The organism is Streptomyces violaceorubidus, assembly GCF_000717995.1.
GTDB classification, from domain to species: domain Bacteria; phylum Actinomycetota; class Actinomycetes; order Streptomycetales; family Streptomycetaceae; genus Streptomyces; species Streptomyces violaceorubidus.
Genome location: NZ_JODM01000023.1, coordinates 1 through 56500, shown reverse-complemented (window position 1 = coordinate 56500; position 56500 = coordinate 1). Strand labels below are relative to the sequence as shown.

The following is a 56500-nucleotide window of genomic DNA, read 5'->3' as shown; positions in this document are numbered from 1 at the left end:
GCGCATCGTCGTCCCCGTCGTGGGCGGGCCCAGCGGCAGCGGCCTCGCCAAGCCAGAGGGCCTCCAGAAGCTCGCCGCCCGGCTCGGCATCGCCGACGTCGTGCGCTTCCGCCCGCCCGTCGGCCAGGAACAGCTCGCCGACTGGTTCCGGGCCGCGTCCGTGCTGGTCATGCCGTCCTACAGCGAGTCCTTCGGCCTCGTCGCCATCGAGGCCCAGGCGGCCGGCACGCCGGTGCTCGCCGCCGCGGTGGGCGGGCTCCCGGTCGCGGTGCGCGACGGACACACCGGCCGCCTCGTCGACGGGCACGATCCCGTCGCCTACGCGCGCGTCCTGCGGGATTTCGCCGACAATCCCGAGCTGACGCCCCGCATGGGCGACGCCGCCGCCCGGCACGCCCAGTCCTTCGGCTGGGACAGCGCCGCCGCCGCCACCGCCGACGTCTACACGGCCGCGATCCAGTCGCACCGCCGTCGCGTACGCTCGCACCATGGCTGAGGCACCGGACAAGGCAGCACAGGTCGTCGAGGGGGCGCTGAAGGACGCCGACCTGGAGTGGGAGAGCCCGGCACCCGGCAACTACGTCGTCAAGCTCCCCGGCACCCGCAAGCTCTCGACGACCGTCTCCCTCCTCCTCGGCCGGCACTCCCTCTCCCTCAACGCCTTCGTCATCCGCCACCCCGACGAGAACGAACCGGCCGTCCACCGCTGGCTGCTGGAACGCAACCTCAAGCTCTACGGCATCGGGTACGCCGTCGACCGCCTCGGCGACATCTACGTCACCGCGAAACTCCCCCTGGCCGCCGTCACCCCCGACGAGATCGACCGCCTGCTCGGCCAGGTCCTCGAAGCGGCCGACGGCGCCTTCAACACCCTGCTGGAGCTGGGCTTCGCCTCCGCCATCCGCAAGGAGTACGAGTGGCGCACCGCGCGCGGCGAGTCGACGCGGAACCTGGAGGCGTTCCAGCACCTGATCGAGCGCTCCGGCGACTGATCCCCCCGGCGGCTCAGCTCCGGGCGCCGCTGGCCCGGTACCGCCCCGGCGTGACCCCCACCCATCGCTTGAAGTGCCGGGTCAGATGGGCCTGGTCGTAGAAGCCGGTGGCACCGGCCACGTCCGCCGGGGACCGTCCGGCGAGCAGCAGCCGCCGGGCCCGGTCGACCCGGCGGGACATCAGGTACTGGTGCGGCGCGATGCCGTAGGCGCCGCTGAACGCCCGTACCAGATGCGCCGGATGGGCGGGCAGGAGCGCGGCGGCCTCCTCCAGCCCGATCCCCGGGACGACCCGCTCGTCGAGCAACTCCCGCAGCCGCCGGGCGAGCACGGGGTCCCGGCGCGCCGCTTCCCCGTCGCCCCTGGGACGCAGATGGGTGCGCAGCCGCTCGCCGATCAGCGTCAGCCGGCTCTCCGCCTCCAGCTCGTCGCCGGGCAGCGCGAGCGCGGCGTGCAACTGCCCGACCCGCCGCCGCAGCACCGGGTCGCGCAGGTCGGGCGCGTCCACCGCCGGTCCGATCAGCTCGTCGCCCAGCCGGGAGGCGTCCAGGTACAGCACGCGCTTGCGGAAACCGTCCGGCGTCGCCGGGGAGCCGTTGTGCGGCACGTGCGGCGGCAGCAGCGACACCGTGTCGTGCGGGGTGCCGTGCTCGTGCCGGTCCAGGTCGTACCGTACGGCGCCGTCGTCGACGATGAGCAGCGTCCAGGCGTCGTGGACGTGCATCGGGTAGGCGTACTCGGTGTAGTGGGCGTGGAAGACCTCGACGATGCCCGGGACGCGGGGGCGCCAGGCGGAGACGTTCCGCTGGTCCTTCGATCGACCGCCCATGCATAAAACGTACAAGACCGGGCGGGGTGCGGGTCGGCAGTCTCACCGTATGAGCACGCACGACGCAGCCCCGGAGACTTCCGGGCCCGAGGCCCCCGTCCGCTTCGACACCAAGATCGCCGTACTGCTGCGCGAGGACCTGGAGACCTGGCAGCGCCTCAACGTCACGGCGTTCCTGGTCAGCGGCCTGGGCCGGCAGTTCCCCGAGGTGATCGGGGAGCCCTACGAGGACGCGGACGCCGTCGGCTACCTGCCGATGTTCCGCCAGCCGGTGCTGGTCTTCGAGGGCGCGAAGGAGACCCTGACCACCGCCCACGCGCGGGCGCTCTCGCGCGCCCTGCCCCGCGCCCTGTTCACGTCCGACCTCTTCACCACGGGCAACGACCGCGACAACCGGGCGGCGGTACGGGCCGTGGCGACGGCGGACCTGGACCTGGTGGGCCTCGCCGTCTACGGCCCGAAGAACGCGGTGGACAAGGTGCTGAAGGGGGCGCGGATGCACCCGTGAGTGCGGAGCACCCGTGGGCGAGGATGCACGCGTGGGCGCGGATGCAGCCGTGGGCGCGGAGCACCCGTGAGCGGGGAGCGGCGGGATCAGACGGCGCCGGCGTCGACCCGGGGTGCGGGGGCGACGGACGTGTCCCGGGCAACCGGCGTCTCGTCGTCCGGCAGGCCCCGCATGAGCACCCAGTACCCCGCCGCCGCCACCGTGCCGACGACGGCGCAGATGCCCCACAGCCACTCGGCGCCCCAGTGGTCGATGACGAACCCGGACATCAACGGGGCGACCAGGGCGGCGACCGCCCAGGACACGGAGTACATCCCCTGGTACCGCCCGCGCCCGTGCAGGGGCGACAGCCGGACGACGAGACCGGTCTGCGTCGGCGCGTTGACGATCTCGGCCAGCGTCCACACGCACACGGTGAGGGCGAAGACGCCGACCGACCCGGCGAAGGCGGTGAGCCCGAAGCCGTACCCGGCCAGCAGCGACGAGGCGACGAGCAGCAGCCGCGGATCGCGGTGCTCGATGAACCGCGTGACGGGGATCTGAAGGACGACGATCAGCACGCCGTTGACGGCGATGGCCAGCCCGTAGTCCGCGGGCGTGAACCCGGCCTCGCCCATCGCGACGGGCAGCCCCAGGTACCCCTGCTGAAAGATCACGGCGACGAGGAAGGACAGCCCGACGACGCTCATGTACCGCCCGTCGCGCAGCACGGTCCACAGCGAGACGGCCGGTTCCTCGCCCGGGGCGTCGGCGGCCTTCTCCTGCGGGGGCCGCGACTCGGGCAGCTTCACGAAGACGAGGACGGCGCAGACGAGCGTCATCCCCGCCTCGATCAGGAACCCGGCGAGATAGCTGACCTCGGCGATGAACCCGGCCGCCATGGAGGAGACCGCGAAGCCGAGGTTGATCGCCCAGTAGTTGAGCGAGAACGCCCGGATCCGGTCCTCGGGCCGCACGATGTCCGCCATCATCGCCTGCACCGCCGGCCGGGAGGCGTTGCTCGCCATGCCGACCAGGAAGGCGACGGCGGCGATGGCCACCGGGTCCCGCATGAAACCGAGCAGCGCGACGGACACGGCCGTGGAGGCCTGCGCGACGAGCAGCGTCGGCCGCCGCCCCAGCCGGTCGGTCATCACCCCGGCGCCCAGCGAGGACACCACCCCGCCGAGCCCGTGCAGGGCGGCGACCAGACCGGCGTACGAGGCGGAGTAGCCGCGGTCGATGGTGAGGTACAGCGCCATGAAGGTGGCGACGAAGGCACCGAGCCGGTTGACCAGGGTGCTGGTCCACAGCCACCAGAACTCGCGGGGGAGCCCGGAGACGGTTTCGCGTGCGGCACGTCTGAGTCCGGTGAGTCCGGCGACTGGCATAGGTTCCCCCGGGGTGGCTGTGGCTGTGGCTGCAACCGGCTGTAAGCGGCTGAAGCGGTGAGCACAACTTACGGAGGTGTCGGCGCGGACGGCCATTCAATTAACACTTCCCGTCAACCGTCCGCGCTTCGGGCACCCCGCGCGGCCGGTGAGGGGCGTCGATTAGGCTCGGATGCATGGCCGACGCACCGTACAAGCTGATCCTCCTCCGCCACGGCGAGAGCGAGTGGAACGAGAAGAACCTGTTCACCGGCTGGGTGGACGTCAACCTCACCCCGAAGGGCGAGAAGGAGGCGACGCGCGGCGGCGAGCTGCTCAAGGACGCGGGCCTGCTGCCCGACGTGGTCCACACGTCCGTCCAGAAGCGCGCGATCCGCACGGCCCAGCTCGCGCTGGAGGCCGCCGACCGCCACTGGATCCCGGTCCACCGCCACTGGCGCCTGAACGAGCGCCACTACGGTGCCCTCCAGGGCAAGGACAAGGCCCAGACCCTCGCGGAGTTCGGCGAGGAGCAGTTCATGCTGTGGCGCCGCTCCTACGACACCCCGCCGCCGCCGCTGGACCGCGACGCCGAGTACTCCCAGTTCGACGACGCCCGCTACGCGACGCTCCCGCCGGAGCTGCGCCCGCAGACGGAGTGCCTCAAGGACGTCGTCAGCCGCATGCTGCCGTACTGGTTCGACAGCATCGTCCCCGACCTCCTCACCGGCCGCACGGTCCTGGTCGCCGCCCACGGCAACTCGCTCCGCGCCCTGGTCAAGCACCTCGACGGCATCTCCGACGCGGACATCGCGGGCCTGAACATCCCGACGGGCATCCCGCTGTCCTACGAACTCGACGCCGAGTTCAAGCCGCTGAACCCCGGCGGCACGTACCTGGACCCGGACGCGGCGGCGGCAGCGATCGAGGCGGTTAAGAACCAGGGCAAGAAGAAGTAAGCGCCCACGAGTAGGCCCCCTGCCTGCGGTTACTCCGCCGGGGAGGGGGCCTTTCGCTACCTCCGGGCCTGGGCCTGGGTCGTCAGCGCGAGGGGGCCGTGCGCTCTCCGGGCTCTGGCCCCTGTCGCCGCTGCGCCCTGGCTCCGGCGCTCTGGAGCAACGCGACAGCGGACTGGGCCCTGTACGCAGACAGACCCCCGAGGCGTAGACGTGCCGCCGCGTGCAGGTTGTCCCCTCAAGCCGACCAGGCATCAGCGACCACGAACGAGACGACCGTGCCGCCGAGGTGGCTGGGGCCTGAGTGCCAGGAATCCGCGAGGGAGTCCACGAGGAGCAGCCCCCGGCCGTGGGCGTCGTCCGCATCCGGGTGCCGCAGTCGTACGCTCGCCGGAATACCGGGGTTGTGCACCTCGACGCGGAGTGATGTCGCCTCGCGGAACCACTCGACCCGCACCAGCCACGGATCTTCCGACTCGCCGTAGCAGATCGCGTTCGTAACCAGCTCGGAAATCATCAGGACACAGTCGTCGACCGAGCAGATCGGGTTGTACGGAGCGATGAACTTACGGAACCAGCGCCGCGCACGCGAGACGGACTCAGGCTCCGGATGCAAGCTCATCGCTCCGAGCCTGGGCGCGCCCTCACAGGGGTACCGGTCGATCGTGTAAGCCATGTGTGCTCACTCCTTGCCGCTGCCCGTCGTAGTCGAAGCAGCACCGCCTCGATGTGGCACCGCTGCGGTCGTCGGCCGCGGAGAGCGCCGGTGTTGCTCGGAAGCCGATGCGCCTCCATCCAAGCCCCGACACCCCCCGCAGGCTGATCGCGCGTCCCGCTTCGGCCGTCGATTCGTCACGTCGTGCCACTTCATCCAAAGTGGCATTGGCCACTTAGTGGATGGTGGACTTAGCCACTTGTGTGACGCAAGTAGTTCGACGGAACTCGTACACCATCAGGTGATGGGGTAGCCCTGCTCGAACGCCCAACGGCTCGGCGGATACGTGGCTTCGGCGAACTCCAGAGGCCGGTTCTGGAGGTCGAAGACGACGTGATGAACGACGAGGACGGCGGACTCAGGGTCCAGCCCCAGATCGACAGCCTCCTCCTCCGTGGCCGACCGTGCACACACGCGGTCCTCGGCATAGCTGCCTTGACGTCCCGTCATGCGCTCGACGTACGTGAGCGTCCCTTCCTGGATACGCCCAGGATCGGTGAGTTTGGGCGCACGCTGACCGATGTCTGGGGCGAACCAGGAAGTGGACAGGGTGATCGGTCCGTCCTCGTTGTTGGTGACGCGCCGACGGTGCACGGCCTGGCGGTTCTTCACCAGGCCGAGGGCCTCGGCGACATAGTCCGGGGCCTCCAACCAGCCGGCCGACGTGATGACCGCGTACTCACCGGGCGCGTAGATCTTCCCGGTCTGCCGAGCCCGTCCGTACAACTCCCTCGCACGACGGTTCACTTCAAGGCTGCGCACGTACGTGCCGGACCCTTGCCGCTTCTCGACCAGGCCTTGGTGGCTCAGCGCCTCAAGCGACCGCGCAGCCGTAGGCCGGGACACCTTCCACTCCGCAGCGAGCTGCCGCTCAGAGGGCACCTCGTCCCCCGGCCGCAGGTCACCCCGAAGAATCTGGTCGCGGATGAAGTGGGCGATCTGAAGGTACTTCGGCTGAGCCTCCTCAATCTGTGGCATGTCTCCTCCTCGTCCAAGTGGCCAAAGCCTCTGGCCACTATAGGGTGGCTGATCAACCCGGTGAACCTCGGAGTCCGATCACATGGCGCGGTTGATCGTCGCAGCAGGAGGAGGGGGCGACGCAGTCGCCGCCGCCATGCTTCACGCTGCCCTCTACGGCGACGAGGACCAGGCGGTGATCCTCACCTACGCCTGGGACCGCCTCCTGATCGACCCCCTACCGGGCCCACGGCGCCCGGCCGACTTCAGCGGCCTGAAACGCATCACGCCAGCCGTCTGGTCCGTGCCGCCGCAGGCCCGCCCGATCGCACCCGCAGGCTCCACACTCCCCAGACTGGCAGCAGAACTCCCAGCCACCTTCGCACTGCTAGACCCCTACCAGGGAGCCATCGGCCTTACCCGACAACTCAAATCACTCGTCGACTATGTGGAGCCCAAATCCATCGATCTCCTGGACGTGGGCGGAGACATCCTCGGGCAGGGCGACGAGCCGACGCTGAAGAGCCCGCTGGCCGACGCTCTGACGCTGGCAGCGTGCAGCCAGTTGAACGTATGGGTGCGGCTCCTCGTGGCAGGTCCGGGCCTAGACGGCGAACTCTCGCAGGAGGCTATGACCAGCGCGCTGGGGCCAGTTGTCCACACGCTCACCGCGCAGGACACGGCCAGCATCAGCACCGTCCTTGAGTGGCACCCGTCCGAAGCAACGGGCCTCCTCGCTGCCACAGCCCGAGGCGTACGAGGCACATGCGAAATCCGAGATGCGGGTCTCCCTGTACTACTCACGGACGAGAGCCCGGCCGTGCACGAAGTCGACTTGGACGACGCTCTGAGCCGCAACCGGTTGGCCCGAGCCATTATGTCCACTGCCAACCTGGACGAGGCAGAGGCATACAGCCGCCAAGTGTGCGGGTACTCCGAGATCGACTACGAGCGCAACAAGGCCCTCTGGCTCAACGAGCAGCAGCCGACGAATCTGGACCCGGCCAAGATCCGTCGGCAACTCCACCGGTTCGAGGCCGAAGTACGCATCCGGGGAGTCACCCACACGACGTTCCGACGCCTCACTGAGGCCCTGGGTCTCAGTGGCGGACAGCGCGACGAGTTGCGGCAACTCCTCATTGCCAGTCGCCCGGAGCAGTACGAGGCGCCTCTGTGGCGCATCGCAGACGAAGCCTGAGTTACAACCTTCTTCACGGGTTCAGGGCGGCTCGCTCCGCTCACCGCGGGCGGCCCGGCCCCCCGGCCGGGCCTGCGCCCCAGTCTCCGCCCCGCTCCAGCCCGGTCGGCGCCCGTGCCGCGCGCACATGATCACCTACTTGCCGTGAGGGCAAACTTGCAGGCTCCCGATGTGCCGCAAGATGGGGGTCCCTATTACTCGTTCGAATGGCGAGTCAGTTCGTATCTATTCCGGAGCCCAGCCCAGCTCTCGACTGTAGTTCCGAAGTTTCCTGAGGCAGTAAGCGGCGATATTTCCCCGATTTTTAGCGACCATGAAGTCACTGGCCCGCCAGGTGTACTCCAAACAAATGGCCTCCTTCTCAAAGTTGAGGGAGTTGTCTGGAATTAGAGGGCAAAAATCCAGCTTCTTTTCTGCCATGGTCGTGAAACTGAGACCTTGCGCAGAGGCGAATGCGGTCAACGCCTCAGCTAGAGCATAGTTCAGCGCCTTGCCGCGACCGGCAGTGAAGCCAGACTCGGCGAGGTATTGGAAAGCGAGGAGTGATGTTGTGGTCGGCGTTCCCTTGGTCTCCAAAATCGCTTTGGACTGCCCTAGCAAGTACTTACCGAGGTCGCAGCGCTCAATATTTCTTGTTACCACTGAATCGCCAGGGAGGCGCACTCCGAGGCTGTTCAGATTTCCCTTAACTTCCTCTGGCCCATATCGGCGCAAGATGCCGACAGATGCACTGGGGGGTAGGCTAAAAGCTCTCGCGTCCAGTCGGACGATCGTGCTGGTTAGTAGGCCACGCCTGGCCTTCCACCACTTCCCTACCTCGCTGTCAGGCGAAGAATCCAGCAGGGCGCTGCCGTCAAGGAGTCCGAACTGATTACTGCTGGTCAAATGCGTAAGGATTCCCGCGTCGGAACTTTCACTGGCAAAAATGATGGCGAGTCGCAAAGGCTTTCGCATCTCCCTGTGCATGCTGGTAACAAGCTTGGCGAAGTCGTCAGAGATTTCCCTAAGGAATCCACCTAGTGACGTGAATCCACTTGGATTGCGTAGGACACCCGTACTCACTCCCCGCTGCTGCTAAGGCCGCATGGGGGGGTGATGCTGTGGGCCAACATCTCTAGAGATATCAAGTTCCCTGCCTCGAACCGCCCTTGGAGGGCCGGTGCTACTCGCGGTGAGCGCGCCCCCAACCTGTGGCCTAGGGTGTCTAGAGAAGGAGAGGAGGCCCACGGGATGGCCAACGCCGGAGGCGACCGACGGCCCAAGTACCAGCGGATCGCCGACACCCTGCGCGAAGCGATCCGGGCGGGCGAGTACGGTCCCGGTGATCGGCTTCCGGGGGAGAACGACCTCATGGCCGCGCACGGCGTGGCCCGCATGACGGCCCGCCAGGCATTGAGCGTCCTCAGGGACGAAGGCGTCGCCGAGGCCCGCAAGGGCGCCGGCGTGTTCGTCAGGGAGTTCCGGCCGCTGCGTCGCCGGGGCATCCAGCGTCTGGCCCACCAGGAATGGGGCAGCGGCCGGTCCATCTGGTCGACCGACATCGAGAACCGCTCACTCGAGGTGGACCAGGTCACGGTGTCCGAGGAGGCCGCGCCCGACGGCGTCGGTGCGGTCCTGGAACTGGCCGACGCGGAGACGGTGTGCGTGCGCCGCCGGCGCTTCGTCCTGGACGGCAAGCCCGTCCTGCTCGCGGCGAGTTACCTGCCCACGTCACTGGTCACCGGGTCTGTGATCACGCAGGAGGACACCGGGCCCGGTGGGACGTACGCCAGGCTCGCCGAACTCGGCCACAAGCCGGTGCGCTTCCGCGAGGAGATCCGCTCCCGCATGCCGTCGCAGAACGAGGCGACCCAGCTGGCCATGTCCGCGGGCACCCCGGTCATCCTCATCTGCCGCACCGCGTTCACGGACGAGGGCCGTCCCGTCGAGGTCAACGAGATGACGCTGGATGCCGCCTCGTACGTCCTGGAGTACGACTTCGACGCGTGAGCCCTGGGTACTTCCGGGCGGGAAGTGAGTTGCCGGGTCGTTCGCGGGTGTTGAGTGGGTATCGAAGGGGTGTCGGGAGGGCTGCGCCGGGGAGCCGGGGAGGGTGATGTTGGGGGTAGTGATCTCCGTGGTCGCCGTGCTTGTATCCCTGGGGTCGCTGGGAGTCGCGTATGCGTCCAGTCGGCGTTCGCACATGCCCGTGCTGCAGTTCATGTGGGAGAGCGGACAGGGGGGTTCCGGGGGCCCCAAGTGGTGGCTCGTCAATGTGGGGACGTGGCCCGCCACCAACATCGTGGTCGCCCAGGCGGAGAGGACCGGGCTCCAGCGGGGGCTCGGGGGCGAGGTCTGGTACAACCCGGTGCTCGTGCCGTCGATACCGGCGAGCGGCAGGCTCGCGCTCACGTGGCTCGGGGGGACCATGGGGCTGAACTGCGGCCTGGGGGCGAGCTATACGGACGTCGAGCGGTACTTCTACACCACCAAGTGCGGCGACGACGTCTCCATGTTCTTCAGCGGACTGCACCTGCCGCGTTGGCCGCTGTTGAGGCTGAGCGGGAACAAGGCCGTCAAGACGTGGTGGGGTGTGGAGGATCTGTCCGGTCCCCCGTGGTCCCCGGTCGGACCGGAACACGCCAAGCGGTGCTGGTGGCTTCCCCGGCGCTTCGGGCTCTCCCGCCGGATGGGGGGCTGGGCCGATCCCGTGCTTTCCTACCGGCCGCGGTGAGGGTCAGGTCTGCGGCGGCTGTGTCCGGCGGAGGCGGGGCGCCAGGGTGCGTACGACGTCGAACTCGTTGCCCTCCGGGTCGGCCATGACCACCCAGCTCCGGCCCGGGCCCTGACCTACGTCGACCTTGGTGGCGCCGAGGGCGAGGAGTCTGGCCGCTTCGTCCTCGGTGGTGCGGTCGATCGGGCTGACGTCCAGGTGGAGCCGGTTCTTCGCGGTCTTGCCCTCGGGTACCTGGACGAAGACGAGGGTGGGCGGCATCTGGCGGGCCCGGACCTCCTCGACCGTCGGCTCCCAGGAGCCGATCTCTACCTTGCCCTCGCCCCGGTCGATCACCTTGAAGCCCAGCACCGCGCACCAGAAGGCCGCGAGGCGCTCCGGATCGTGGCAGTCGACGACCAACTCCGTGAACCTACTGGTCACTTCTCCCCCTGGCGCTGTGGACGGGAGCCCACCCTACGGGTGTCCGCCGGCACCGGGACCGTCCCGGTCGACGACCGCGTACCCGGGCACCGACGGCCACCGCGCCGTCAGCACCACCGACTCCTCCTCCGCGTACCAGGAGTGGTCGACGCCCCTGCCCCACACGACGTAGTCGCCCTGCTCGGCCAGGACGACGCTGCGGCCGGGGAAGTCCACCCGGAAACGTCCGCTGATGAGGACCTGCAAGGCGGTGCGGTCCTCGCCGGTGACCCAGTGGGCGCGCTCGTCGCCCTTCGGGTGGACGCCCCACTTGATCTCCACGTCCTCGCTGTGCCGGGGGTCGGAGGCGTCCTTGAAGTGCCCCAGCAGCCAGCCCCGGTCCAGTGCCGCGTCCTTGCCCGCGTTGCCCACGTACACGCTGTCCGTCATGGCTCCGGAAGTTAGCATCCGGCCACGCGGGGCTTGGCTCAGACTCGGGAACTGCGCGGATCACGGGGTGCGCAGCGGGATACGCTCACGGCGCGGCATGATCAGGCGCTCTGATTTCGGGGGGAATTATGGGGAATTCACGGCGTGGTCGGATACCGCGCAGGGTGACGAGGGCGGCGTTCGCCGTCGTGCTGCTCATAGGAGGAACGGCTGCCTGCGGAGAGGGAACGGCGAGTGACTCGGCGCCCCCGAGTGGGCGCTCACCCGAGGTGACGCCCGCGCAGGCCGTGGCGAAGGCGGCAGCGGGCGCTGAGAGCATCACGTCGCTGCACTACCGGGTCACCGGCACCGTGCCGCAGTGGGGCCGGCTGAGGGCGGACGCTTCCATGCACACGGCGCCCTTGACGATGGGCATGAAGCTGAGCGCCGGTCGGTACGGAGGGGAGCAGATGGAAGTCCGGTTCGTCGACGGGGCGATCTACCTCCACGGCGACGCCGTCCGCACCGAGATGCTGAAGGGCGCGAGCTGGTTCACCGCCGAGGAGGCCGTGTGGGGCAGCGACTCGTTCGACAACAATTCGTACGGCACGCTGCCGCGCCAGCTCGAAGGCAACCCGGTCGTGCAGTCGACGATGCTGACCGCCTCCAAGGACGTGCGGAAAATCAGGACCGAGACGGTCGACGGCGCCCGGACCACGCACTACAAGGGGACGGTCACCAGCGACGGCATACAAGCGGCCCGTGACGCCGCCGTTGGAAAGGCGGCCCGGGAGCGCCAGATCAACAGCCTCGGTCAGTTCTGGGCCATGCGTCTGAAAGGCACGCTGACCGTGGACCTGTGGATCGGCGACGACAACCGCACCAAGCAGTTCCGCATGCGGAGCGATACGTCCGCGTCGAAGGGCGGCACCGACGACCAGCCGCTCGAGATCGTCGACGGCGATCCCCTCGACATGACCGTCACCTTCCTCGACGTCGACCAACCGGTCACGGTCGAGGTGCCACCGGCCGAGGACACCGTCGACCTCGCCGGACTGGCGGACGGGGTACCGACTGGGTGAGCGAACCCGGAAGCTACCGGTGGAAAACCCTTCGTCTCCGCCCGCCCCACCAGGTACGGTCACCAGCGCGTTCGTACCGGTGCTTCCTGAACTGAGAGCAGGTTTCGTCCATGGCGTGTCGGATCAGTGAGCTCGTGCTCGGTTGCCGTGACCCCGAGCTGCTGGCGCGGTTCTGGTGCGAGGTGCTGGACTTCGTGGTGCTGGACCGGGAGGGGAACGAGTTCTTCGAGATCGGGCCGCGGGAGGGGTTCGGCGGGCCGCAGCCGACGATCATCCTCAGTCGCCGGGACGAGCCGGAGCCCGGCAAGTCCCGGCTGCACATCGACGTGAACGCGACCGACCGGGACCAGGACGCCGAGCTGGAGCGCCTGCTGAAGCTCGGGGCGCGGCCGGCCGACATCGGCCAGACCGGCGAGGAGCAGTGGCACGTCCTCGCCGATCCCGAGGGCAATGAGTTCTGTCTGCTCAAGGCCCGTCTCCAGCCCCTGTGATCAGCGAGTTTCCTCAGAGGCCGGTTCCACCGGGAGCCACAGCTCGGTCGTCGCCGTCGTGAAGTCCTCCGTCCGGTCCAGGACGGAGACGATCGACGGGCCGGGGCGCAGGCGCCACGGGTTGGAGGGGAACCACTCGGACGCCGTGGCCGCCCAGGTGGCCTGGAGGGCGTCCGGGTAGGCGCCCGAGCTGCGGAAGACCGCCCACGTGCCGGCTGGTACCTCGATGGCGTCGAGGTCGTCGGGGGCCGGGGTGCCGGCGGAGACCGCGACGCCGTGCAGGTAGGTCAACTCGGTGCCCTCCGCGCTGTCCTGGGCCACGTCGTCGCTGACCTGGAGCAGACCGGCCGGGACCGTGTCGCCGAGGGACTTCAGGCGGGCGTGGGCCTCCTGCGGGAGCGCGGCGATGTGCCGCTGGATGTGCGGGTTGACGCCCTCGTGGATGAGCGGGACGCGGGTCGCGTGACCGATCAGGCGGAAGGCGGGGCGGTCGGTGAAACGGGTGTCCATGGAGGTGCTCCCCTCGACGGTCAGGCGGAACCTGAGCTGCGGTTGTGAACGAAGGGGGCCTCCCGCGCGGCGCACGTCGCGCGGCGCGGAGCCGTGGACCGACCGGAACGCCCGGCCGAACGCCTCCGTGGAGCCGTATCCGTACCGGACGGCGATGCCCAGCAGGTCGTCCACGCCCCGTACGACGTCGGCGGCGGCGACGGTCATGCGGCGCCGGCGGACGTACTCCGACAGCGGCATGCCCGCCAGCGACGAGAACATCCGGCGCAGGTGGTACTCGGTCGTGCCGAGCGTCGCGGCCAGCGCGGGGACGTCCGGTTCCTCGCCGAGGTGCTCCTCGACCAGGTCGACCAGCCGGTTCAGTGCCGAGATCATGAGGCCTCCCTTCGGCATCCACCGTGGCAGGGGGTGACCCCGGCGCACCCGATCGCTCCGGTCCGGTCCGGTCTGGTTCCGTCCGGGCCAGCCTGGTTCCGTCCGGCCCAGCCTGGTTCCGTCCGGTTCGCTTCGGTCAGGCGGGCAGTGACACGGGGGGCTGGTCCGGCCAGGTGAAGGCGTACCCGGGGTCGCCTCCGCGGGCCAGGCGTACGTAGCGGAGCAGCTCGCGGACGATGCCCGCGTTGCCCGTCGCCCAGCCGACCTGCGGTTCGAGGTCGGCCGGGGTGGACCGGAAGTCGACGTTGGACCAGCGGGCGCCCTCGCCGTCCCGGATCGCGCGGGTGGCCAGGTCGGTGACCAGGACGTCGGCGAAGTTGAACGCGTCGCGCTGCTCGGCGATCCGGTCGCAGGCCAGGGCCAGGACGCCCGCGGTGCCGCAGCAGCGGCCGTTGTTGTCCCAGAAGCCGGGGCGCAGCCGCCGGGGGATCCCGGAGTGGGTGACCGTGTGCCAGCAGCGGTCGGCCAGGGCCGTCCACGCGGGGTCGGACGTGATGTCGCGCAGGGTGCGGAAGAGCTGGGCGTCGCCGGAGGGGCCGTGGCACCAGCCGTAGCTGACCGGGTCGATCAGGTCCGGCAGGTACTGCGGGGTGGAGTGCGGGGCCAGGAAGCCGTCGGGCCCGGCGGAGTCGCGGGACACGACGTCGGCCACGGCGGCCAGCGCCAGGTCGAGCAGGTCGCCGCGGCCGGTGGCGTCGCCGACGCGGGCGAGGGCCAGGGCCATGCCGAGGGTGCCGTGCGAGACGTGGTGCAGGCGGGAGGCGACGCCGGTGCGGAAGGGCCAGTGAACGCCGTTCGCGGTCCGCTCCGCCGTGCGCAGGTACGGCTCCACCGCCAGGACGGCCAGGTCGGGGTCGCCGCACAGGAGGGCGCCCAGGCCGATGCCCGCGTTGCCGCCCATCAGCTCGAACAGCTCGCCCCAGCGGGTGCCGTCGAAGCGGGAGCGGACCAGGCGCAGGGCGCGGTCGGCGGCCTCGCCCGACGCCGTGTCGCCCAGTTCGGCGTGGACCGTTCTCAGGACCAGGGCCAGTCCGGTGCGGCCGAAGTACAGGGAGTCGTCGTTCAGGTCGTCGACGCGCGCGGCGAGGGCGCGGGCCGCGCGCAGGGCGGTGTCGGCGTACGCGTCGTCGCCGAAGTGCCGCCACGCCTCCAGGAGTACGGGGATGTTGCCGGCCGTGCCCTTGTAGAGCGTCGGTTCGACGGCGTCCTCCGACGGCTTGGTCGGCCAGGCGAGGCCGTCGTCAGGGGTTTCCCGCGCCGTCCCCGTCAGCCACCGCAGGCCGTCCACCGCGATGTCCTCGACCTCGTCGACCGCCACGACCGTGGTTCCTGGTGCCGTCATGGGGTCACTCTCGCACCCCGGCGCTTGCGGCCCCAGGGTGCGTCGGGGTCAGTTCGCCGCCGTCAGGTGATGCGTCCGTTCGGCGCGGCGTCCCCGCAGCCCCCGCCACAGGGCCCCCAGGGCCAGTGCCTGGACCAGGGCCGAGAGCACGATGCCGCCAACGAAGAACCACGTCGGGGCGTCGCCGCCCCAGCCCGCCTCGCCGAGCCAGGCCACGAAGCCGAAGGCCGGGAAGGTGAACAGGGGCGGCCAGACCCAGATGAGGGAGGCGTCGGGGCCGGTGGCGAAGAGGGGCTGTGCCGCGGCGACGGCCATCGCGCCGCCGACCAGGGCGAGGTAGGCCGCCGAGACGCGGTTGGCGACGGTCAGGCGGGTGAGGGTGCGCATCCGGGTGGTGAGGGTGGTCTTCGTCATCGGGTCTCGGGCTCCCCGTGCTCGTCGTCTTCGTCCGGCTTCCTGTGTCCAGGGTCGGGCGGGGGCGGGTCCGGGACCTGAGTACCCGTACTCAAGTCGTACGACGCGACACTCAAGGGTGGCGATCAGCGGTGGCGATCAGCGGTGGCGGGGCAGCGGTGACCGTCAGCCGTGGCCGTCAGCCGTGGCCGTACGGCGGCCGGGGGTGCCGGCCGCCGCCGTTGCCGTACCGTCGGCGCGTCAGCCGCACTGGCAGGGGCTGCCCGACTGGCAGCCGCAGCCGCAGCCCGAGCCGCAGCCGCAGGCGGCGATCAGCGGGAGGCTGCGGATCTCGTGGGGCTGCTCGGTGGGACGTTCCTGTGCGGGGTCGGGCTTCGTGCTGGGGGAATCGGCCATGGTTCCTCCTGGAAGCGTTCCTGGAAGCGGGTGCGTGGGACCCGGGTGTGTGGGTCCATTGCACGCCCCGGACAGCCGTCGCATCAACGGCGCACGGAAGCGAACGCGCGCTCCGTTGCGCCGTTGACACGCGCGGGACTCAGGTGCTCAGGCCCCGTCGACCTGGGTCGCCGGCTGGATGTCCGACTGGAGGTCGTCCGGGTGCTCGCCGGTGACCAGGTAGACCACCCGCTTGGCGACCGCGACCGCGTGGTCGGCGTAGCGCTCGTAGTAGCGGCCCAGGAGGGTGACGTCGACCGCCGTCTCGATGCCGTGCTTCCAGCGGTCGTCCATCAGGTGCTGGAAGAGGGCGCGGTGCAGGAGGTCCATCGCGTCGTCGTCCTGCTCCAGCTGGAGGGCCAGGTCGACGTCCTTGGTGATGATCACCTCGGCGGCCTTCGCCATCAGGCGCTGCGCGAGCTGGCCCATCTCCAGGATGGTGGCGTGCAGGTCGTGCGGCACCGCGCGCTCCGGGTAGCGCAGCCGGGCCAGCTTGGCCACGTGCTGGGCCAGGTCGCCCGAGCGCTCCAGGTCGGCCGACATCCGCAGCGAGGTGACGACGATGCGCAGATCCGTCGCGACCGGCTGCTGCCGGGCCAGCAGGGTTATCGCACGGGCCTCCAGCTCGTGCTGGAGGTCGTCGACCTTCTGGTCCGCCTCGATGACGGCCTCCGCCAGCTTCAGGTCGGAGTCGAGGATCGCGGTCGTGGCGCGTCCGATGGCCGACCCGACCAGCCGGGCCATCTCCACCAGACCGTCACCGATCGAATCAAGTTCCTCGTGGTACGCGTCCCGCATCAGGATTCCCTCTCGTACGTCCGTTTCGGGGGCTCGAAGACGGCCTCGCGCCCCTCTCCGTGCTCCCACGCTTACACGTTCCGTCCTGTACGCGTCCGTTTCCGGCACCCCAAATGAACCGTCCCTGGCTCCAAGGTGAACTCTGGGCGACGAGTGTTCGAGGTCGCACTCCGATGGCTGGGGCGGGACGGTTCGGCGTGCCTAACCTGGAGACATGGACGTGAACGCGGCGGTCGCCGCAGCGGCAGCGATCGCCGGAGTACTCACCGGTGTCATCGCCGCGCTGGCGTTCCGCTGGAGCGAGCGGGAGCAGAAGCGCCCCACCCGCACCTCGCTCCACACCGACCCCGTGCTGCCGCCCGGTGTGGACACCGTCCTCTCCGTGCTGCGCTCCTCCGCGGTCGTCCTCGACGAGGCCGACGCGGTGGTGAAGGCCAGCTCGGCGGCGTACGCCCTCGGCCTGGTCCGGGGCGGCAAGCTCGCCGTCGAGCCGATGCTGCAGATGGCCAGGGACACCCGGCGGGACGGTGAGATACGGCAGGTCGAGCTGGACCTGCCCCGGCGCGGCAACGGCCGGGGGGAGGCCCTCGCCGTCTCCGCACGCGTCGCGCCCCTCGGGTCGCGGCTGGTGCTGCTGCTGGTCGAGGACCTCACCGAGGCCCGCCGCATCGAGGCCGTACGGCGCGACTTCGTCGCCAACGTGAGCCACGAGCTGAAGACGCCGGTGGGGGCGCTCTCACTGCTGTCCGAGGCGGTGATGGACGCCTCCGACGACCCGGAGGCCGTGGAGCGGTTCGCCGGGCGGATGCAGATCGAGGCGACCCGGCTCACCAATCTCGTGCAGGAGCTCATCGACCTCTCCCGGGTCCAGAACGACGACCCCCTCGACGACGCCGAGCCCGTCCGGGTGGACGAGCTGGTCGCCGAGGCCATCGACCGCTGCCGGCACGCGGCCGGCACCAAGCAGATCACCATGGCCGCCGGAGGAACGGCGGATCTGCACGTACGCGGCAACCGCGGCCAGCTCGCCGCAGCCCTCGGCAACCTCGTGGAGAACGCCGTCAACTACTCGCCGGCCCGCACCCGCGTCGGCATAGCCGCCCGCCGGGTCGCCGCACCGGGCGGCGCCCTGATCGAGATCGCCGTAACCGACCAGGGCATCGGCATCTCGGAGAAGGACAGGGAGCGCGTATTCGAGCGCTTCTACCGCGTCGACCCGGCCCGCTCGCGGGCCACCGGGGGCACCGGTCTGGGTCTCGCGATCGTCAAGCACGTGGTCGCCTCGCACGGCGGGGAGGTCACGGTGTGGAGCGCCGAAGGCCAGGGCTCCACCTTCACCCTGCGACTGCCGGAGGCGGGCCTCGCCCGCGACCGCGCTCAGCAGCGGTCCGACCGCTCCGGGCTCAGCGACGAGACCGAGCGGTCGTCCTCAACCCCCGCTTCTCCGCATTCCCCCCCAACATCCCCGTACGAAACGTTTCCCGCCCCGGAGGTCCTTCCGTGACCCGTGTGCTCGTCGTCGAGGACGAGGAGTCCTTCTCCGACGCCCTGTCGTACATGCTCCGCAAGGAGGGCTTCGAGGTCGCCATCGCGACCACCGGCCCCGACGGACTCGACGAGTTCGAGCGCAACGGCGCCGACCTCGTGCTCCTCGACCTGATGCTGCCCGGCCTGCCGGGCACCGAGGTCTGCCGCCAGCTGCGCGGCCGCTCGAACGTTCCCGTGATCATGGTGACCGCCAAGGACAGTGAGATCGACAAGGTCGTCGGGCTGGAGATAGGGGCCGACGACTACGTCACCAAGCCCTTCTCCTCCCGCGAGCTGGTCGCCCGCATCCGTGCCGTACTGCGGCGGCGCGGCGAGCCGGAGGAGGTCGCCCCGGCCGCCCTGGAGGCCGGGCCCGTCCGGATGGACGTGGACCGGCACGTGGTGACCGTCGGCGGCACCAAGGTCGACCTGCCGCTGAAGGAGTTCGACCTGCTGGAGATGCTGCTGCGCAACGCCGGCCGCGTGCTGACCCGCATGCAGCTGATCGACCGGGTCTGGGGCGCCGACTACGTCGGTGACACCAAGACCCTCGACGTCCACGTCAAGCGGCTGCGCGCCAAGATCGAGCCCGACCCGGGCGCGCCGCGGTACCTGGTGACGGTGCGCGGACTGGGCTACAAGTTCGAGCCGTAGGCCGGCTGCCCTGGCCCACGGGACACGGCGAAGGGCGGGACCTCCCGGAGAGGCCCCGCCCTTCGGCCGTACTACGCGGATGTGCCCGTGCGCCGGTGCGTCCGTACGGTGCTCAGTGACCGGCTTCGGTGCCGGTGGCCGTGCCGGAGTCCTGGGAGGTGCCGTCGGCCTCCGTTCCGGTCCCGTTCGCCTCGCCGGTGGACCCGGCCGTCGCGCCGTCCGCCGGGGCGCCCGAGGACTCCCCGTCGGCCGGCTCGCCCGAGGTCTCGGCGGAGGCTTCCCCGGAGGGCTGCGCGGAGGCGCCCGGGGCCGCCGGGGTCTCGCTCGGGCCCCAGTCGGTGAAGAAGCTCTCGGCGGGGACGACGAAGGCGCGCAGGCTCACGGCGCCGGTCTCGCTGAAGGTGAAGGTGATCTTCTGCGCGTTGCCGTCCCGGACCGCCTCGCGGCTGCTGGGCAGGACGGCGGCGGCGTTGTCCTTGCCGCCGAGGATCAGGGAACCGCCGGCCGGGACGGTCAGGTCGCCCTTCTTCCCCTTGGCGGGCTTCAGCTCGGCGGACTTGTCGGTGCCCGCCACGGTGACGGACTCCAGGACCTGGTCCTTGTCGCCGCCGTTGAACAGGGTGGCGGAGACCACGGCCGGGCCGGTCGACTCCAGGTCGGGCTGGGTGATGACGACCGCGTTCTGGACCTTGATGTCGCCCACGGACGTCGCAGCGTTGTCCGGCTTGATCTCCAGCGTCTGGGCGTTGTGACCGGCGCCGCACGCGGCGAGCGAGGCGATCGAGAACGCGATGGCGGCGGCGGCGAGGGCACCGCGTCGAAGGCTGCTGCTCACGGCGGCGGCAACTCCTTGGACTCGTCGAGCGGGGTGGCGGCAACGGATAAAGCCGCCCTAAGTAGCTGTCAGCGGCCTTAGGCTACCGAGCCGTTCTCGGGCCGCCGCACCCGACCCTCCCCGAAGACATCCGGCTTCGCCCGGCAGGCGGTAGCCCCCGGGGGCGGCGCGGGCACCGGTCCGGGTTGTTCCGGCGGGCCGTATAGCGGCTCGTACTCGTGCGACATTCAGCTATGAAGCCATCCGCCATACAGGTCGCGGATCGGTGCGCGAAATTTCCGTGAAGGAATGCGCGGACGGCTGGAAATTGATCACCGGTGGGCCGGCCGGGGCGCCTCGTGATCAATTCGGGATTCGTCCGGAACCCCGCCACAGCCACCGAACGGAGTAGCGGAAGTCGCACACACGGAACCGGACATATCGGGATCTTCGGGTGGGTGGCTGGGGCTCCGGATGTGTGTGACGTGCGTGTTTCGACCGGCCTGGAGAGCCGCTCCGACCTGCGGATACTTTCTTCCGCCAGCCCGACGCAGCACGTTCCTGTCGCTGTTGTCAAGCCCCGAGATATGCCCTGACCTGCGAAAACGCCATTCAGAAGACGCCGTTTCCGTGTTACCCTGGATAGCCACGGAAGGGGTACCTGTCACATGACGTTCAAGGTTGGCGACACCGTGGTCTATCCCCATCACGGGGCCGCGCTGATCGAGGCTATCGAAACTCGCCAGATCAAAGGCGTGGACAAGACCTACTTGGTGCTGAAGGTCGCCCAGGGCGACCTGACGGTACGTGTGCCAGCGGACAATGCGGAGTTCGTCGGCGTGCGTGATGTGGTCGGTCAGGACGGGCTGGACCGGGTCTTCGAAGTACTGCGCGCGCCGTACGCCGAGGAGCCCACGAACTGGTCGCGTCGTTACAAGGCAAACCTGGAGAAGCTCGCCTCCGGCGACGTCATCAAGGTCGCGGAAGTCGTGCGCGACCTGTGGCGCCGGGAGCGCGAGCGCGGACTCTCCGCAGGTGAGAAGCGCATGCTCGCCAAGGCCCGCCAGATCCTGGTGAGCGAGCTGGCCCTCGCGGAGAACACCAACGAGGACAAGGCGGAGGCCCTGCTCGACGAGGTGCTCGCCTCCTGATCTGAGGCGAGGCGCAGACCGTCAGCCACTCGGTTCAGCGCACTGAAATGCCGCGGTGCCCGATGACATCCTTTGCTGTCGCCGGGCGCTGCGGCATGTTCGTACCCGGACACCGCTTCCGGCGTCCGGAGCTTCCGGCGTCCGGACGCCCGGACGCCGTTGATCCTCGTACGCTCGTCCCGGGAGGTTTCCCCGGGTCCTGGCGTGCCGGGCCCGGGCTGCTGGCTCGACCAGGGTCACGGAAGGGTCCGGTCAAGGCATCGCGCCCGGCACGGTGAGGCCATACCCAACTAGGTCGAGCACACAAACCTGACAGGAACCGATGTCTGACGAATCGCGTCCCTCACCCTCCGAGACGTCCCCCGGGACGTCCGCCGAGACGCCTGCCGGGGACCGTCCGCGTCCCAGGACCGCCGCCGTGATCCCGGCCGCGGGCCGGGGCGTACGGCTCGGCCCGGGCGCCCCGAAGGCCCTGCGCGCGCTGGGCGGTACGCCCATGCTCATCCACGCGGTCCGGGCGATGGCCGCCTCCCGCGGGGTTTCCCTCGTCGTGGTCGTCGCTCCGCCCGACGGCGCGGGTGAGGTCAAGAGCCTCCTGGACGCGCACGCGCTGCCCGAGAGGACGGACTTCCTCGTGGTGCCCGGCGGCGAGACCCGGCAGGAGTCCGTACGGCTCGGCCTGGACGCGCTGCCGCCCGAGTACGACATCGTCCTGGTCCACGACGCCGCCCGGCCGCTCGTGCCGGTGGACACGGTGGACGCCGTGATCGACGCCGTACGGGAGGGCGCGCCCGCCGTGGTGCCGGCGGTGCCGCTCGCCGACACCGTCAAGCAGGTCGAGCCCGCCGCGGCGCCGGGCGAGCCGGAGCCGGTGGTGGCGACGCCGGAGCGGGCGCGGCTGCGTGCCGTGCAGACCCCGCAGGGTTTCGACCGCGCGACGCTGGTGCGGGCCCACGGGACGGTGACCGACGACGTCACGGACGACGCGAGCATGGTGGAGCGGCTCGGGCTCGCGGTGGTGGTGGTGCCGGGGCACGAGGAGGCGTTCAAGGTGACGCGCCCGCTCGACCTGGTGCTGGCGGAGGCGGTACTGGCGCGCAGGAGGCTGAACGATGGGTTCTGAGACGGGTGCGCAGGTGCTGCTGCCGCAGGTCGGGATCGGTACGGACATCCACGCCTTCGAGGACGGGCGTGAGCTGTGGTGCGCGGGGCTGAAGTGGGAGGGCGAGGGGCCCGGGCTCGCCGGGCACTCCGACGCGGACGTCGTCGCCCACGCGGCGTGCAACGCGCTGTTCTCCGCGGCCGGGCTCGGAGACCTGGGCCGGCACTTCGGCACCGGGCGGCCGGAGTGGTCCGGGGCCTCCGGGGTGACGCTCCTGACGGAGGCGGCGCGGATCGTGCGGGCGGCGGGGTTCCGGATCGGGAACGTCGCGGTGCAGGTGGTCGGGGCGCGGCCGAAGATCGGGAAGCGGCGGGACGAGGCGGAGGCCGTCCTCTCCGGCGCGGTCGGGGCACCGGTGTCCGTGTCGGGGGCGACGACGGACGGGCTGGGGTTCCCCGGGCGGGGCGAGGGGCTGATGGCGGTGGCCACGGCGTTGGTCGTGCGGGTGCCCTAGCCGGGCGGGGCGGTGTGAGGGGTGCCGCCCGGGGGATGTCCGGGTGCTGCCCGGGGCGCGCCGTGCGGGGCTCTGCCTCGCGCACCGTCTGGGGCTCCGACCCTCGCCCCCGGCCGGTGCCCGTGCCGCCCGACGCGCGGGGGCAAGAGCGTGCGGGTGGTGTGAGGGGTGCTGCCCGGGGGCGCGTCGTGCGGGGCTCTGCCTCGCGCCCCGGCTGGGGCTCCGCCCTCGCCCCCCGGCTGGTGCCTGTGCCGTCCGACGCGTGGGGACAAGGGCGTGCGGGTGGTGTGAGGGGTGCTGCCCGGGGGATGTCCGGGTGCTGCCCGGGGGCGCGCCGTGCGGTGCTCCGCCTCGCGCACCGTCTGGGCTTCGCCCCTGGGCCGCGGCCGGTGCCCGTGCCGTCCGACGCGTGGGGGCAAGGGCCTGCCCTCCCGGCGTTCCCACTCGGTCCGGCAACAACGCGGTACGCGTGCCCTTGGCACTGCTCGGCGCCTACTACCCTGGACACGTGACTATTCGCCTGTACGACACCAGCGCCCGGCAGATCCGTGACTTCGCCCCCCTCGTACCGGGCTGTGTCTCGATCTACCTGTGTGGCGCCACCGTGCAGGCCGCCCCGCACATCGGGCACATCCGGTCGGGGCTGAACTTCGACATCATGCGCCGCTGGCTCGCCTACCGCGGCTACGACGTCACCTTCGTCCGCAACGTCACCGACATCGACGACAAGATCATCAGGAAGGCGGCCGAGCAGGGCCGCCCCTGGTGGTCCATCGGGTACGAGAACGAGCGGGCGTTCAACGACGCCTACGCCGCCCTCGGCTGCCTGCCGCCCACGTACGAGCCGCGCGCCACGGGCCACATCACCGAGATGGTCGAGATGATGCGCGGCCTCATCGAGCGCGGGCACGCCTACGAGGCCGGCGGCAACGTCTACTTCGACGTGCGCTCCCTGCCGGGCTACCTCTCGCTGTCCAACCAGGACCTCGACGAGCTGCGCCAGCCCTCCGAGGACGGCGAGACCGGCAAGCGGGACCCGCGGGACTTCGCCATGTGGAAGGCCGCCAAGCCCGGGGAGCCGAGCTGGGAGACGCCGTGGGGGCGGGGGCGGCCGGGGTGGCACCTGGAGTGCTCCGCGATGGCGCACAAGTACCTGGGCGAGGAGTTCGACATCCACGGCGGCGGGATCGACCTGATCTTCCCGCACCACGAGAACGAGATCGCGCAGGCCCGCGGCTTCGGTGACGCCTTCGCCCGGTACTGGGTGCACAACGCCTGGGTCACCATGAGCGGCGAGAAGATGTCCAAGTCGCTCGGCAACAGCGTCCTGGTGAGCGAGATGGTCAAGCAGTGGCGGCCGGTCGTGCTGCGCTACTACCTGGGCACCCCGCACTACCGCTCCACCATCGAGTACAGCGAGGAGTCCCTGCGCGAGGCCGAGTCGGCGTACGCGCGGATCGAGGGCTTCGTGCAGCGCGTCACCGAGCTGGCCGGCCACACCGTGGAGCCCGCCGACGAGGTGCCGCCCGCCTTCGCCGAGGCGATGGACGACGACCTGGGCGTCCCGCAGGCGCTCGCGATCGTGCACACCACCGTCCGGCAGGGCAACAGCGCGCTGGCCGCCGACGACAAGGACGCCGCCGTGGCCCGGCTCGCCGAGGTGCGGGCCATGCTCGGCGTGCTCGGCCTGGACCCGCTGGCCCCGCAGTGGGCCGGGGAGCGGGAACAGGGCGAGGACCTGCGGCACGTCGTCGACAGCCTCGTACGCCTCGTCCTCGACCAGCGCGAGGCTGCCCGGGCGCGGAAGGAATGGGCCACCGCCGACGCCATCCGCGATCAGCTCGGACGGTCCGGACTGGCCATCGAGGACAGCCCGCAGGGCCCCCGCTGGAGCCTCGGCCCCCGCTGACCCGGGGGGTGGGCGGGGCCCGAGCCCGTAGATCGATTGTGCCGCCCGGCCCTCCGGGCGGCACACTGCATAAGACGCACGTACGACGCACACTCCCGTAGAGAGCGGAGACAGGTAACTCATGGCCGCGAACAACCGCCGCATGTCCGGCAAGAAGGGCGCGCAGGTCGGCAGCGGCGGCAAGCGACGCCGGGGCCTGGAAGGCAAGGGGCCGACGCCTCCCGCCGAGATGCGCAAGGGGCACGCCAAGCAGCGCGCCGCCAACGCCAAGGCGCGCCGCGCCACGGGGCGCCCGCAGCAGCGGCGCGGTGGCGGCCGGTCGACGTCCGAGCTGGTCGTCGGCCGCAACCCGGTCTACGAGGCGCTGCGCGAGGGCGTGCCCGCCTCCACGCTCTACGTCCAGCAGTTCATCGACAACGACGAGCGGGTGCGCGAGGCGCTGCAACTCGCCGCCGAGCGCGGTGGCATCAACCTCATGGAGGCGCCGCGTCCCGAGCTGGACCGGATGACCAACGGGCTCAACCACCAGGGGCTCGTGCTCCAGGTGCCGCCGTACGAGTACGCGCACCCCGAGGACCTGGTCGCCGCCGCCCACGACGAGGGCGTGGACCCGCTGATCGTCGCCCTCGACGGGGTGACCGACCCGCGCAACCTCGGTGCCGTCGTCCGCTCGGTCTCCGCCTTCGGCGGCCACGGCGTCGTCGTGCCCGAGCGGCGGGCGGCCGGCATGACGGCGGGCGCCTGGAAGACGTCCGCCGGCACGGCCGCCCGTACGCCGGTGGCCCGCGCCACCAACCTCACGCGGGCGCTGGAGTCGTACCAGAAGGCCGGCATCACGGTCGTCGGTCTCGCCGCCGACGGTGAAGCCGAACTGGGGGACCTGGCGGCCCTCGACGGCCCCGTGGTCATCGTCGTCGGCAGCGAGGGCAAGGGCCTGTCCCGACTCGTCGGCGAAACCTGCGACTTCCGGGTCCGGATCCCGATGCCGGGCGGGGCCGAGTCGCTCAACGCGGGTGTGGCGGCGGGCATCGTGCTGTACGAGGCGGCGCGACGGCGGAGCTGAACAAGCGTTCGCCGTATAGCCCGTACGGGGTGTTCGAGGCTGTCCGGACATGCTTGACGGGGTCCGGACAGATCCGGGCGGTCAAGGCAGTGTCCTAACGACACATCACTCGGTTAGATGAGTGTGGACACCAGAACACCCCGCACACCCACGGGGGACCGCTCGTCGGGATACGACGACGCTCCCGCGCTGAGCATGGTGAAGGTGCCGAGCGATCCGGCCCAGGTCATCGTCAACCACGCGAGTTTCCGCGTGCAGTTCGGTGCCTCCGCGCGGCGGACCCAGTCCCCGCGGATCGCGCGGCACCTGAGCGCCACCCAGGACACCGCCCGCGTGCCCGCCGCCCCGGGCCGTCGTCGCGCCGTCGTGTGGAGCGGGCGGTCCGACCCGGACGACACCGGCGCGCACCGGCTGCTCCAGGCGGTGCGGGCGGGAGCCGGTCACCACGCCGACGACCCGGCCGCCGACCGTTCGGGCGACGCCGGAGCCACGCAGGTCATCCCCCGGGTCGACCTCGGCGGCGGCCCGCTGGACTACGACGACGGTCCCGCCACCCAGACGCTCGAGACCCCCCTCGTCGGCGCCCAGCGCGGCCCCGTCCCCGAGGGCACCCGGCTGCTGCCCGCGATGCGCACCGTGGGCAGCGCCTACGACGAACCCTCCTACGACGAACCCTCCTACGACGAATCCGGCTACGGCCCGCGGGACTTCGGGACCGGAACCGACGGCCACGGCGACGACACCGAACCGGGCGGACCGCGCCGCAGGCGCCGTGCCGACGACCCGGCACGGCACGCCTACTTCCCCGGCCGCCGGATGAACCTCGGCGTCGTCCTGCTGCCCCTGCGCGTCTTCCTCGGCTTCATCTCCATCTACGCCGGCATGGGCAAGCTCTGCGACCCCGTCTACTTCGACGGCGGCGAACGCGGCTCCATGGTCAAGTGGCTCAACACCCTGCACCCCTGGGACGTCGCCGAGCCGCTGCGCCAGTTCGCCCTCGCCCACCCCGTGGGCGCCGGGCTGGTCATCGCCTTCCTCCAGGTGCTGGTGGGCGTCCTGACCGTCCTCGGGTGCTGGCAGCGGGTGGCCGCCGTCATCGGTGCCGCCCTGTCCGCCGCGCTCCTCGTCACCGTCAGCTGGAAGAGCGTCCCGGCCTACGACGCGCCGGACATCATCTACCTCGCCGCCTGGTCCCCGCTGATCATCGCCGGGGCGCCCGTCTACTCCGTGGACGGCCGGCTCGCGGGCAGCGCCTGGCGCCGGCTCGGCCCCCGCTCCGACATCTGGGACCTGCGCCGCTACGTCCTGCGCCGCGGCGCCCTCGTCACCTTCCTGGTCGCCGGTGTCACCCTGCTCGTCGGCTCCGTCCTCGGCGGTGCCGTCCGGGACGCCGACCGCGTGGTCGTCCCCGGGCCCGGCGAGGCCCCGCGCAACGAGCTGCCCGGCTCGCCGCTCCCGCAGGACCCCGGCACGCGCGAGCCGAAGACCTCCTCCCCGGAGGCCTCCGCGTCTCCCACCCGGGGCGCCACCAGCGGCGCGTCCGCCTCCTCCGAGGACGCCGCGACCACCCCGGGCGCGACGACCCGGGACAGCGGCGGCACCTCCACCGGTGGCGGTACGCCGAGCCAGACCCAGGGCACCACGGGCCAGGCCCCGCCGCGGCAGTCCTCCCCGGCCGGCCAGGCGCCGAGCACCACGGCCGGCCCGACCGCGGGCGGCACCTCGACCGGCGGCAGCGGTGGGGGCGGCTCCACCGGTTCCACCGGCAGCGGTGACGGCGGCGGCGGTTCCTCCTCCACTGGAGAGCCGGGCGGCCGTCTGGTGGGCGGTCTCCTGGGCTGAGCCACCACGACGGCGTGCTTCCGGGCGGGTGGAGGATTCACCCGCCCGGGGTCCGTGGAGACGTTCGCCCACCACGCCGACGGCATCATCCCGAATCATCCCGAAGATCGACACGACCTCGGCCCGGGCCCCGCAGGCGGGCGCATCCGCCCTCGCGCCTGAGCGAGCCGCCCGTATGCCGCGGCCCCGCCCGCGAGCGGACCTCCGCGAACACGTCGTCGGCCCCTCTCTGTAACAGCAGTGAACGACACACTGTGCAAAGGGAGTTGACTCGCACTCGGCAGCCGCGCGCACTGTGTCAGGCCCGCCCCGCACGCCGTGGCCCCGCATCGCGCGCTCGGCAAGCTCCTCGTCCGGGCCGGTCACGTCCAGGCCACCCGTCGTCCCTCCACGGCCCGGCACCGTCTCCGGAGCCGGTCGCCTCCGCCGGTCGGGCAGGAGCCGGGGCCGGTCGCCTGCGCCGGTCGGGCAGGAGCCGGGGCCGGTCGCCTCCGCCGGTCGGGCAGGAGCCGGGGCCGGGAGATCCGCCGACTCGGGAGCGGTCGGATGCGGACCGCTGTCCGATCCCAACTGCAAACGTTCTCCCATTCAACCGACGTTGATCCAGCAGATGTTTGACGGATGTTCACCCGCTCCCCGGAACCTGCGCCGGGGTCAGGCGGAGCCGGGGTTTCCGGCACCGCTCATCGCCTGAGAGGCGGCCCCTTCCTTCGGTGGACGGAGATCGTGCGATGACGTGGGACGAGATGGTCAAGAGACGCAGACGCCGCTGGGGCGGCCGTGTGCGGATTCAGGTCGCGGCCGGTGTCGCCGCCGCCGGGCTCGCGCTGGTCGGCCTGCCGTCGGCGGGGGCGAACGCGACGGACAGGGCCTTGGTGTCGGCGCCCCAGGGCTATGACTTGACGGGCGGTCAGTACTGTTCGTCCGAGACGGGGCAGGCGGAGGTCGCACTCGACCGCAACCTGGTCTCGAACCCGGGCGCGGAGTACGCCACGACGCGGGGCTCGGTACCGGGCGGCGCGGGCACCACCGCGGGCAGCTCGGTCACCGATCCCGACGGTGTGCTCCTGCCGGACTGCTGGGCGGTCACCTCCACGATCACCGGCACCGATGTCGCCAACGAGATCGCCAGCGCGGTGACCGGGGCGTACCCCGGAAAGGCCGGCTCGCGGAACTTCTACGGCGGCAAGAGCGCCAACGACAAGGCGGTCGCCGGCACGATCACCACCGCGTCCCAGACGATCGACCTCGGCTCGCTCGGTGACGTCGTCGGCAAGCACTTCGCCCTGGGCGCGCGCCTGGGCGGCTACGCGGACCAGGACGACGCCACCACCCTCACGGCGACCTGGCAGGACGCCGACGGCGACACCGTGGTCGACGACAGCGGTCGCCCCGCCGTCACCACGGTGGGACCGGTGACGGCGATCGATCGCGGTGACGCCTCCAGTCTGCTCCCGCGCAGCGGCTACGGCACCGTTCCCGCCGGCGCGACCCACGTGGCCGTCACCCTGACCTTCACCATGGGCGGGGCGGGGCACAACGACGCCAGCGCCGACAGCGTCAGCCTCGTCGTCGGCGACAGCGCGGTCGCGCCGGCCGACCAGAACTACGACCAGACCGGCAACTGCCCCGCCCCGGCCCCGCACGACGCGGGCAAGAACCTGATCTCCAACCCCGGCGCGGAGGACTACACCTCCGTCGCCTACCCGTACGGCAGTGGCAGCGGCGTCACCGACCCCGGGAAGGCGACCGCCACGGTCCCCGTGCCGGACTGCTGGGTCAGCCACGGTGATCTGCCCGCACCCGACGCCGTCGTCCAGTCGAAGAGCCAGAAGGGCCCCTACCCGGGCCTCGAAGGGTCCAGGCTCTTCTTCGGCGGCACCAACTCGAGCTCGACCCCGGCCGGCAACCCGGGCTTCGACCCGGCACCGGGCTTCGTCAACGATGTCCAGGGCGTCACGACCAAGGCCTTCCAGACCATCGACGTCAGCTCCATGCACGCCGACGGCCACACCTTCGAGCTCTCCGGCCAGCTCGGCGGTTACTCGACGCAGGGCGACTTCGCCCAGGTCGACGCCGTCTTCGAGGACGACCACGGCAACACGCTGAGCAGCGCCCGGATCGGCCCGATCACCGAGCCGCAGCGCGTCGCCGTCGCCGACTACCTCGCGGCGAAGGGCGGACCGGACAGCGGCGGCATGCTGTCCACCCAGACCTTCGGCACGCTGCCCGACGGCACCGCCGAGGTCGTCGTCACGCTCTCGGCGACGGCGATCAACGCGGGCAACGACAGCAACGGCATCGCCGACGACCTCTCCTTCGTCATCGACCCCACCTCGCCGGCCGCCCACGGGCAGAGCTACGACCTCACCACCGGCACCCACGCGGGCAGCCCGAACTGCCCCAACCCGGTGACCCCGGCCCTGGACCACAACCTGGTCTCCAACCCGGGCGCGGAGGACTACGCCTCCGACATCTGGTTCGGTGCGCCCGGTGACGGCGCGGTGCCCGTGCCGGACTGCTGGCTCAGCGCCTCCGCCCTGCCCGCTCCCCGGGCCGTGGCCGAGTCGTACGCCCAGTCGCCCTCGGCCTACCCGCCCGCGCGGCCGGGCAGCCGTGTCTTCTGGGGCGGCCACGATCCGGAGAACGCGATCGCGGGCGTCGCCACCACCCAGACCCAGCCGATCGACCTCAGCCCGCTCGGTGACGTCTCCGGCAAGCCCTTCAAGCTCTCCGGCCTGATCGGCGGCTACGCCACGCAGAACGACAACGCCGTCGTGTCCGCCACCTTCCAGAACGCCGACGGCAAGACGCTGACCGCCGCGAGCATCGGGCCCGTCAAGGCCAACCAGCGTGGGTCCGTCTCCAAGCTCGTCCCGCTGGCGTGGTACGGCAACGTCCCCAAGGGCGCGGCCAAGGTGACCCTGAAGATCACTCTCACGGCCGTGAACTCGGGTGCCGACAGCAACGGCGAGGCGGACGACCTCAGCCTCGTCATCGGTGACAGCACCAAGCCGAGCGGTCCGATCCTGCAGACCCTGCCCTACGACGCCTCCGCGGGCGGCGAGGTCCGCATCGACCCGACCACCGGCCTGCCCCTGCCGCCCGCCGGCGGTCTCTACCGCCCGGCCGGTGTCTCGGCGAGCGACGGCGTCGTCTACGCCTCCAACACGGGCGACAACGTCCTCGCCGCCCTCGCCAACGGGCAGAGCGAGGTGGTCGCCGGGTCCCTCGGGGGCTACGGCGACAAGGGCGACGGCGGCGCGGCCACCGAGTCGACGCTCTACCAGCCGATGGGCACCGCCGTGGACGCCAAGGGCGACATCTTCATCGCCGACAGTGCTGACAACGTTGTCCGCGAGATCACCGCGGACGGGGTCATCCACCGGGTCGCCGGTACCGGCGAGGCGGCGATTGCCGGCTCCAGCCTCGTCGGGCAGGAGAAGCGCGAGGCCACCAGAACCGCCCTCAACCACCCCCAGGCGGTCGCGGTGGACGCGCACGGCGTGCTCTACGTCGCCGACACCTTCAACAACCGCGTCGTGCGGGTCACGCCCGACGGCAAGATCAACGCGTTCGCAGGCAGCGGCAAGGCCGGTTACGCGGGTGACGGCGACACGGCCCGCAAGGCGCGGCTGAGCTCTCCGACCGGTGTGGTCGTCGACCGGCACGGCGACGTGTACATCGCCGACACCTCCAACAGCGTCATCCGCAAGGTCGACGCGGCCACCGGCACCATCAGCACCGTGGCGGGCAACTACGCCAAGGACCGGGCCGAGAACGACGGCCGGGGCGGCTACTCCGGGGACGGCGGCCCCGCCACCGAGGCCCAGTTGAGCGGTCCGCAGGGCGTCGCCGTCGACAACGCCGGTGACCTCTTCATCGCCGACACCCTGAACAACACGGTTCGCGAGGTCGAGCCGGACGGCACCATCAGCACCGTCGTCAACGCCGCTGCGCCCGCCGCCGGCGGCGAGAGCAGCGGTCAGGCCCCGTCCGCTTCGCGCCTCAACACCCCGTACGCCCTCTCGGTCGACCTCTCGACCGGGGTGCTGTACATCGCCGACACCTCCAACAGCTCCATCGCCGAGGTCCTCGGCGTCACCGGCTGAGACGCCGGCCCGGCGGGTGGTGGCTCCGACCACGGGGCCACCACCCGTCCTCCCGATTCCCCGTGATCAGAAAGAACCCTCGCATGCCTGAGACCAGCACCAACCCGAGCGGCCCCCGCCCCTCCCGGCGCAGCTTCATCGCCGGGGCGGCAACGATCGCCGCCGCCGCGGGCATGTCCGGCGTGCTGCCCACGCAGCTCGCCCGCGCCGCCTCCGCCCGCAAGCGCAACTTCGACCTCTCCCAGGTCAAGCATGTCGTCTACGTCATGCAGGAGAACCGGTCCTTCGACCACTACTTCGGCACCTTCCCGGGCGCACGCGGCTTCAGCGACAAGACCGCGATCAAGCTGCCGAACGGCAACTCGGTCTTCCAGCAGCCGGACCCGGCCAACCCGGACGGCTACCTCGAGCCCTTCCACATGGACACCGTCAAGACCGGTGCCGCCGCCGTACCGTCGCTGTCGCACGACTGGCGCGACCAGCACGCCGCCTGGAACAACGGCGCGATGGACGGGTGGCTGGTCTCGCACCTCGCGTCCGACGGCGACGTGAAGGGCTCCTACACGATGGGCTACCTGAAGAAGGAGGACATCCCCTTCCACTGGGCCCTCGCGGAGAACTTCACCCTGCTCGACAACTACCACTGCTCGGTGTTCGGCCCCACGTACCCCAACCGTGCGATCTGGATGTCGGGCACCAACGACCCGCAGGGCAGGCAGGGCGGCCCGATCCTAGAAACGGTGCAACCCAACACGCTGACCTGGAAGTCGGCCGCCGAGGTGCTCTTCGAGGCGGGCTACACCGTGAAGACCTACACCAGCTCGGGCAGCTACAACTACTTCAGTTGGTGGGCCAACTTCAAGAAGCCGGGCTTCGTCCCGCCGGAGCTCTACAACCGGATCCGGCTCAACGGCACGCTCTTCGGCGACGGCACGCCGGGCGGCGTGGGGGACCCGAACAACCCGACCATGGCCAGCACGCCCCACCTCGGGTTCGAGGAGGACTGCGCCAACGGCACCCTGGCCGACGTGACGTGGCTCTTCCCGGACGGGCCCTACCCCTCCGACGAGCACCCCCCGAACACCCCGGCCGCCGGAGCGTACTTCCTCGCCTCCAAGCTGGAGGCGCTCGCCGCCAACGAAGACCTGTGGAACTCGACGGTCTTCGTCATCAACTACGACGAGAACGACGGCTTCTTCGACCACGTGCCGCCGCCGGTTCCGGACCCGAAGAAGTACCCGGAGGAATACGTCAGCCTCGCCTCGCCGAAGGGCACACCCGGCGGCGGCCTGCCCGTCGGTGCGGGCTTCCGGGTGCCGTGCATCGTGATCTCGCCGTGGACGGTCGGCGGTCACATATTCTCCGAGGTCTCCGACCACACGTCACCGTTGCGCCTCATCGAGGCGATCACGGCCTCCGGCGGTCTCTCCGGCAAGGGACCGGTCACCTTCGACGCCATCACGCCCTGGCGCCGTGAGACCTTCGGTGACCTCTCCGGCGCCTTCCAGACATCGGCCCAAGCAGCGCCGAGCGACCCGGAGTTCTACGAGAGCACGCGGCTGGCCAACGTCAACGCCCAGGCCGCTGCCGCCAGCCAGCCCATGCCGACGGTGCCCGGAGCGACCCAGGAGATGCCGCAGCAGGAGCGCTGAACCGGCCCCGCGCCCGAAAGCCCTCCCGGGCGTCCGACCGCCCGCCCAGCCAGAACCGGACGGCTGCCGTCGGCGTCACGGGAGGGACGGCACGCCCCGTCGCGCGTCAGTGCCCCGAGGTGTACGTCAGGAAGTCTGCCCAATGAAATCCCTCAGCGGCCGCTCAGCGCCGCCAGTTCCCGGGCCGCCTCCGTCAGGTCCTTCGCGGTGTCGATCGCCCGCCAGTAGGAGCCCTGCGGGATCGGGAAACCGGCCAGCCGGCGCTCGCGGGCCAGCCGGGGGAAGGTGGTGCGCTCGTGGTCGCCGCGCTCCGGGAGCATCGCGGCGAACTCCGGCGAGAAGACGTACACGCCCGCGTTGATCTCGAACGTGGACGGCGGCGCCTCGATGAAGTCGGTGATGTGGCCGAAGCCGTCCGTCTGCACGGCGCCCCACGGCAGGCGCGGGCGGGCCAGGGCGAGGGTCGCGACGGCGTCCCGCTCGGCGTGGAAGTCGGCCAGGTCGCGCAGCGAGAAACGGGTCCAGATGTCGCCGTTGGTGGCGTACCAGGGCCTGTCCGGGTGCGGCAGGTGGGCGGCGGCGTACCGGAGGCCGCCGCCGCGGCCGAGTGGCTCGGACTCCACGACGGTGGTGACGGAGAGCGGCAGGTCGGCGCTCGCCAGCCACTTCTGCAGCACCTCGGCCAGATGGCCGCAGGAGACCACGACGTCGGTGACGCCCTCTTCGGCGAGCCAGGCGAGCTGATGGCCGATGATCGGAGTCCCGGTGCCCGGGATCTCGACCATCGGCTTGGGCCGGTCGTCGGTGTAGGGGCGCAGCCGGGAACCCTGTCCGCCGGCCAGGACGACGGCTTGAACGGGGCGGTGGGACGCGGCGCTCGGATCGGTCATGCCCGAACTGTACGCGGCGCCCCACCGGCCCTTCGAAGAGCGCTCAGCCGTGCGCGGCCAGGACGCCGGAGGCGAAGGCGGTGTCGCACACGGGCCGGGCGTACGACTGGGCGCGTGTGGGGCCGTAGGCCCTCACCGCGGCGCGGCCGAGGGCGCGGGCGATGGTGGCGCAGTGGTCGGCCAGCGACGGGCGCTCGTTCACCGCCTGCTGGAGGTGGGTGAGGGCGACGCCCGGGTCCTCCTCCTGCAGTTCGGTCAGCAGCCGGTCGCGCAGCACCTCGTGCGGGGCGCGGGCGGCGCGGGCGGAGGAGGCCTTGGCGGAGGACGCCTCCGACGCGGCGAGCACCGAGTCCGAGGGATCCCCGGACCAGTCGACGCGGGTGACCGCGAGTGTCCCGGAGAGCACCAGGACGACGGGCAGGACGAAGGCGAGAGAGCGGCCGATCCGGCGGGCGGGGCCCCGGCCGCGTCGCGTCTGTCGGGCGGTGGAGTGCTTCACGGAGTGCTTCACGCGAGTGAGGGTAGCGCCCGGTAATGATTTGGCGACATTTAGTCACCCCTTCGGGGGATGAAGAGAGGTCTTCGGCGGGGTAGGGGGTTGACGAACGCGGCTCGAAACGTCCCTTGTGTCGGGGTATTTGTCGACAACGAAAAGGGCCCCGCAGCAGGCCGCGGGGCTCTTGTCGTCAACGCGGGTGAAATCACCCGGTCGCGTGGTTTCTCAGCGGGAGGTTTCCCGCGTCACCGTCCTCAGTCGGTGAGGCGCTCGCCCGTGGAGGACGAGAACACGTGGGTCTCGCCCGGACGCGGCACGACGTGGACGGTCGCGCCCTTCTCCGGCACCGCGCGGCTGCTGACGCGGACCACGAGGTCCTTCGTCTCGCCGCCGACCTCGACCGTGCCGTAGACGTAGCCGTCGGCGCCGGTCTCCTCCACGACGTTCACCGAGACCGCGAGGCCGGCCGGGGCGTCCGCCGAGTCCTTCGAGAGGGTCTTGGCCGCGCCGCCGTTCAGCTCCACCACGTCGAAGTGCTCCGGGCGGACACCGACGGTGACCGTGCGGTCGCCCTTGTCGGCGGCGGCCTTCAGGGCGTCGCGGTTGACCGGGACGACGCTGTTGCCGAACTTCACGCCGCCGTCGGTGATCGGCACCTCGACCAGGTTCATGGCGGGGGAGCCGATGAAGCCGGCCACGAAGAGGTTCGCCGGCCTGTCGTACATGTTGCGCGGGGTGTCGACCTGCTGGAGCAGACCGTCCTTGAGGACCGCCACGCGGTCGCCCATCGTCATGGCCTCGACCTGGTCGTGGGTGACGTAGACGGTGGTGATGCCCAGGCGGCGCTGGAGCGAGGCGATCTGCGTACGGGTGGAGACGCGGAGCTTGGCGTCCAGGTTGGACAGCGGCTCGTCCATGAGGAACACCTGCGGCTCACGCACGATCGCGCGGCCCATCGCCACACGCTGGCGCTGACCGCCGGAGAGGGCCTTCGGCTTGCGGTCCAGGTACTCGGTGAGGTCGAGGATCTTCGCGGCCTCCTCGACCTTCTGCCGGATCTCCGCCTTGTTGACGCCGGCGATCTTCAGGGCGAAGCCCATGTTGTCGGCGACCGACATGTGCGGGTACAGCGCGTAGTTCTGGAACACCATGGCGATGTCCCGGTCCTTGGGCGGCAGGTGGGTCACGTCGCGGTCGCCGATGCGGATGGCGCCGCCGTTCACGTCCTCGAGCCCCGCGAGCATCCGGAGCGAGGTGGACTTGCCACAACCGGACGGGCCGACCAGGACGAGGAACTCGCCGTCCGCGATGTCGATGTCGAGACCGTCGACGGCGGGCTTCGTGGAACCCGGGTACACGCGGGTCGCCTTGTCGAACGTAACAGTGGCCATGGTGAAGGGCCCCCTTCTACCGGCAGGAACGTGCCGGACGATCCGTTGTAGGAAGGTGGTGGTGTAGTCCACGCGGGTGAAGCTGAGCAGGACGGTACCCGGCGTTCACCTGATCTGTCAGTAGCTGGGAGTCTGTGAATTTCGCCGAAACTTTCGCATCACATCGTTCACCGGCGCTGTGTACAGTGGACCAGCCTGCGCGCGCCCGACGCGCGCGTGCCTCCTTAGCTCAGCTGGTCAGAGCGCCGCTCTTGTAAAGCGAAGGTCGTCGGTTCGAATCCGACAGGGGGCTCCGAACCGGTACGCCGACGCCCCCGCGATCATGATCGCGGGGGCGTCGGCGTACGGTGCCGGTCACTTGCCCTCGGGCAGTGGTTCCGCCTCGCAGATGGTGCCGGGTTCCGGGAGCGTGCCGTGCAGCAGGTAGGCGTCGACGGTGTTCCGGACGCAGGCGTTGCCGCTGTCGTAGGCGCCGTGGCCCTCGCCCTCGTAGGTCAGCTCGACGCCCACGCCCCTGCCGAGGCGTTCCGCCATGCGGGCGGCGCCCTCGTAGGGGGTGGCGGGGTCGCCGGTGTTGCCGACGAGCAGGACGGGGGACGCGCCCGGGGCGCCGACCTCGGGGTGCCGGGCGGCCCCGGAGACCGGCCAGCCGTCGCAGGACAGGGTGCCCCAGGCCAGGCCGGGGCCGAAGATCGGGGAGGCCTCGACGAAGTCCGCCAGGCGGGCGCGGACGTCCGCGACGGAGTAGCGCTCGCTGGAGTCGTCGCAGGTGATGGCCCTGAAGGCGTCCTCCTCGTTGCTTTCCCTGCCGTCGGCGTCGGCGTCGGCGTCGGCGGGGCCGCCGTCCGTGCCGTGCTGGCCCAGGGCCTCGGCGAGGTCCTGGAGGGCCTCGCCGTCGTCGTCGGCCGCGGCTTCCAGGGCGACGCGGAGCGCGGGCCAGTAGTCCTGCCGGTAGAGCGCCCCGCTGACGGCGTCGACGAGGGCGTCGCCGTCGAGTCCGCCGCCGTCGGTGGCCAGGGGGGTGTCGTCGAGGGCCGCTTCGAGACCGACGACCAGGTCCACGATGTCCTCGGGGCCGTCGCCGAGCGCGCAGCCCTGCCGGGCGCACCAGGCGGCGAAGTGCTCGAAGGCGAGCTGGAAGCCGCCGGCCTGGGCGAGGGCTTCCTCCATCAGGTCGTGGGTGGGGTCGACGACACCGTCGAAGACCGCGCGGCCGACGCGCTCGGGGAACAAGTGGGCGTAGACGCCACCGAGTTCGGTGCCGTAGGAGACGCCGAAGTAGTGGAGCCTGTCGTCGCCGAGGACCTGGCGCAGCAGGTCCATGTCCCGGGCGGCCTGGGTGGTGCCGACGTGGGGGAGGACGTCGCCGGAGCCCTTCGCGCAGGCGGCCGCCGTCTTCCGGTTGAACCGGACGAGCGCGTCGGTCTCCTCGGGGCCGTCGTCGGGGGTGTCGTCGATCTCGTCCTCGTCGGGGAGGCCGGCGTCCGGGCAGCGCACGCCGTGGCTGTTGCCGACGCCGCGGGGGTCGAAGCTGACGAGGTCGTAGCGGGTGCGGAGCTTCTCGTAGTCGGGGGCGAGACCGGGGAGGGTGGCGACGCCGGAGCCGCCGGGGCCGCCGAAGTTGAAGAGCAGGGAGCCGATCCGGTCGTCCGGGGCGGCGCTGGTGCGGGCGCGGATCAGCGCGAGGTCCATGGCCGCGCCGGAGGGGTCGTTCCAGTCCAACGGTGTGCGCAGCGTGGCGCATTGCCACCGGGTGCCGTCGGGGAGCGCGCCGGGGGCCTGGCCGCCGCCCTGGACGGGGGCGGGGGCGGGACAGTCCCGCCAGGCCGGGGACTGCTCCCGGAGCCTGCTCAGGGCCTGATCGTCGGTCGTGGTGCCGCCGGTGTCACCGTGCCCTTGCCGGTCGCCGTCCCGGCCCGCGGGCGCGCAGGCCGTCAGGGAGGAGGCGAGCAGGGTGGCCGTGGACAGCAGGACGGCGGTGGATATCGCTCGTGCTGTGGGCATGGCCTCAGCCTCCGGGGGCCCGGAGGGGGGCGCATGGTGTGGCGTCCGTTCGGGTGCGGTCGGGCCCCGCCGCCTCGTGCCGGTGTGCGGTGGCGGCGGGGCCCGGGCGGGGTCAGGAGCGGTTGGCGCTGGAGGGGCCGAAGAACTCGATCTCGGAGATCGCCACCTGCTTCTTGGCGGACGCCGCGTGGGCGGACTCGATGGTGAAGCGGACCTTGGTGACCTCGCCGACGCGGAACGGGCGCCGCTGGCCGCCGGCGCCCTGGTCCAGGGTGAGGTCGCGGGTCTTGACCGACCCGTCCTTCATGGTGATCGTCGCCTTGATCCGGTGCGGCAGCGCCGACTCCTGCATCTTGTCGGGGCGGGAGGAGACACCCGGGGTGATGATCACGTCGAGCAGCCGGGTCGGCTCGGTGAAGCTGGCCTCGACCCATTCGCCCTGGCCGGACTGCGAGATGCCGGGGCCCCACCAGGTGTTGCTGAGTTTGTCGATGAGGAGTTCCGGCTTGTGGCCGGGGAAGGAGTGCGAGGCCCTGATGCCGTCCGGGGAGACGGGGGCGCGCTTGGCGAAGTGGTCGCGGGTGTTCTGGACGCCGTCGGGGATGTACATGAAGCCGAGGACGGCCAGGGTGACCACGACGGCGAGGGTGATCCAGGTGCCGATGCGGTCGAAGACCCGGCGCAGACGGGGGCGGTCGCCGGCCCACGGGGTCTCCTGGCGCCGTCCGCCGAACAGGCGCCGCCACCAGGGGGCGCGTACGGAGGCCTGGTCGCCGCTCGCGACCAGGGGCATGGCGCAGCGGGCGCAGTAGTGGCGGTCGGGGCGGTTGGGCGTGGAGCACCACGGGCAGGGCGGGCCATTGGCGATGTCCGGCTGGTGGGCGGGGGCGCGGACCTGCGGCCGGTCCGCGTCGGGGCGGCCGGGCAGGACGGGGGCGACGGCCGGGGGCGCCGCCGGGGCGGGTGCCTCGGGGTCGGCGACGGGGACGAGGAGGGACCGGGCCCGGTCGGACATGGTGTCGGTGAGCGCGTTCGGGGCGGGTGCCGGGGCGGCGGGCACCGGTGTGGTGGGCGCGGTCTCGTCGGTGCCGGGCGCGGAGGCGGCGGCGCCGCGGGCCTCGTCCGGACCCGCGGCCCCTCCCGCGCGGCCCGCGGTGTCCCCCGTGTCCCCGGTGGTGGCCGGGGTGTCGGCGGCCGGGGTGTCCGCGGTGCCTGCCGGGCGGCGCGGCTGGGGCAGCGTCGGGTTGTCCCCGATGGCGCCGGCCGGTGCGTCCTCGGCGCCCGCGGCGGAAGCCCCGGCCGGGCGGCCGGGGCGGGCCGGGGGCACGCCGGCGCCCGCGAAGGCGTCGAAGCCGTTCTGGGCGGACGTGGCGGCCGTGGCGGCCGCGGGCCGCGCGGTGCGGGCGGCGCCGGCCTGCTCCCAGCTGAGTACGGCGCCGCACGCGTCGCAGAAGGACTGGCCCGGTTCCGCGGGGGTCCCGCACTCGGCGCAGTTCTGCGTGGTCATCTCTCCGGAGTCCTTTCGGAGGCGGTCACTTCGACCGTGTAGGGCATGTGGGCGGGGCGGGCGGCGGCGACGAGGGCGTCCAGCCGGTGGACGTCGACGGGCCTGGGGTCGGGCAGCCGGAGGGCGACGTGCAGCTGCGGGCGGGGCCGGCCGGGGAAGGGGCCGAGCGGCCGGGCGTTCCACACGGCGCCCCCGCTCTCGGTGATCTCCGGCGCCACCCCGAAGGCGAGCCGGACGGTCTCGGACAGGCCCTGGAGGGTGCCCCGTACGCGGTGCAGCCGGGCGGCGGCGGCGACGGCGGCGCGCAGCATGGGCTCGGCCTCGGTGCCGTCGGTCTCCGCGCCGACCCAGGTGCCGAGCCACTGGGCGAAGTCCACCGGGGTGAGGGCGGGGTCGAAGTAGGTGTCCAGGCAGTCCAGGACGTTCAGGATGGGGGCGAGGACGTCGTCGAGGCCGCCGACGAAGCGCAGCGCGAGATCGTCGTCGGCGAAGACGGCCGGCAGCATCGACGCGATGGGCAGCGAGGAGCCCAGTCCGTCGACGGAGCCCCGTCGCGAGGCGGACTTCACGCGCCGTCCCCGATCACGCGGACCCGGTGGTCGTAGGAGAAGACCAGGGCGGGGGCGTCGAGGTCGATGCGGTTGGTGGGGTCGCCGCGCTTGCCGGTGAGGGGGTCGGCCGGGTGCAGGACGACCTCGTCGACGAGTTCGACGCCGGGGACGCGCTGGAGCACGGCGAAGAGCTCACCGGTCTGCACGGGACGCCCGAAGGGCCAGCCCTTGCCGTCGGCGCCGCCGGTCAGCGGGTCGAGGTGGCGGTAGAGGGCGTCGTGGGTCTGCCGGCGGACGCGGTCGGCGTCGACGTCGCGGAAGGCGTGGACGGTGGCGACGACGGTGACGCCCTGGTAGTAGGGCGGGCCGACGGCGAGACGGGTGCCGATCAGGCGGCGTTCGTCGAGGTGGCGGGTGATGCGGTTCAAGAGGGCGTCACCGGGGACGAGTTGCTCGAAGCGCAGGCGTCCGCCGGGGTCCGGGACGGCCTGGGGGACGACGAGGACGCGGACGGCGTGGGCGCCGTACTCGTTCTCCGCGCCCTCCAGGCAGGTGATGCGGGCGGTCTCGGGGGCGGCGCGGCGGGCGAGTTCCTCGTAGTCGCGCAGGGTGACGGCGCGTTCCTGGGCGCGCAGGGTGATGGGGGCCCGGAGCTTGGCCTCCTCGATGGTCTCGCCGTCGACGCCGCCGAGGGCGGCCTCGCGGTTGACCACCTCGGAGACGTACGGGATGGAGGTGCGCAGCACCTGGACGGCGCCGCGGGCCACGTTGCCCGCCCTGCCCCCGCCGGTGCGGTAGCGGCGGGCGCGGATGACGGCGCCCTTGGGCGGGACGGCACCGTACTGGCGCAGGGTGCCGTCGGCCTCGCGGACGGCGGGGCCGAAGGCGATCTCGCCGGTGGTGGCGTCGACGGTGATGTGGTGGTCGTCGGGGTGGGAGCCGGAGAAGTGCGGGACGACCTGCCAGTCCTGCCAGCCGTCGTCGGCGGCGGTCTGGAGGAGGACGGAGGGTTCGCCGGCGACGACGGGGGCGTGCTCCAGCCTCAGCCGCTGGCCGGGCAGGCCGGTGGACTCGCCGAGGGGTTCGTCGAGGATGGTCTCGGCGTGGACGGAGCCGGTGGTGCCGCCGATGGTGTAGGCCTCGGCGGAACGGATGGTCGGCGAGGTGGTGTAGAAGGGCTGGCCGCTCAGCGGTTCGGTCACCCGGCAGCGGATCCAGCCCGCCTCGTGGCCGCCGTTGCGGGACAGGACGTGCCCGCCGGGTATGTGAAGCACGACGTCGCCGGGGCGGTTGAGACCACCGGTGCCGTCGCGGTCGACCTCGCAGGACTGCCAGCCGTCCTCGGTCCACGCCTCCCAGGCCAGCGGCGGCTGGCGCGGGTCGACACCGACGCCGTCGACGCGGCTGTCGAGTTCGAGGGCCAGCGCGCAGTCCGGAACGGCGGCGGTGAGGCCGATGAGCATGCAGTCGCCGGGGCCCGGCGCCTCGGCGAAGCACAGCACGTCCTTGCTCTCGGCGAGGTCCGTGGTGCGGTCGCTGACGGCCTCGCCGCGGACCTGCGTCACCAGGCGGCCCATCGCGCACGGGACGATGCGCAGGTCGTGCTCGGTGGCGAACACGACGGCCTCGTCGCGTTCGGTGCGCAGGGTGGCGACCTCGGTGCCGACCGGGACGAGGATCGTGTCCTCCTGCGGCGCGGAGAGCCAGAAGGTGACGTCCGTGCGCGCGGCCGACGGCGGGAACAGCGTGATGCCGACCAGGTCCAGGAAGGCCAGGTGGTTCTTGTCCGGGACCCGGTTGAGCCGGTAGACGATCTGGTCGGCCATGTGGGCCACCGTCTCGACGAGCGTGACGCCGGGGTCCGAGACGTTGTGGTCGGTCCACTCCGGGGCGCGCTGCTGGATGTAGCGCTTGGCATCGTCGACGAACTGCTGGAAGCGGCGGTCGTCGAGGTTGGGAGAGGGCAGGGGCATCAGCGGTCGCTTTCGGGAGAGCCCGGGAGACCGGCCGGAGCGTCGGGGAGGTCGGGCTCGTCGTGGGAGGGGATGACGTAGAACGGGAAGACGAGGCTGCGCGGGTTGTTGGTGCCGCGGATCGAGTAACGGACGTCGATGAAGAGGACGTTCTGGTCCTCGCCGGTGGTGACGTCGACGTCGTGGACCTCGATGCGCGGTTCCCAGCGGTCCAGGGTGACATACACCTCGTGCTGGATCCGGCCCGCCGTCTGCTCGTTGACGGGCGCGAAGACGAGGTCGTGGATGGCGCAGCCGAACTCGGGGCGCATCGGGCGCTCCCCGGGCGCGGTGGCGAGGATGAGCCGCATGGCCTCCTCCACCTCCTGCTCGCCGCTGACGAGGGCGATCCCGCCGGTGGGCCCGATGCGCAGCGGGAACGACCAGCCGGAGCCGACGAACTGTTCGGCCATCAGAGAGCAACCTGCCTTCCTCGGAAACGCTGTGTCACAGACCCGGCACGGGGACGGTCGCGACCTTGAAGAGGGGCGTCTTGACCTCGAAGTTCGCGCCGATGATCCGCGTCATGACGGAGTTGATCTGCACGTTGACGGTGCCGGAGATGGTCGTCGCGGCCCCGGCGCTCAGCGTCGCGGCGCCGCCCGCCCCCAGGTTCAGCGCGCCGCCCGCGTTGACCCCGATCACGCTCCCGCTGCGCATGCTGATCGGGCCGCCGCTCTTGATGGTGAGGGCGCGTCCGGCGCTGAGCGACAGGTCGCCGCCCGCCTCCACCGACACCGAGCGGCTGCCGGTGATGCTGACGGAGCCCTTGCTGTCGACGGTGATCTCGGTCTTGGTGCGGTCGAGGTTGATGACCAGCCGGTCGTTGCCGCTGGCGATCCGGACCCCCTGCTTGCGCCCGCCGGTGCGCTGGCTGAGCAGGTCGACCCGGTTGCCCTGCCGGTCGGACAGGGTGTGCCGCACGGCCTTCTTCTTCAGGCCGTCGTGCAGGGGGACGTCGCTCTTGGTCGGCACGTCCCGGCCGTTGTAGAGACCGCCGATGACGAACGGGTGGTCCAGCGCCCCCCGGTCGAAGGCCACCAGGACCTCGTCGCCGACGTCCATGGGGAAGACGCCGCCGCCCGCCACGCCGCCCATCTGGACGCTGCGCGCCCAGTCGCTGACGTAGGTGTCGTCCAGCCACGGGAACTGCAGCTTGACCCTGCCCTGCTTGAGGGGGTCCTGTACGTCGGTGACGATGGCGTTGGCGACGCTGGGCAGCCGGGTGGCGCTCGCCGGGTCCGTGCCGCCGCTGCCGCCCGAGGCGAGCCCGTACAGGGAACGCCACTGGCGTCCGCTGACGGTGATCCAGGACTCGTAGGCGACGCCGTCGCCGAAGTGGTGGCGTACCGAGGTGACGGTGTACTTGCCCTCGAAGGGCGTGCCGACGTCGGCGAGGGCGACGGGGACGCCGGGCCGCAGGTCGGGGTGGCCGTTGGCGGCGACTTCCAGCTCGGCGAAGGAGGCGGTGACGTCGGCGGCGAGGGCCTTCGCGGCGTTCTGGACCTCGTCCTGCTTGTCGTAGGGGTTGGCCGTCTCGACGAGTTTGCCGGGCTTGAACTTTCCGGCGGCCGTGCCGGGCGTCCACTTGATGCTGATGCCGGGGTCGGTGGTGGCCGGGGCGGTCTCGGTGATCTTCTTCTTGGTGGTGACGTTCCAGCCGCGCGACTCGACCTTGCCGATCTGGTCGGCGGCGGTGACGGCGGCCCGCAGCCGCAGGATGTCGTGGCCGGCCTGGAGCACGAAGGTGCTCTTGTCGCCGTCCGTGTTCGGCGAGGGCGCGCCGGCCGACGGCTTCGGCGTGACGAACCGGAACTTCCCCTGGGAGTCCAGGTACATGATCATCTTGTTCTCGTCGGCGAGCCGGGCGAGGAAGTCCCAGTCGGTGACGTTGGACTGGGAGATGAACCCGTAGGTCCCCTTGGTCGCCTGGATACGGCCGATGGAGACGCCGTCCATGGCCACGAGCTTGCGGGCGATGTCGGAGGCCTTCTGGTTGCGGTACGCGGCCACCCGGCGCTGGCGCATCAACCGGTGACCGTAGTCGTAACCCCGGATGACGGTGAAGCTGCCGGTGCCGTCGTAGTCGGTCTCCAGCCCGGTGACCTCGCCGGTCAGCAGCGGATTGCCCTTGCCGTGCCCGTCCGCGATCGGCGTGATGACGACCTTGGTGCCGAACTGCACGTTCAGCTTGCCGAGGAGGCGGTGGTAGGGGTCGCGGAAGGTGAGCCGGAACGCCGCCGGCACGTTGACGCCCTGGTCGACCCAGCCGTCGGTGAGCATCGGGGCGATGGTGTCGGGCAGCTTCGCCCCGCCGATCTTCACCTCGACGATGCTGGAGAAGGAGGGACGCACCATCAGCGAGGCACCTCCTCGGTGGCCGGCAGGATGAGTTCGGTACCGGTCGGCAGACGGGACGGGTCGTCGATGCCGTTGGCCTCGGCGATCACCCGCCACGCGTTGGCGCTGCCGTACTCGCTCCAGGCCAGCGACTGGAGCGAGTCCCCCGCGACGACCCGGTGCACGCGCTGGGCGGTGAGGGCGCCGGAGGTCGGGTTCTGGTTCGGGGTGGGGCCGGGAATCTCCACCAGGGCCATCCGGCAGGTGGCGCGGATGGGGACGCCGGTGGTGCCGAAGAGCGTGTACTGGGTCTCGATGGACGAGACGTAGGCGTTGAAGCGGGCCGTGGAGAACGACCCCCACTCGAAGATCACCCAGGGCGGGGAGGGCTGTTCGGCGGCCAGGCTCTTGTCGGTGACCTCGCAGCAGATCAGCAGCGAGTCGACCTTCTTCATCACGGTGTCGCCGTCGGGCTTCATCGAGGAGTCCAGGAAGATCTCCAGGGTCATCTCCCGCGGCTCGGCACCCATGAACTGCGGCTTCGCGGCCTTCCGCACGGCCGCCGTCGGGGTCGCCTTCCACTGCGCGCGCTGACTGATCGCCAGCTGCGCCGGGTTGAACTCGAAGGGGAACCGCCTGATCAGCCCGCCGGGCGAGGTGGAGTCGCCGGTGGGCGGCTCGTGGATGGCGAGGTTGGCGCGTACGAGGCTCTTGCCGGCGCCCTTGCTGCTCTTGGCCATGGATCTTCCTCTCTGTCCTGCGGCGCCGTCAGTCCGTGAACCCGTGGTGGGCGATCTCCAGGACCTCGTTGGCCACGGCCGCGCTGCCGGGGTCGAGGCTCGGTCCCTGCCAGCTGACGGGCAGGACGTCGATCAGCCCCCAGCGGGCGACCAGCGAGCCGTCCGCGCGCAGGGCGGAGATCTGCGCGGTGGGCCGCTTGATGCCGGTCTGCACGGAGGAGATCCACTTGGCGACCTTCGCCGTGTCCGGGGTGAGGGGGCGGGTCAGCCGGATGTTGGAGTAGGTGACGCGGGTGGGCAGCTGCCAGACGAAGCCGTTGTTGCCGCCCTCCTGGCGCTGTTCCACCTCCACCTGGGTCGACAGGCCCTCGCACCCGTTGAAGTAGCCGAGGCTCTCGCCGTCGATGGCGAGGCTGAACCAGATGGAAGAGCCCGGGTCCTTACGGGTCATCGGGGGTCGACCTTTCTTGTCGGGGAACGGTGGCGGGCGGGCGTGCCCTCGGGCGGTCCGGCGTCCGGCGTCCGGCGTCCGGCGGAGCCGGTGCGGTCCGGTCAGCGCGGGTCGCGCAGTCTGCCGATCCGTTCGCGGTCCATGCGCAGTTCGGTGCGGACGAGACGGGTGACGCGGCCGATGATCCGGTGCACCAGTTCGTCGAGCTGGAAGTCGGTGAGTTCACGCGGGTCGAACCCGCCCTCGGGGACCGCCGTGTACCCGGGCGGGGGCTCCTCGGGCGGCCGTGCGCCGCCGCCCGCCTCGTACGGGGGCGGGGGGTCGCTGTACGGGGGCGGCGGTTCGTTCGGGCCCGGCCGGGACGAGGGGGTGTGCAGCCGGGTCAGGTTGTCGAGCACGGTGGCGGCCGTGTGCGAGGCCAGGGCTGCGGTGGTGCGTCCGGCGCGGTGGGAACGGCGGAAGAACCGCTGGACCGGCGGTGTGTCGCCGGACGCGGCGCCGGACACCGCGCCGGAGGGGGCGCCGGACGGGGCGAAGGTGTCCGGCGGGATGTCCGCGGGCGACGGCGCGGGCGCCGCCGGCGTGGCGACGGGCAGCGCGGGTCCGGCGGCCGACGGCCGGGGCGGTGTGAGCGGGGCGACCGGGAGCGGGGCTCCGACGGTGCCGGTGCCGCGGGAGGCGGGCTTGCGCAGGGGTACGGCCCGGGCGGACGCGCGCTGGACGACGGGGGGCGTGGGCCCGCCGCCACCGGGCAGCGGCGGAGGCGTGAGGTGCGGCGCCGCCGGGGGCGTCGGGGGCGTCGGGGGGGACGCGAAGGGGGGTGCGGCGGGCGTGGCCGTGTCCGCGAAGGGGGGTGCCGCGGGGGTGGCCAGGGCCGCGAAGGGCGGTGCGACGGGCAGGGCGTCGGCCGTGGTGGTGGCCGTGAAGGGCGGTGCCGCGGGCAGGGCGGTGGTGGTGGCCGCGAGGGGCGGTGCCGCGGGCGGGAGAGTCTGGGCGGTGGCCCGCTGGACGGGCGGGGGCGTGCGGCTCTCGGTCGCGGAGGACACCGGCATCGGCGCCGGGGACCGGTTGGTGGTGAGCGACGTGGTGTCGGTCGGGGGTGCGGAGAGGGGCGCGCCGAGCGGAGAACGACGCGCGGGCGCCCCGGCCGGTCCCGCCGGGGCGGCGGCGGTGGACGCCGGTGACTGTGCCGCTGGTGCTGGTGCTGGTGCTGGTGCTGGTGCTGGTGCCGGTGATGGGGCCGCCGGTGCCGCTGTCGGGGCCGGTGTCCCGGTCGGGCGTACGGCGCCGACGGGGCCGGACGAGGTGGGCGCGCCGAGCCCCGGACGCCGTGCCGCGCTGCGCTGCACGGGGGTCGCCGGGGTGGCCGTCCTGCCGGTCTCCGGCCGGGACAGGGGTACGGCGGGAGTGGGCGCCGGGCGCGAATCGGCCGGTGCCGTGTGCGCCGACGGTGCCGTGGGGGTGGCGGAGGGCGCGATCGTGCCGCCGGTCCGGTGCTCCGGTGCCCGCTGGACCGGCGGTCGTGCGGAGCCGTCGGGTTGAGCCGAGGGCGGCTGCACGGGGAGCGACGGCTGGGCCGTGGCCGACGCCCGGCGCTGGACCGGGGGCAGGCCGTCCGGGGTCGCGGGGACACCGGGTGCGGTCACGGAGGGGCGGGCGGTGGTCGGTGCCGCGGGGTCGCCGCCGCGCTCCGGGGCCGGGGCGATCCGGGCCGGGGGCTGGGCGGTGCGGGCGTCGGCCGGTGACACGGCCCGCTGGACCGGGGGACCGACGGGAGGTGCCCCTGCCGACGGTGCGGGCGACGGTGCCGCTGTACCGCTGGTGGGCGGGGTGCCGGTGCTGGTGCCGGTTCCTGCCGTCGGCCGGGCGGCGGGCCGGGACTCCGCCCGGTGTACCGGGGTCTCGCCCCGAGCCGCCTCGGAGGTGGTGGTGCCGGACGCGGGTGTGACCGGCCGCACGGGGGCGTCGGACCCCGACTCCGGCTGGGGAACGGCCCGTTGCACCGGGGCGCCGGTCGACGTGGTCCCGGGCGAACCGGTCCGGCGGTCGTCGGCGGGGGCGGTGCGGTCGGGCGGCGCGGCGGCTCGCCGGGAGGCGGGTGCGCCGTTGTCCGCCGGGGGAGTCGTGCCGCCGTCCGTGCGGCGCACGGCACGCTGCACCGGCGGCGACGAGGCCGTGGCGCCGCTGCCCGCCGGTGCGGACGCCGGGCCGTCGCCGGGACGTACGGCGGGCCGAGGTGCCGGGGCGGCGGACGCGGGGGCGTTGCCCGGAGCGTTGGCGGGCGCGGCACCGGACGGCTGGGTGGCGGTGCGCTGGACGGGCGGTGTGCCGGACGCGGTGCCGTTGCCCTTGGGTGCGGGGGCCTGCGGTGCGGCGGTCGGCGGTGCGGGGGGCGGCGGGTTGCTGCCGCCGGACGGCTGGGCGGCGGCGCGCTGGACTGGTGTCGGGGCGGTGGGCGTGGCGCCGCTGTCCGGTGCGGTGACTGCCGGGTTGCCGCTGCCGGGTGGCACGGGGACGGTCGGCCGTACCGGGGCGTCCGCCGCGGTGCCGCTGTCGGGCCGTGCCGGGGAGCCGGACGGTCGGGCGGTGGCCCGCTGGACGGGCGGGGCGGTGGGCGGGGTGCCGCTGCCCGTCGGGGTGGTGGCTGCCGGGTTGCCGTTGGGCTGAGGGGCGGCGGGTCGTGCCGGGGCGTCCGTCGCGGGGTCGGCCGGTTGTGCGGCGGTGCGCTGGACCGGCGGTGGGCCGGACGCGGCGCCGCTGTCGGGCCGTGCCGGGGAGCCGGAGGGTCGGGCTGTGGCCCGCTGGACGGGCGGTGCGGTGGCTGCCGGGTTGCCGCTGGGCTGCGGGGTGGTGGGTCGTGCCGGGGTGTCCGTCGCGGGGCCGACCGGTTGTGCGGCGGTGCGCTGGACCGGCGGTGGGCCGGAGGCGGCGCCGCTGCCCGTCGGTGCCGGGGTCGGCCGTGCGGAGGCCGGGGGATTGCCGCCGCCGGGCCGCCGTACCGGGGCAGTCGGTGCCGTGGGGGCATCGGACGTGCCCGGGGCCGGTGCGGTCGGGGGCGCGGGGACCGCCCGCTGGACGGGTGCACCGGTCGGTGCGGGCGCCGGGGTGACGGAGCCGTGGGCCGGGGCGGGGCCGGGGTCCGCTCGGTCGGCGTCCGCCGACGAGGGTGCCGTGCCGGAGGACGCCGGGGCCGGTCCGGTGGTCCGGCGGCTCGCCGGCAACGCCCGGCGCTGCACGGCCGGTGATCCGGACGGGGCCCTGGTCAGCGACTGCCGCGGAAGCGGGGCGGCGGGCGGTGTGGGTACCGGGGTCACCCGGACCCCGCGGAGGGCCTGGGCCGGTGCGCTCGCGGACCCGGGGGACGGCGCCGTCCCGGCGGACCGCGCCCGCTGGACCGGCGCGGTCGCGGGTGTGCCCGACGGCGTGGTCGCCGCCGGGACCGCCGCCGGCCTGGGAGCCGACGTACCCGGCACACCACCGCGCGCCCTCGGGGCGGAACCCGTGGGCGCGGTCGGTGCCTTGGCCGGGGTTGGTGCGTCCGCCGGTATCGCGCGCAGCGGCGCGACCGGCATCCGCTGGACCGGCGGTGTGCCCACCGGGCGGGACAGGGGCGTGGACGACGGCTGGCGGGCCGGGGTGCCGAAGGCGCCGGACAGCAGGCTGTCGCCGGCCGCCGGGTCGAGTACCGCCGGGGACGGCGCCCGGGTGAACGACGGGTCCTGCCAGGTCGGAAGGCGACCGCCGAAGGCGGAGTCCGCCACGCCGGTACGGTCCGCGCCCGTGGCGCGCTGGATCGGCGGCAGGCCCGTCCAGGCCGCGACGGCCACGGGTGCGGGCCCGGGCGCGGGCACCGCGCTTGCGCCCGCGCCCGGGGCCGGACGCGGGCCGGTGTCCGCGGGCGCACCCGTCCTCGGGGACGAGCCCGCGGATGCCGCGGTCCCGCCCCCGTTCCCGTTTCCTTCGCCGTCGTCCCGACGACCCCGCAGCCGGTCCAGGAGTCCCACCGATCAGCCCTCCGCCGTGCCTCGCGTCACGAGGGACGCGATCTGGTCCGTGTACCGGCGGCGGTCCTGGTGTTCCAGGTCCAGGATCGCCTCCAGGCTCCAGTGGAAGTGGTAGGCGACGTACGCGATCTCCTCGTGCAGCCGGTCGGTCGCGTACGTCACGATTCCCCCAGGCGGCTCCCGCCGAGTTCCACCTCGAAGGGCTCCGAGCAGTGCGGGCACTCGACGGCCGCGCGGGTGTGCCCCTCCGCGTTGATCTGGCGGTAGAAGTCCTGGAGGAACGCCAGGTCGGAGGCGAACATGTTCTCCACGACGCCGTCGTGCACCATCGCCAGCGTGCCCAGCCGGGTGATGACCCGGCCGAGCAGCACCACCGAGAGGTACGCCGGGTTCTCCTGCACCCGCACGTCGCGCAGCGGGATCAGCTCGTCCCGTGCCGTCGACAGGCGCATCACACCGTCCCGGTGCACCGTGCCCGACTCGTCGACGTACCCGCGCGGCAGCTCGAAGGGGAACTCGGTCTGCAACCGCTGCCTCGGGGTGGTGTCGACGGGCGGCCCGGCGGGGGCGCCGGCCGGAGAACCGGCCGGCGCCTCCGTGGGCACGGCGGCGGGAGCCGAACGGGGGAAGTCCGCCCCCGCCGCCGCGGTCTGGGGTGCCGCGGCGGGTGCCTTGGCAGTCGTACGGCGCATTACTCGACGACCAGTTCTTCGAACACGATGGTGATGGTCTCGGTGAGCGCGTTGGTGTCACCCGCCTTCAGGGTGCCCGCCACGACCTTGCTGCACCAGGCGTTGCGCAGGTTCCAGCGCTTGACCGGGTTGTCCTCGTAGTCCATCACGATGATCGTGGCGTTCTTGCGGGCGGTGGCCATCCGGCCCGCCATGGAGTCGTTGATCCACTGGGTGAACACCGACGACTGGCTCATACCGCGTTCGACCTGGACCGAGCCGTCCTTGGCGACGCCGGGCATCAGGGTGACGTTGTTGCGTCCCGTCGTGCCCTGGTTCTGCTGGTACTTGATGACGTCCTGCTCGATCTGAAGGTTGGAGACCGAGTTGAGGTACTCGACCATCACACCGTCGATCTGGATACCGAAATTCGGTGCGACGAGTACGTCTTCTGGTTTGGGGAGAGACATGGGTTCGCTGTCCTTCTAGAGGAGGTGGGACAAGGGCGGGGGCGCGATCCGCCTACTCGTCCAGTTCGCCGCCGCCGCTGGAGAACTGGGCGAGCCGGAAGATGACGAACTCGGCGGGCTTGACCGGCGCGATGCCGATCTCGCAGACGACCCGGCCGAGGTCGACGGACTCCGGCGGGTTGGTCTCCTCGTCGCACTTGACGTAGTAGGCCTGGTCGGGGCTCTGGCCGAAGAGGGCGCCGTTGCGCCACTCGTTGACCAGGAACGCGGAGACATTGCGGCGGATGCGGGCCCAGAGGTTGTGGTCGTTCGGCTCGAACACCACCCACTGGGTGCCGATCAGGATCGACTCCTCCAGGTAGTTGAAGTACCTGCGGATGTTCAGGTAGCGCCACGCCGGGTCGGAGGAGAGGGTGCGGGCACCCCACACGCGGATGCCGCGGCCGGGGAAGGAGCGGATGCAGTTGACGCCGATCGGGTTGAGCAGGTCCTGCTCGCCGCGGGTGATCTGCAGCTCCAGGTCGACGGCGCCGCGGACGACCTCGTTGGCGGGCGCCTTGTGCACACCGCGCTCGGAGTCGTTGCGGGCCCAGATGCCGGCGACGTGGCCGCTCGGCGGGACCAGGCGGGACTGGCCGGTGGCCGGGTCGAAGGACTTGATCCAGGGGTAGTACAGGGCCGCGTACTTGGAGTCGTAACCGGCCGTCTCCTGGCGCCAGACGCGGATCTGGCGGGCGTTCTGGCCGGGCGGCGGGTCGATGATGGCGACGCGGTCGCCCATCAGCTCGCAGTGGGCTATGAGACCGAGCTGGACGGCCTTCACGGCCTCCAGGTCGATCGCGCCGCGCTGGTAGGCGGCCATCAGGTCGGGCACCGCGACCATGGAGATCTCGTCGATCGCCTCCAGGCCGCCGAAGCCGGTGCGGTCCGAGGAGTCGCCGAGGTACTGGGCGGGCCCGGGGTGCGCGTTCTCGGCCGGTCCGGCCGGAACGGCGGGGGCGGCGGACGGCGGCGCGGGCAGCGTCAGGGTCTGGTTCTCCGGCCGGACCAGCTGCGCGGAGGGCGCGGCCTCGGTCACGGTGATGAGCTTGGAGCGCTCCTTGACCTGCGTGACGACGTAGGAGCGGTTGCCCTTCTTGGCGCTGACGTCGAAGGTCTCGACCGGCTTGTCGCCGTCCTTGACGATCAGCTTGAAGCGCTCGGCGGGGCCCTCGCCCTCGGGGTCGGCGACCTCGACGGTCAGCGGGCCGCTCTGGCCGGCGGCGTTGGCCGTCACGGCGAACGTGCCGAGCTGCTTGGGCTCGGCGGCGGGCAGCGCCTTGGCGGTGCCGCCGGTGACGGCGGCGGGGGCGGCGGTGCCGTTCACGGCGCCGTCCGCGGCGGCGTCCTCGGCCGAACCGCCGACCCGGACGACGTAGGCGGCGGATCCGCCGTTGTTGAAGAACCCGTAGACGGAGTGCGCGAGGTAGTACCCGCCGGTGAAGTCACCGAAGGCCGCGACGTACTGCGTCCAGTTGGTCACCAGCGTGGGCTCGTTCAGCGGGCCGGTCGGGGCGAGACCGACGAAGGCCGCCACCGACGTGCCCACTCCCTCGATCGGGCGCGAGCCGCTGGCCACCTCCTCGACGTAGACGCCGGGCGACAGGTAGGACGGCATGCTCTGCTCTCCTCGGGGTACGAGACAGGACGCCCCTCAGCCTCACGCGCGCGTCGCCGACGCCGAAACGTCCCGGGGTGCCGGGCCGGGGGCATGTTCCTTGCCCCTGGTCGTGCCCGTTGGGGCAGAGTCCCGGAGCCTGTCGGCCTTTCCCCTCGAAGACCCCTGGCGTATGACCGGCGTTTCTGATTCAACGTCTTGTGTCGACTGTCAGTTCGCCAGAATGTCATCTTGCGATCAAGCCCCGTTCCGGGGCGCCCCGTCCCGCCGCACCGGGGCGCTGCCCCGCGACGCGGGGACGGTGACGGCGTGTCAGGAGGGGATCGTCCGTGTCGGACCGCTTGAACCAGACGCAGAGACACCGCCCGGCGGGGCCCGCCCCCACACCGTCCCGGCCGCAGCCGCATCAGCAGCCTCCGCTGGCCTCGCTCCAGGGGGCGGTGGCGGCCGCGGGAAACCGGGCCGTGGCCTCGGCGATCCAGAGCGGGACCGGTTCGGCGATCCAACGGGCGGTACGTACGGCGGTCCAGCCCGGCAACGGTACGGCCCTCCAGCGCGAGACGGGTACGGCGGTCCAGCGCGAGACAGGTACGGCGGTCCAGCGCGCCGCCCTCACGGCCCAGCCCTCCGAGGTCGCGGGGCGGGAGCGGGCGGCCTCCTCGTCGGCGCACGACCTGGAGATCACGGCGGTGACGGAGCCCGAGCAGCCGGGCGGCCGGACGCGGCAGGGCGAGGGCGCGGCGACCGAGCGGCAGGCGGCCGTGGACGAGGTGGCCGAGCAGAAGGCGAACGTCGCCACCGCGTCCTTGGCGCGGGCCGACGCCGAGGCCGACGTGTGGCGGTCGTCCGGGGCCGCGGTCGAGGCACGCAAGAAGGCGCGGGAGGCCCGGGGCAGGGCCGAGAAGCTCACCGGGGACGCCGAGACCGCGGAGCGGGACCGGACGGCCTCGCTCGGCGCGGCACGGACCCACACCGAGACCGCCGGCCGGGAGACGAAGGAGCAGCGGGCGGCCGACGGACGGGCTCGGACGCACCAGGAGACGGAGCGGGGCAAGCGCGCGGCGGCGAACGAGGCCCGTGAGGAGGAGCAGGAGTACACCCGGCAGGCCGATGCGGCCGAGCAGGAGCGGAAGGCCGCCGCGGCCAGGGTGACCGAGTTCACCAACAAGGCCGAGGAGGCCAGGCGGAAGCAGAAGGCCGCCGAGGACCGGGTGGCCGAGCTCACGAAGAAGGCCCAGGAGGCCGCCGAGAAGCAGAAGGCCGCCGAGGCCGCGGCGCGCGAGAAGGCGGCGGCCGAGGACGGGGCGGTGGAGCGGGCGGCCAAGGCCCAGGCCGACGCGGAGGCCGAGGACAAGGTCGCGGAGGGCGTGCGGAAGTGGGCCGACGCGGCGGCCGACGCGCTGAAACGCGCGGCGGACTCCGAACGGGAGGCACGCGAGCACGAGGGCGAGGCCGACGCCGCCGACACCTCGCGGACCGGCGCCGAGCGCGAGGTGGAGGACTGGACCGACACCCGCGACACGGCGCGGGAGCAGGCGACGGCGGCCAGGGAACTTGCGGCGCGCCGGGACAAGGAAGCGGATGCCGCCGCGAAGGAGCACGCCAAGGCCCGCAGCGAGGCGGCGGAGCACGAGAAGGCCGCGGCGCAGGCCCAACGGCAGGCCGACGAGGCCCGCGCCGCGGCGGGCACGCACGCGGAGACCGCGACCCGGCTGCGGGGCCAGGCGGCCACGGCCCGCGCCGCTGAGCAGGAGCACGCGGGCACCGCGGCCGACGCACAGCGGGGCGCGGCGGGCGCGGCACGCAGGCAGCTGGAGCAGGGGGCGGCGCAGAGCGCGGCGACGACGGCCCTGACCGCGGCCAAGGAGGCCGAGGAAGCGGAGAAGAAGGCCGCGGAGGCCGCGGAGAAGAAGGCGGCCGAGGACGCGGCGAAGGACACGGGTGAAGCCGCGGAGCGCACCGACGAGGCGGACTCGTCCGGCGGGTTGCTGCGCAACGGCGCCGCGCGCGCGGCCAAGAGTGTCGGGAACGCGGCCAAGAGGGTCGCCGCCAAGGTCAAGCCGTGGGTCGACCCGGGCGACACGGCGATTCTCCGCGGCAGTGCTCCGGTCGGCGGAGCGCTCCGGGCGGACGCGTCGAAGGCCGGGGACACCGGGCAGCTGCACGGCACCGTGCTCCAGCAGAACGCCGAGAACCCCGTCAACCTCATCAGCGACGCGACCGGGGCCGTGAACGACGTGGCGGCGCTCAAGGACGCGGCCGGCAAGCGGCACGAGTCGGGTCCGGCCTCCCACGCCCACCGGAAGAACTGGAAGGGCAAGCCCCTCGGCCTGACGACGAACTCCCTCATGACCGTCAACGACGTCGTGAAGATCACCGACAACAGCATCAGGACCGCCAAGGACGCGGCGGGGGTGGCCGCACTCGGTGACGCCGGCGGCGCCCTCACCATGTCGTTCTCCGCGGTGATCGCCGCCCGCGACGTCAAGGTCATCAAGGACACCCATGCCAGGCGCAAGGAGCTGAAGGACCACTTCCAGGGCGTGGCCGCGAAACGCGACCGCAAGCTCCAGGACGTACTGGACGAGCTGGGGACGGCCACCGCCGACCTGGCCCGGGCATCGACCGCGCTGGCCGCCGCGCCGGCCGGAGCGGACGCGGAGGCATTGCGGGCCGTCGAGGACGAGCGGCGCCACATCGACGGGCTCAGGACCGAGCTGCTGGAGCACCTGGCCAGCGCACGGGAGTACGCGGTGGACAAGAAGAAGCGGAAGCTGGGCCACCGCGTCGCCAACCTCGGTGGCAACGTGGCGCGCACCGCGGCCGGTGCCCTGGCGATCGCCGCTGCCTCCGGGGCGGTCTCCGGCCCCGTGGGCCCCGCCGTCGCGGGCGGTCTGACGGCGGCGCTGCTCGGCGGACTCGCGGTCAAGAAGGGCGTGAAGAAGGCCCACAAGCGCCACACGTCGGTACGGCACCCGGAGAAGTACGCCCGCACCACCCACGCTCAGGAAGGAACCGAGGAGCCCGAGGCGCCCACGATGTCCAAGGACGGAAAGGGCGGCAGGAAGCGCGACGCGTGGAAGGAGGCGTTCATGGTGACGCACTCCATCAAGCAGGGGAAGCGGCAGCTGCGGGCGCAGGAGATCTACGCGCTCGCCGCCGGGCCGGCCGTCCCCGCGAGCAAGAACGTCCCCAACGACATCCGGGACGACGCGCGCGACTTCCTCAAGACCCTCAAGTGCGGCCCGGACAAGCACAACCAGTCGGACAAGGAGTGGGAGGACTCGCTCAACGACCCCGAGCAGCAGACGGCCTGGGAAGAGGCGATAGCCAAGCAGCTCGCCTCGGTCTGAGCACCCTCCGCCGCGTCCGGGGGCAGGGCGGGGGGCCGCCTGCCCCCGGCATTGCCCTCACGGACCTGTCGGCGGCGGGGCGGCTCCGGTAAGGCTGAGGGTCACACGTCCGTGTCGAAGGGAGCGCATGGTGCGCGCGCACGAGGAAGCCGCCGACCAGTCGGCCGCCCGGGGCGGCCGCACTCCGCACCGGGCCACGCCCGCGCCCACCGCCGCGGTGAGTGGAGCGCCCATGACCCCGGCGACGGTCACGGCGCTCCAGAGATCCGTCGGCAATGCCGCCGTCCAGCGGGTCGTCGCCCGGGACGCGCACCAGCACGGCCCCGGCTGCGGGCACACCGTCCAGCGCCGCTTCGACCCCGACTCGCACCAGCACGGCGCGGGCTGCGGGCACGACGGGATCGACGACCGGAGCCCGGAGGGACAGCACCGGCTCCTCCAGGAGGCCAAGGAGTCGTCCAGTTCGTCGCTCCCCGGGGCCTTCCTCGACAAGGCGGTGCCGTTCTACCAGAACCCCGCCCTCGCCGGCGCCCGCTTGCACACGGGCCCGATCGCTCAGCGTGCCACGGCGGCCATGGGGGCCGAGGCCATGACGATCGGCATGGACGTGTTCCTCGGCCCGTCCGCCCTCGGCAACGAGGAGATCCTCGCCCACGAGGCCAGCCACCTCGACAAGAACAGCCGAGGCATCACGGAGACGGGCAGCGGGAGCGGTGGCGGCCCCGCCGTCACGGACCCGGGGCAGGGTTCCGAGGTCGCGGCGGTGAACGACGGAGCGGCCTTCAAGGCCGGGGACTCCGTCGCCCCGTCCCTCGTCGCCCAACGAGCGGTCGCGAACGACGTGGAGGACGCGGAGTAGTCCCGGGCGCCCCCATGGACGGCCCTTTGGGGCACCCCGCTCTGCCCCGGGAGGGCCTGACGCCGTGTCGGGCCGGCCGTAGCGTCGGCGTGTGAGCCTGTGGACTTCGCTGGAGCCCGCGTCCGCGACTGTGGACCCCGGCAGTAGTACGCGTGTGCGCCTGAGGGTGCGCAATACCGGTGACGTGGTGGATGAGTACCGGTTCGAGC

Annotated in this window: 50 protein-coding genes and 1 tRNA gene (1 of these 51 cut by a window edge); 22 read left to right on the top strand and 29 right to left on the bottom strand. The window is 72.2% G+C overall.

What is annotated here, in order from left to right; translation table 11 throughout:
* Both mshA and IE94_RS0123925 read left to right on the top strand, forming a co-directional pair.
* Positions 1–496 carry the final stretch of a D-inositol-3-phosphate glycosyltransferase gene (gene mshA / locus IE94_RS0123930; protein WP_030187902.1) on the top strand. 878 nt of this gene lie to the left of the window's left edge, so 496 of the gene's 1374 nt are visible here — the last part of the coding sequence; the start codon falls outside the window, past its left edge; its stop codon occupies positions 494–496.
* Positions 489–992: a type III secretion system chaperone family protein gene (locus tag IE94_RS0123925; protein WP_030187900.1), complete on the top strand. Its 504-nt coding sequence runs from the start codon at positions 489–491 to the stop codon at positions 990–992. The genes mshA and IE94_RS0123925 overlap by 8 nt, the downstream gene beginning before the upstream one ends.
* Before the next feature lie 13 nt (positions 993–1005).
* Here the strand turns inward: IE94_RS0123925 and IE94_RS0123920 are convergent, their stop codons facing one another.
* Positions 1006–1821: an AraC family transcriptional regulator gene (locus IE94_RS0123920; protein WP_030187898.1), complete on the bottom strand. Its 816-nt coding sequence runs from the start codon at positions 1819–1821 to the stop codon at positions 1006–1008.
* A gap of 49 nt (positions 1822–1870) precedes the next feature.
* On the opposite strand from IE94_RS0123920, the gene IE94_RS0123915 reads away from it, so the two are divergent.
* Positions 1871–2329 (top strand): DUF2000 domain-containing protein, encoded by a 459-nt coding sequence (locus tag IE94_RS0123915; protein WP_030187896.1) that lies wholly within the window; start codon positions 1871–1873, stop codon positions 2327–2329.
* Between the two features lie 86 nt (positions 2330–2415).
* On the opposite strand, the gene IE94_RS0123910 is transcribed toward IE94_RS0123915, so the two are convergent.
* Positions 2416–3699, bottom strand: coding sequence for an MDR family MFS transporter (locus tag IE94_RS0123910; protein WP_030187892.1), 1284 nt, complete (start codon positions 3697–3699; stop codon positions 2416–2418).
* 176 nt (positions 3700–3875) lie between these two features.
* Between IE94_RS0123910 and IE94_RS0123905 the strand changes: the two genes are divergently transcribed.
* Positions 3876–4637, top strand: a complete 762-nt coding sequence (locus IE94_RS0123905; RefSeq protein ID WP_030187890.1) for a phosphoglyceromutase — start codon at positions 3876–3878, stop codon at positions 4635–4637.
* 235 nt (positions 4638–4872) lie between these two features.
* Here IE94_RS0123905 and IE94_RS0123900 read toward each other — a convergent pair whose 3' ends face one another.
* The gene (locus IE94_RS0123900; RefSeq protein ID WP_030187887.1) at positions 4873–5310 is read right to left on the bottom strand and encodes an ATP-binding protein; all 438 of its coding nucleotides are present in this window, start codon (positions 5308–5310) and stop codon (positions 4873–4875) included.
* A 276-nt stretch (positions 5311–5586) separates the two neighbouring features.
* On the bottom strand, positions 5587–6327 hold the full coding sequence (locus IE94_RS0123895) for a GntR family transcriptional regulator (protein WP_030187883.1): 741 nt from the start codon (positions 6325–6327) through the stop codon (positions 5587–5589).
* Between the two features lie 82 nt (positions 6328–6409).
* On the opposite strand from IE94_RS0123895, the gene IE94_RS0123890 reads away from it, so the two are divergent.
* The gene (locus IE94_RS0123890; RefSeq protein WP_078606573.1) at positions 6410–7504 is read left to right on the top strand and encodes a DUF1152 domain-containing protein; all 1095 of its coding nucleotides are present in this window, start codon (positions 6410–6412) and stop codon (positions 7502–7504) included.
* Between the two features lie 225 nt (positions 7505–7729).
* On the opposite strand, the gene IE94_RS39965 is transcribed toward IE94_RS0123890, so the two are convergent.
* Complete coding sequence (locus IE94_RS39965) at positions 7730–8446, bottom strand: hypothetical protein (RefSeq protein WP_157849372.1); 717 nt, start codon at positions 8444–8446, stop codon at positions 7730–7732.
* A 288-nt stretch (positions 8447–8734) separates the two neighbouring features.
* On the opposite strand from IE94_RS39965, the gene IE94_RS0123885 reads away from it, so the two are divergent.
* Together IE94_RS0123885 and IE94_RS0123880 are read left to right on the top strand one after the other, a co-directional pair.
* Positions 8735–9493: a GntR family transcriptional regulator gene (locus IE94_RS0123885; RefSeq protein ID WP_030187878.1), complete on the top strand. Its 759-nt coding sequence runs from the start codon at positions 8735–8737 to the stop codon at positions 9491–9493.
* Positions 9494–9686: 193 nt separating this feature from the next.
* Positions 9687–10217: a hypothetical protein gene (locus IE94_RS0123880; RefSeq protein ID WP_245235309.1), complete on the top strand. Its 531-nt coding sequence runs from the start codon at positions 9687–9689 to the stop codon at positions 10215–10217.
* A 3-nt stretch (positions 10218–10220) separates the two neighbouring features.
* Here IE94_RS0123880 and IE94_RS0123875 read toward each other — a convergent pair whose 3' ends face one another.
* Together IE94_RS0123875 and IE94_RS0123870 are read right to left on the bottom strand one after the other, a co-directional pair.
* Positions 10221–10640, bottom strand: a complete 420-nt coding sequence (locus IE94_RS0123875; protein ID WP_030187869.1) for a VOC family protein — start codon at positions 10638–10640, stop codon at positions 10221–10223.
* Positions 10641–10673: 33 nt separating this feature from the next.
* Positions 10674–11069, bottom strand: coding sequence for a cupin domain-containing protein (locus IE94_RS0123870; RefSeq protein WP_030187867.1), 396 nt, complete (start codon positions 11067–11069; stop codon positions 10674–10676).
* Between the two features lie 128 nt (positions 11070–11197).
* Here IE94_RS0123870 and IE94_RS0123865 point away from each other — a divergent pair, with 128 nt between their 5' ends.
* Together IE94_RS0123865 and IE94_RS0123860 are read left to right on the top strand one after the other, a co-directional pair.
* Positions 11198–12130 carry an SCO4651 family lipoprotein gene (locus tag IE94_RS0123865; RefSeq protein ID WP_483414647.1) on the top strand — a complete coding sequence of 311 codons (933 nt, stop codon included), beginning with the start codon at positions 11198–11200 and terminating at the stop codon, positions 12128–12130.
* 110 nt (positions 12131–12240) lie between these two features.
* On the top strand, positions 12241–12621 hold the full coding sequence (locus tag IE94_RS0123860) for a VOC family protein (protein ID WP_030187862.1): 381 nt from the start codon (positions 12241–12243) through the stop codon (positions 12619–12621).
* Here IE94_RS0123860 and IE94_RS0123855 read toward each other — a convergent pair whose 3' ends face one another.
* The 5 genes from IE94_RS0123855 to phoU form a co-directional block, all read right to left on the bottom strand.
* Positions 12622–13506: an AraC family transcriptional regulator gene (locus IE94_RS0123855; protein ID WP_030187860.1), complete on the bottom strand. Its 885-nt coding sequence runs from the start codon at positions 13504–13506 to the stop codon at positions 12622–12624.
* A gap of 136 nt (positions 13507–13642) precedes the next feature.
* Positions 13643–14908, bottom strand: a complete 1266-nt coding sequence (locus IE94_RS0123850) for a lanthionine synthetase LanC family protein (protein WP_030187859.1) — start codon at positions 14906–14908, stop codon at positions 13643–13645.
* Positions 14909–14956: 48 nt separating this feature from the next.
* Entirely contained in the window at positions 14957–15322 is a 366-nt protein-coding gene (locus IE94_RS0123845; RefSeq protein ID WP_030187857.1) for an SCO4225 family membrane protein, read from the bottom strand.
* A 240-nt stretch (positions 15323–15562) separates the two neighbouring features.
* On the bottom strand, positions 15563–15718 hold the full coding sequence (locus IE94_RS39455; protein WP_167343974.1) for a hypothetical protein: 156 nt from the start codon (positions 15716–15718) through the stop codon (positions 15563–15565).
* A 147-nt stretch (positions 15719–15865) separates the two neighbouring features.
* Positions 15866–16555: a phosphate signaling complex protein PhoU gene (gene phoU / locus IE94_RS0123835; RefSeq protein WP_030187855.1), complete on the bottom strand. Its 690-nt coding sequence runs from the start codon at positions 16553–16555 to the stop codon at positions 15866–15868.
* A gap of 214 nt (positions 16556–16769) precedes the next feature.
* On the opposite strand from phoU, the gene phoR reads away from it, so the two are divergent.
* The gene (phoR, locus tag IE94_RS0123830; protein WP_030187847.1) at positions 16770–18059 is read left to right on the top strand and encodes a two-component system sensor histidine kinase PhoR; all 1290 of its coding nucleotides are present in this window, start codon (positions 16770–16772) and stop codon (positions 18057–18059) included.
* Positions 18060–18064: 5 nt separating this feature from the next.
* Positions 18065–18736: a two-component system response regulator PhoP gene (phoP, locus tag IE94_RS0123825; RefSeq protein ID WP_011029519.1), complete on the top strand. Its 672-nt coding sequence runs from the start codon at positions 18065–18067 to the stop codon at positions 18734–18736.
* A gap of 112 nt (positions 18737–18848) precedes the next feature.
* On the opposite strand, the gene IE94_RS0123820 is transcribed toward phoP, so the two are convergent.
* A complete protein-coding gene (locus IE94_RS0123820; protein WP_030187844.1) occupies positions 18849–19571 on the bottom strand; it encodes a copper chaperone PCu(A)C domain-containing protein in 723 nt (240 codons plus the stop codon).
* Positions 19572–20218: 647 nt separating this feature from the next.
* Here IE94_RS0123820 and IE94_RS0123815 point away from each other — a divergent pair.
* The 8 genes from IE94_RS0123815 (at position 20219) to IE94_RS0123780 (ending at position 32895) form a co-directional block, all read left to right on the top strand.
* Positions 20219–20701 carry a CarD family transcriptional regulator gene (locus IE94_RS0123815; RefSeq protein ID WP_003953493.1) on the top strand — a complete coding sequence of 161 codons (483 nt, stop codon included), beginning with the start codon at positions 20219–20221 and terminating at the stop codon, positions 20699–20701.
* Between the two features lie 322 nt (positions 20702–21023).
* Positions 21024–21824, top strand: coding sequence for a 2-C-methyl-D-erythritol 4-phosphate cytidylyltransferase (gene ispD, locus IE94_RS0123810; protein WP_030187839.1), 801 nt, complete (start codon positions 21024–21026; stop codon positions 21822–21824).
* A complete protein-coding gene (gene ispF / locus IE94_RS0123805; RefSeq protein WP_030187837.1) occupies positions 21814–22317 on the top strand; it encodes a 2-C-methyl-D-erythritol 2,4-cyclodiphosphate synthase in 504 nt (167 codons plus the stop codon). The genes ispD and ispF overlap by 11 nt, the downstream gene beginning before the upstream one ends.
* 508 nt (positions 22318–22825) lie before the next feature.
* Positions 22826–24226: a cysteine--tRNA ligase gene (gene cysS / locus IE94_RS0123800; RefSeq protein WP_030187834.1), complete on the top strand. Its 1401-nt coding sequence runs from the start codon at positions 22826–22828 to the stop codon at positions 24224–24226.
* Between the two features lie 121 nt (positions 24227–24347).
* Positions 24348–25289: a 23S rRNA (guanosine(2251)-2'-O)-methyltransferase RlmB gene (rlmB, locus tag IE94_RS0123795; protein WP_030187833.1), complete on the top strand. Its 942-nt coding sequence runs from the start codon at positions 24348–24350 to the stop codon at positions 25287–25289.
* Positions 25290–25406: 117 nt separating this feature from the next.
* Positions 25407–27131 (top strand): DoxX family protein, encoded by a 1725-nt coding sequence (locus IE94_RS0123790; RefSeq protein WP_063829733.1) that lies wholly within the window; start codon positions 25407–25409, stop codon positions 27129–27131.
* Positions 27132–27862: 731 nt separating this feature from the next.
* Positions 27863–31243 (top strand): NHL domain-containing protein, encoded by a 3381-nt coding sequence (locus IE94_RS37255; RefSeq protein ID WP_051777641.1) that lies wholly within the window; start codon positions 27863–27865, stop codon positions 31241–31243.
* A gap of 83 nt (positions 31244–31326) precedes the next feature.
* The gene (locus IE94_RS0123780; RefSeq protein ID WP_051777639.1) at positions 31327–32895 is read left to right on the top strand and encodes an alkaline phosphatase family protein; all 1569 of its coding nucleotides are present in this window, start codon (positions 31327–31329) and stop codon (positions 32893–32895) included.
* A gap of 152 nt (positions 32896–33047) precedes the next feature.
* Here the strand turns inward: IE94_RS0123780 and IE94_RS0123775 are convergent, their stop codons facing one another.
* The 3 genes from IE94_RS0123775 to msiK form a co-directional block, all read right to left on the bottom strand.
* Positions 33048–33785 (bottom strand): nucleotidyltransferase family protein, encoded by a 738-nt coding sequence (locus tag IE94_RS0123775; RefSeq protein ID WP_030187823.1) that lies wholly within the window; start codon positions 33783–33785, stop codon positions 33048–33050.
* A 43-nt stretch (positions 33786–33828) separates the two neighbouring features.
* Positions 33829–34284 (bottom strand): hypothetical protein, encoded by a 456-nt coding sequence (locus IE94_RS0123770; protein ID WP_030187820.1) that lies wholly within the window; start codon positions 34282–34284, stop codon positions 33829–33831.
* Between the two features lie 251 nt (positions 34285–34535).
* A complete protein-coding gene (gene msiK / locus IE94_RS0123765; RefSeq protein ID WP_030187818.1) occupies positions 34536–35672 on the bottom strand; it encodes a diacetylchitobiose ABC transporter ATP-binding protein MsiK in 1137 nt (378 codons plus the stop codon).
* A gap of 218 nt (positions 35673–35890) precedes the next feature.
* On the opposite strand from msiK, the gene IE94_RS0123760 reads away from it, so the two are divergent.
* Positions 35891–35964, top strand: a tRNA-Thr gene (locus IE94_RS0123760).
* Between the two features lie 62 nt (positions 35965–36026).
* Here IE94_RS0123760 and IE94_RS0123755 read toward each other — a convergent pair.
* From IE94_RS0123755 to IE94_RS0123695, 13 genes are all read right to left on the bottom strand, one after another.
* Positions 36027–37676 (bottom strand): alpha/beta hydrolase, encoded by a 1650-nt coding sequence (locus IE94_RS0123755; RefSeq protein ID WP_030187816.1) that lies wholly within the window; start codon positions 37674–37676, stop codon positions 36027–36029.
* Between the two features lie 112 nt (positions 37677–37788).
* A complete protein-coding gene (locus tag IE94_RS0123750) occupies positions 37789–39183 on the bottom strand; it encodes a zinc ribbon domain-containing protein (RefSeq protein WP_030187809.1) in 1395 nt (464 codons plus the stop codon).
* Positions 39180–39689, bottom strand: coding sequence for a phage tail protein (locus IE94_RS0123745; RefSeq protein WP_051777643.1), 510 nt, complete (start codon positions 39687–39689; stop codon positions 39180–39182). The genes IE94_RS0123750 and IE94_RS0123745 overlap by 4 nt, the downstream gene beginning before the upstream one ends.
* Positions 39690–39748: 59 nt before the next feature.
* Complete coding sequence (locus IE94_RS0123740; RefSeq protein WP_030187802.1) at positions 39749–41707, bottom strand: putative baseplate assembly protein; 1959 nt, start codon at positions 41705–41707, stop codon at positions 39749–39751.
* Positions 41707–42159: a GPW/gp25 family protein gene (locus IE94_RS0123735; RefSeq protein ID WP_030187795.1), complete on the bottom strand. Its 453-nt coding sequence runs from the start codon at positions 42157–42159 to the stop codon at positions 41707–41709. Before IE94_RS0123735 ends, IE94_RS0123740 begins: the two co-directional genes overlap by 1 nt.
* 34 nt (positions 42160–42193) lie before the next feature.
* Positions 42194–44104, bottom strand: a complete 1911-nt coding sequence (locus IE94_RS0123730) for a VgrG-related protein (RefSeq protein ID WP_030187793.1) — start codon at positions 44102–44104, stop codon at positions 42194–42196.
* Positions 44104–44826, bottom strand: coding sequence for a CIS tube protein (locus IE94_RS0123725; RefSeq protein ID WP_030187792.1), 723 nt, complete (start codon positions 44824–44826; stop codon positions 44104–44106). The genes IE94_RS0123730 and IE94_RS0123725 overlap by 1 nt, the downstream gene beginning before the upstream one ends.
* A 28-nt stretch (positions 44827–44854) precedes the next feature.
* Positions 44855–45277, bottom strand: a complete 423-nt coding sequence (locus tag IE94_RS0123720) for a phage tail protein (RefSeq protein ID WP_030187790.1) — start codon at positions 45275–45277, stop codon at positions 44855–44857.
* 101 nt (positions 45278–45378) lie between these two features.
* Positions 45379–49038, bottom strand: coding sequence for a hypothetical protein (locus IE94_RS41225; RefSeq protein ID WP_245235310.1), 3660 nt, complete (start codon positions 49036–49038; stop codon positions 45379–45381).
* Positions 49039–49284: 246 nt separating this feature from the next.
* Positions 49285–49443, bottom strand: coding sequence for a DUF6760 family protein (locus IE94_RS40450; RefSeq protein ID WP_007450918.1), 159 nt, complete (start codon positions 49441–49443; stop codon positions 49285–49287).
* Positions 49440–49973: a hypothetical protein gene (locus IE94_RS0123705; protein WP_030187783.1), complete on the bottom strand. Its 534-nt coding sequence runs from the start codon at positions 49971–49973 to the stop codon at positions 49440–49442. The genes IE94_RS40450 and IE94_RS0123705 overlap by 4 nt, the downstream gene beginning before the upstream one ends.
* Entirely contained in the window at positions 49973–50422 is a 450-nt protein-coding gene (locus IE94_RS0123700) for a phage tail protein (protein WP_007450914.1), read from the bottom strand. The genes IE94_RS0123705 and IE94_RS0123700 overlap by 1 nt, the downstream gene beginning before the upstream one ends.
* Before the next feature lie 52 nt (positions 50423–50474).
* Positions 50475–52079 carry a phage tail sheath subtilisin-like domain-containing protein gene (locus IE94_RS0123695; protein ID WP_030187779.1) on the bottom strand — a complete coding sequence of 535 codons (1605 nt, stop codon included), beginning with the start codon at positions 52077–52079 and terminating at the stop codon, positions 50475–50477.
* Between the two features lie 329 nt (positions 52080–52408).
* Here IE94_RS0123695 and IE94_RS0123690 point away from each other — a divergent pair, with 329 nt between their 5' ends.
* Positions 52409–55432, top strand: coding sequence for a hypothetical protein (locus tag IE94_RS0123690; RefSeq protein ID WP_037923380.1), 3024 nt, complete (start codon positions 52409–52411; stop codon positions 55430–55432).
* A 127-nt stretch (positions 55433–55559) separates the two neighbouring features.
* On the top strand, positions 55560–56291 hold the full coding sequence (locus tag IE94_RS0123685; protein ID WP_030187772.1) for an eCIS core domain-containing protein: 732 nt from the start codon (positions 55560–55562) through the stop codon (positions 56289–56291).
* Positions 56292–56500: the final 209 nt, after the last annotated feature.

Excerpts from the sequence above, each read along its gene's own strand:
- IE94_RS0123900 (WP_030187887.1), bottom strand. The coding sequence starts at position 5,310 with ATGGCTTACACGATCGACCGGTACCCCTGTGAGGGCGCGCCCAGGCTC.
- IE94_RS0123685 (WP_030187772.1), top strand. The coding sequence starts at position 55,560 with ATGGTGCGCGCGCACGAGGAAGCCGCCGACCAGTCGGCCGCCCGGGGC.
- IE94_RS0123870 (WP_030187867.1), bottom strand. The coding sequence starts at position 11,069 with ATGACGGACAGCGTGTACGTGGGCAACGCGGGCAAGGACGCGGCACTG.
- IE94_RS0123815 (WP_003953493.1), top strand. The coding sequence starts at position 20,219 with ATGACGTTCAAGGTTGGCGACACCGTGGTCTATCCCCATCACGGGGCC.
- IE94_RS37255 (WP_051777641.1), top strand. The coding sequence starts at position 27,863 with ATGACGTGGGACGAGATGGTCAAGAGACGCAGACGCCGCTGGGGCGGC.
- IE94_RS0123910 (WP_030187892.1), bottom strand. The coding sequence starts at position 3,699 with ATGCCAGTCGCCGGACTCACCGGACTCAGACGTGCCGCACGCGAAACC.
- msiK (WP_030187818.1), bottom strand. The coding sequence starts at position 35,672 with ATGGCCACTGTTACGTTCGACAAGGCGACCCGCGTGTACCCGGGTTCC.
- IE94_RS0123735 (WP_030187795.1), bottom strand. The coding sequence starts at position 42,159 with ATGGCCGAACAGTTCGTCGGCTCCGGCTGGTCGTTCCCGCTGCGCATC.
- IE94_RS0123745 (WP_051777643.1), bottom strand. The coding sequence starts at position 39,689 with ATGCTGCCGGCCGTCTTCGCCGACGACGATCTCGCGCTGCGCTTCGTC.
- IE94_RS0123890 (WP_078606573.1), top strand. The coding sequence starts at position 6,410 with ATGGCGCGGTTGATCGTCGCAGCAGGAGGAGGGGGCGACGCAGTCGCC.
- IE94_RS39455 (WP_167343974.1), bottom strand. The coding sequence starts at position 15,718 with ATGGCCGATTCCCCCAGCACGAAGCCCGACCCCGCACAGGAACGTCCC.
- IE94_RS0123720 (WP_030187790.1), bottom strand. The coding sequence starts at position 45,277 with ATGACCCGTAAGGACCCGGGCTCTTCCATCTGGTTCAGCCTCGCCATC.
- IE94_RS0123895 (WP_030187883.1), bottom strand. The coding sequence starts at position 6,327 with ATGCCACAGATTGAGGAGGCTCAGCCGAAGTACCTTCAGATCGCCCAC.
- IE94_RS0123780 (WP_051777639.1), top strand. The coding sequence starts at position 31,327 with ATGCCTGAGACCAGCACCAACCCGAGCGGCCCCCGCCCCTCCCGGCGC.
- phoU (WP_030187855.1), bottom strand. The coding sequence starts at position 16,555 with ATGCGGGACGCGTACCACGAGGAACTTGATTCGATCGGTGACGGTCTG.
- IE94_RS0123845 (WP_030187857.1), bottom strand. The coding sequence starts at position 15,322 with ATGACGAAGACCACCCTCACCACCCGGATGCGCACCCTCACCCGCCTG.
- IE94_RS0123730 (WP_030187793.1), bottom strand. The coding sequence starts at position 44,104 with ATGGTGCGTCCCTCCTTCTCCAGCATCGTCGAGGTGAAGATCGGCGGG.
- IE94_RS0123790 (WP_063829733.1), top strand. The coding sequence starts at position 25,407 with ATGAGTGTGGACACCAGAACACCCCGCACACCCACGGGGGACCGCTCG.
- IE94_RS0123775 (WP_030187823.1), bottom strand. The coding sequence starts at position 33,785 with ATGACCGATCCGAGCGCCGCGTCCCACCGCCCCGTTCAAGCCGTCGTC.
- IE94_RS0123695 (WP_030187779.1), bottom strand. The coding sequence starts at position 52,079 with ATGCCGTCCTACCTGTCGCCCGGCGTCTACGTCGAGGAGGTGGCCAGC.
- IE94_RS0123755 (WP_030187816.1), bottom strand. The coding sequence starts at position 37,676 with ATGCCCACAGCACGAGCGATATCCACCGCCGTCCTGCTGTCCACGGCC.
- ispD (WP_030187839.1), top strand. The coding sequence starts at position 21,024 with ATGTCTGACGAATCGCGTCCCTCACCCTCCGAGACGTCCCCCGGGACG.
- ispF (WP_030187837.1), top strand. The coding sequence starts at position 21,814 with ATGGGTTCTGAGACGGGTGCGCAGGTGCTGCTGCCGCAGGTCGGGATC.
- phoR (WP_030187847.1), top strand. The coding sequence starts at position 16,770 with ATGGACGTGAACGCGGCGGTCGCCGCAGCGGCAGCGATCGCCGGAGTA.
- IE94_RS0123865 (WP_483414647.1), top strand. The coding sequence starts at position 11,198 with ATGGGGAATTCACGGCGTGGTCGGATACCGCGCAGGGTGACGAGGGCG.
- rlmB (WP_030187833.1), top strand. The coding sequence starts at position 24,348 with ATGGCCGCGAACAACCGCCGCATGTCCGGCAAGAAGGGCGCGCAGGTC.
- IE94_RS0123885 (WP_030187878.1), top strand. The coding sequence starts at position 8,735 with ATGGCCAACGCCGGAGGCGACCGACGGCCCAAGTACCAGCGGATCGCC.
- IE94_RS0123725 (WP_030187792.1), bottom strand. The coding sequence starts at position 44,826 with ATGGCCAAGAGCAGCAAGGGCGCCGGCAAGAGCCTCGTACGCGCCAAC.
- IE94_RS0123740 (WP_030187802.1), bottom strand. The coding sequence starts at position 41,707 with ATGCCCCTGCCCTCTCCCAACCTCGACGACCGCCGCTTCCAGCAGTTC.
- IE94_RS0123905 (WP_030187890.1), top strand. The coding sequence starts at position 3,876 with ATGGCCGACGCACCGTACAAGCTGATCCTCCTCCGCCACGGCGAGAGC.
- IE94_RS0123860 (WP_030187862.1), top strand. The coding sequence starts at position 12,241 with ATGGCGTGTCGGATCAGTGAGCTCGTGCTCGGTTGCCGTGACCCCGAG.
- IE94_RS0123700 (WP_007450914.1), bottom strand. The coding sequence starts at position 50,422 with ATGTCTCTCCCCAAACCAGAAGACGTACTCGTCGCACCGAATTTCGGT.
- IE94_RS0123915 (WP_030187896.1), top strand. The coding sequence starts at position 1,871 with ATGAGCACGCACGACGCAGCCCCGGAGACTTCCGGGCCCGAGGCCCCC.
- IE94_RS0123920 (WP_030187898.1), bottom strand. The coding sequence starts at position 1,821 with ATGGGCGGTCGATCGAAGGACCAGCGGAACGTCTCCGCCTGGCGCCCC.
- IE94_RS0123855 (WP_030187860.1), bottom strand. The coding sequence starts at position 13,506 with ATGATCTCGGCACTGAACCGGCTGGTCGACCTGGTCGAGGAGCACCTC.
- IE94_RS0123925 (WP_030187900.1), top strand. The coding sequence starts at position 489 with ATGGCTGAGGCACCGGACAAGGCAGCACAGGTCGTCGAGGGGGCGCTG.
- IE94_RS0123705 (WP_030187783.1), bottom strand. The coding sequence starts at position 49,973 with ATGCGCCGTACGACTGCCAAGGCACCCGCCGCGGCACCCCAGACCGCG.
- IE94_RS0123880 (WP_245235309.1), top strand. The coding sequence starts at position 9,687 with ATGCCCGTGCTGCAGTTCATGTGGGAGAGCGGACAGGGGGGTTCCGGG.
- IE94_RS0123850 (WP_030187859.1), bottom strand. The coding sequence starts at position 14,908 with ATGACGGCACCAGGAACCACGGTCGTGGCGGTCGACGAGGTCGAGGAC.
- IE94_RS0123750 (WP_030187809.1), bottom strand. The coding sequence starts at position 39,183 with ATGACCACGCAGAACTGCGCCGAGTGCGGGACCCCCGCGGAACCGGGC.